General features: G+C 67.9%; 49 protein-coding genes, 1 other RNA gene and 2 pseudogenes. 35 read left to right on the top strand and 17 right to left on the bottom strand.

Annotation, left to right across the window (positions count from 1 at the left end):
- From FHP25_RS34965 to FHP25_RS34945, 5 genes are all read left to right on the top strand, one after another.
- A partial coding sequence (locus tag FHP25_RS34965; RefSeq protein WP_147851629.1) for an SUMF1/EgtB/PvdO family nonheme iron enzyme occupies positions 1–1669 on the top strand: 1669 nt, incomplete at its 5' end.
- 114 nt (positions 1670–1783) lie between these two features.
- Positions 1784–2665 (top strand): 4-hydroxy-tetrahydrodipicolinate synthase, encoded by an 882-nt coding sequence (dapA, locus tag FHP25_RS34960; protein WP_147851628.1) that lies wholly within the window; start codon positions 1784–1786, stop codon positions 2663–2665.
- A gap of 72 nt (positions 2666–2737) precedes the next feature.
- On the top strand, positions 2738–3211 hold the full coding sequence (gene smpB, locus FHP25_RS34955) for an SsrA-binding protein SmpB (RefSeq protein WP_147851627.1): 474 nt from the start codon (positions 2738–2740) through the stop codon (positions 3209–3211).
- Positions 3212–3394: 183 nt separating this feature from the next.
- On the top strand, positions 3395–4180 hold the full coding sequence (locus tag FHP25_RS34950) for a class II aldolase/adducin family protein (RefSeq protein WP_147851626.1): 786 nt from the start codon (positions 3395–3397) through the stop codon (positions 4178–4180).
- Between the two features lie 19 nt (positions 4181–4199).
- Positions 4200–4880: an SDR family oxidoreductase gene (locus tag FHP25_RS34945; protein ID WP_147851625.1), complete on the top strand. Its 681-nt coding sequence runs from the start codon at positions 4200–4202 to the stop codon at positions 4878–4880.
- 101 nt (positions 4881–4981) lie between these two features.
- On the opposite strand, the gene thiE is transcribed toward FHP25_RS34945, so the two are convergent.
- The 7 genes from thiE to tkt all read right to left on the bottom strand — a co-directional run bounded on the left by thiE (position 4982) and on the right by tkt (position 11931).
- Positions 4982–5632: a thiamine phosphate synthase gene (gene thiE / locus FHP25_RS34940; RefSeq protein WP_147851624.1), complete on the bottom strand. Its 651-nt coding sequence runs from the start codon at positions 5630–5632 to the stop codon at positions 4982–4984.
- A 23-nt stretch (positions 5633–5655) separates the two neighbouring features.
- Positions 5656–6576, bottom strand: a complete 921-nt coding sequence (locus FHP25_RS34935; RefSeq protein WP_147851623.1) for a class I fructose-bisphosphate aldolase — start codon at positions 6574–6576, stop codon at positions 5656–5658.
- Between the two features lie 196 nt (positions 6577–6772).
- On the bottom strand, positions 6773–7699 hold the full coding sequence (locus FHP25_RS34930) for an allantoinase PuuE (protein ID WP_147851622.1): 927 nt from the start codon (positions 7697–7699) through the stop codon (positions 6773–6775).
- Positions 7700–7744: 45 nt separating this feature from the next.
- Positions 7745–8224: an ureidoglycolate lyase gene (locus FHP25_RS34925; RefSeq protein ID WP_147851621.1), complete on the bottom strand. Its 480-nt coding sequence runs from the start codon at positions 8222–8224 to the stop codon at positions 7745–7747.
- A gap of 6 nt (positions 8225–8230) precedes the next feature.
- Positions 8231–8701 carry a hypothetical protein gene (locus tag FHP25_RS34920; RefSeq protein WP_147851620.1) on the bottom strand — a complete coding sequence of 157 codons (471 nt, stop codon included), beginning with the start codon at positions 8699–8701 and terminating at the stop codon, positions 8231–8233.
- A 147-nt stretch (positions 8702–8848) separates the two neighbouring features.
- Positions 8849–9856, bottom strand: a complete 1008-nt coding sequence (gene gap / locus FHP25_RS34915) for a type I glyceraldehyde-3-phosphate dehydrogenase (RefSeq protein WP_147851619.1) — start codon at positions 9854–9856, stop codon at positions 8849–8851.
- A 53-nt stretch (positions 9857–9909) separates the two neighbouring features.
- Positions 9910–11931: a transketolase gene (tkt, locus tag FHP25_RS34910; RefSeq protein WP_147851618.1), complete on the bottom strand. Its 2022-nt coding sequence runs from the start codon at positions 11929–11931 to the stop codon at positions 9910–9912.
- Between the two features lie 265 nt (positions 11932–12196).
- Between tkt and FHP25_RS34905 the strand changes: the two genes are divergently transcribed.
- The 7 genes and pseudogenes from FHP25_RS34905 (at position 12197) to FHP25_RS34880 (ending at position 15804) form a co-directional block, all read left to right on the top strand.
- The gene (locus tag FHP25_RS34905) at positions 12197–12433 is read left to right on the top strand and encodes a hypothetical protein (protein ID WP_147851617.1); all 237 of its coding nucleotides are present in this window, start codon (positions 12197–12199) and stop codon (positions 12431–12433) included.
- A gap of 74 nt (positions 12434–12507) precedes the next feature.
- Positions 12508–12867: a cell division protein ZapA gene (locus FHP25_RS34900; protein WP_178134020.1), complete on the top strand. Its 360-nt coding sequence runs from the start codon at positions 12508–12510 to the stop codon at positions 12865–12867.
- Positions 12868–13063: 196 nt separating this feature from the next.
- A non-coding RNA gene (ssrS, locus tag FHP25_RS34895) (6S RNA) lies at positions 13064–13220 on the top strand.
- A 74-nt stretch (positions 13221–13294) separates the two neighbouring features.
- A complete protein-coding gene (locus FHP25_RS34890; protein WP_147851615.1) occupies positions 13295–14335 on the top strand; it encodes an amidohydrolase family protein in 1041 nt (346 codons plus the stop codon).
- Positions 14247–14717, top strand: a pseudogene (locus tag FHP25_RS42755) (class I SAM-dependent methyltransferase); the annotation flags it as partial. The gene FHP25_RS34890 and the pseudogene FHP25_RS42755, both read left to right, overlap by 89 nt.
- Before the next feature lie 98 nt (positions 14718–14815).
- Positions 14816–15094, top strand: coding sequence for a hypothetical protein (locus FHP25_RS42095; protein WP_231712587.1), 279 nt, complete (start codon positions 14816–14818; stop codon positions 15092–15094).
- 125 nt (positions 15095–15219) lie between these two features.
- A complete protein-coding gene (locus FHP25_RS34880) occupies positions 15220–15804 on the top strand; it encodes a DUF459 domain-containing protein (RefSeq protein ID WP_178134018.1) in 585 nt (194 codons plus the stop codon).
- 15 nt (positions 15805–15819) lie between these two features.
- Here FHP25_RS34880 and FHP25_RS34875 read toward each other — a convergent pair whose 3' ends face one another.
- Positions 15820–16614: a mechanosensitive ion channel family protein gene (locus FHP25_RS34875; protein ID WP_178134017.1), complete on the bottom strand. Its 795-nt coding sequence runs from the start codon at positions 16612–16614 to the stop codon at positions 15820–15822.
- Positions 16615–16912: 298 nt separating this feature from the next.
- On the opposite strand from FHP25_RS34875, the gene FHP25_RS34870 reads away from it, so the two are divergent.
- Entirely contained in the window at positions 16913–17506 is a 594-nt protein-coding gene (locus FHP25_RS34870; RefSeq protein ID WP_147851611.1) for a 5-formyltetrahydrofolate cyclo-ligase, read from the top strand.
- Between the two features lie 6 nt (positions 17507–17512).
- Here FHP25_RS34870 and FHP25_RS34865 read toward each other — a convergent pair whose 3' ends face one another.
- Positions 17513–18664 carry an aromatic ring-hydroxylating oxygenase subunit alpha gene (locus FHP25_RS34865; RefSeq protein WP_147851610.1) on the bottom strand — a complete coding sequence of 384 codons (1152 nt, stop codon included), beginning with the start codon at positions 18662–18664 and terminating at the stop codon, positions 17513–17515.
- Between the two features lie 115 nt (positions 18665–18779).
- On the opposite strand from FHP25_RS34865, the gene FHP25_RS34860 reads away from it, so the two are divergent.
- Entirely contained in the window at positions 18780–19589 is an 810-nt protein-coding gene (locus tag FHP25_RS34860; RefSeq protein ID WP_147851609.1) for a TIGR00282 family metallophosphoesterase, read from the top strand.
- A gap of 473 nt (positions 19590–20062) precedes the next feature.
- On the opposite strand, the gene FHP25_RS34855 is transcribed toward FHP25_RS34860, so the two are convergent.
- Positions 20063–20707, bottom strand: coding sequence for a DJ-1/PfpI family protein (locus tag FHP25_RS34855; RefSeq protein ID WP_178134016.1), 645 nt, complete (start codon positions 20705–20707; stop codon positions 20063–20065).
- 156 nt (positions 20708–20863) lie between these two features.
- Between FHP25_RS34855 and FHP25_RS34850 the strand changes: the two genes are divergently transcribed.
- The 10 genes and pseudogenes from FHP25_RS34850 to pal all read left to right on the top strand — a co-directional run bounded on the left by FHP25_RS34850 (position 20864) and on the right by pal (position 29244).
- Positions 20864–21622 carry a YebC/PmpR family DNA-binding transcriptional regulator gene (locus tag FHP25_RS34850; protein WP_147851608.1) on the top strand — a complete coding sequence of 253 codons (759 nt, stop codon included), beginning with the start codon at positions 20864–20866 and terminating at the stop codon, positions 21620–21622.
- A 153-nt stretch (positions 21623–21775) separates the two neighbouring features.
- Positions 21776–22243 (top strand): annotated as a pseudogene (ruvC, locus tag FHP25_RS34845) (crossover junction endodeoxyribonuclease RuvC); the annotation flags it as partial.
- A gap of 167 nt (positions 22244–22410) precedes the next feature.
- Positions 22411–23028: a Holliday junction branch migration protein RuvA gene (gene ruvA / locus FHP25_RS34840; RefSeq protein WP_147851631.1), complete on the top strand. Its 618-nt coding sequence runs from the start codon at positions 22411–22413 to the stop codon at positions 23026–23028.
- A gap of 125 nt (positions 23029–23153) precedes the next feature.
- The gene (gene ruvB / locus FHP25_RS34835; RefSeq protein ID WP_147851606.1) at positions 23154–24203 is read left to right on the top strand and encodes a Holliday junction branch migration DNA helicase RuvB; all 1050 of its coding nucleotides are present in this window, start codon (positions 23154–23156) and stop codon (positions 24201–24203) included.
- Positions 24203–24682 carry a tol-pal system-associated acyl-CoA thioesterase gene (gene ybgC, locus FHP25_RS34830; protein WP_147851605.1) on the top strand — a complete coding sequence of 160 codons (480 nt, stop codon included), beginning with the start codon at positions 24203–24205 and terminating at the stop codon, positions 24680–24682. The genes ruvB and ybgC overlap by 1 nt, the downstream gene beginning before the upstream one ends.
- A gap of 248 nt (positions 24683–24930) precedes the next feature.
- Positions 24931–25590 (top strand): protein TolQ, encoded by a 660-nt coding sequence (tolQ, locus tag FHP25_RS34825; RefSeq protein ID WP_231712589.1) that lies wholly within the window; start codon positions 24931–24933, stop codon positions 25588–25590.
- A complete protein-coding gene (gene tolR, locus FHP25_RS34820; protein ID WP_231712586.1) occupies positions 25590–26111 on the top strand; it encodes a protein TolR in 522 nt (173 codons plus the stop codon). Before tolQ ends, tolR begins: the two co-directional genes overlap by 1 nt.
- Before the next feature lie 17 nt (positions 26112–26128).
- A complete protein-coding gene (locus FHP25_RS42350; RefSeq protein WP_178134015.1) occupies positions 26129–27133 on the top strand; it encodes a hypothetical protein in 1005 nt (334 codons plus the stop codon).
- 44 nt (positions 27134–27177) lie between these two features.
- Entirely contained in the window at positions 27178–28515 is a 1338-nt protein-coding gene (gene tolB, locus FHP25_RS34805) for a Tol-Pal system beta propeller repeat protein TolB (RefSeq protein ID WP_147851601.1), read from the top strand.
- A gap of 258 nt (positions 28516–28773) precedes the next feature.
- Positions 28774–29244 (top strand): peptidoglycan-associated lipoprotein Pal, encoded by a 471-nt coding sequence (pal, locus tag FHP25_RS34800; protein ID WP_147851600.1) that lies wholly within the window; start codon positions 28774–28776, stop codon positions 29242–29244.
- A 75-nt stretch (positions 29245–29319) separates the two neighbouring features.
- On the opposite strand, the gene FHP25_RS34795 is transcribed toward pal, so the two are convergent.
- The 4 genes from FHP25_RS34795 to FHP25_RS34780 form a co-directional block, all read right to left on the bottom strand.
- Positions 29320–30858 (bottom strand): amidohydrolase family protein, encoded by a 1539-nt coding sequence (locus tag FHP25_RS34795; protein ID WP_147851599.1) that lies wholly within the window; start codon positions 30856–30858, stop codon positions 29320–29322.
- 109 nt (positions 30859–30967) lie between these two features.
- The gene (locus FHP25_RS34790; RefSeq protein ID WP_147851598.1) at positions 30968–31783 is read right to left on the bottom strand and encodes an ABC transporter ATP-binding protein; all 816 of its coding nucleotides are present in this window, start codon (positions 31781–31783) and stop codon (positions 30968–30970) included.
- The gene (locus tag FHP25_RS34785; RefSeq protein ID WP_147851597.1) at positions 31773–32720 is read right to left on the bottom strand and encodes an ABC transporter permease; all 948 of its coding nucleotides are present in this window, start codon (positions 32718–32720) and stop codon (positions 31773–31775) included. The genes FHP25_RS34790 and FHP25_RS34785 overlap by 11 nt, the downstream gene beginning before the upstream one ends.
- A gap of 1 nt (position 32721) precedes the next feature.
- Positions 32722–33780 carry an ABC transporter substrate-binding protein gene (locus tag FHP25_RS34780; protein WP_147851596.1) on the bottom strand — a complete coding sequence of 353 codons (1059 nt, stop codon included), beginning with the start codon at positions 33778–33780 and terminating at the stop codon, positions 32722–32724.
- Positions 33781–34450: 670 nt separating this feature from the next.
- Between FHP25_RS34780 and ybgF the strand changes: the two genes are divergently transcribed.
- The 3 genes from ybgF to ftsH are packed head-to-tail and all read left to right on the top strand — an operon-like array spanning position 34451 to position 38628.
- On the top strand, positions 34451–35257 hold the full coding sequence (gene ybgF / locus FHP25_RS34775) for a tol-pal system protein YbgF (RefSeq protein WP_147851595.1): 807 nt from the start codon (positions 34451–34453) through the stop codon (positions 35255–35257).
- A 32-nt stretch (positions 35258–35289) separates the two neighbouring features.
- Positions 35290–36648, top strand: coding sequence for a tRNA lysidine(34) synthetase TilS (tilS, locus tag FHP25_RS34770; RefSeq protein ID WP_147851594.1), 1359 nt, complete (start codon positions 35290–35292; stop codon positions 36646–36648).
- Positions 36649–36702: 54 nt separating this feature from the next.
- Positions 36703–38628: an ATP-dependent zinc metalloprotease FtsH gene (gene ftsH / locus FHP25_RS34765; protein ID WP_147851593.1), complete on the top strand. Its 1926-nt coding sequence runs from the start codon at positions 36703–36705 to the stop codon at positions 38626–38628.
- 119 nt (positions 38629–38747) lie between these two features.
- Here the strand turns inward: ftsH and thiD are convergent, their stop codons facing one another.
- Both thiD and glmM read right to left on the bottom strand, forming a co-directional pair.
- Positions 38748–39560: a bifunctional hydroxymethylpyrimidine kinase/phosphomethylpyrimidine kinase gene (gene thiD / locus FHP25_RS34760; RefSeq protein WP_147851592.1), complete on the bottom strand. Its 813-nt coding sequence runs from the start codon at positions 39558–39560 to the stop codon at positions 38748–38750.
- A gap of 79 nt (positions 39561–39639) precedes the next feature.
- Entirely contained in the window at positions 39640–41007 is a 1368-nt protein-coding gene (gene glmM, locus FHP25_RS34755) for a phosphoglucosamine mutase (protein WP_147851591.1), read from the bottom strand.
- Between the two features lie 236 nt (positions 41008–41243).
- On the opposite strand from glmM, the gene FHP25_RS34750 reads away from it, so the two are divergent.
- The 5 genes from FHP25_RS34750 (at position 41244) to FHP25_RS34730 (ending at position 47294) form a co-directional block, all read left to right on the top strand.
- The gene (locus FHP25_RS34750) at positions 41244–42344 is read left to right on the top strand and encodes a TRAP transporter substrate-binding protein (protein WP_178134014.1); all 1101 of its coding nucleotides are present in this window, start codon (positions 41244–41246) and stop codon (positions 42342–42344) included.
- A 538-nt stretch (positions 42345–42882) separates the two neighbouring features.
- Complete coding sequence (locus tag FHP25_RS34745) at positions 42883–43311, top strand: CBS domain-containing protein (protein WP_147851589.1); 429 nt, start codon at positions 42883–42885, stop codon at positions 43309–43311.
- 308 nt (positions 43312–43619) lie between these two features.
- A complete protein-coding gene (locus FHP25_RS34740; RefSeq protein ID WP_147851588.1) occupies positions 43620–45650 on the top strand; it encodes a BTAD domain-containing putative transcriptional regulator in 2031 nt (676 codons plus the stop codon).
- 271 nt (positions 45651–45921) lie between these two features.
- Positions 45922–46320: a hypothetical protein gene (locus tag FHP25_RS34735; RefSeq protein WP_147851587.1), complete on the top strand. Its 399-nt coding sequence runs from the start codon at positions 45922–45924 to the stop codon at positions 46318–46320.
- A gap of 197 nt (positions 46321–46517) precedes the next feature.
- Positions 46518–47294: a DUF6065 family protein gene (locus FHP25_RS34730; protein WP_147851586.1), complete on the top strand. Its 777-nt coding sequence runs from the start codon at positions 46518–46520 to the stop codon at positions 47292–47294.
- Positions 47295–47334: 40 nt separating this feature from the next.
- Here the strand turns inward: FHP25_RS34730 and FHP25_RS34725 are convergent, their stop codons facing one another.
- Complete coding sequence (locus tag FHP25_RS34725; RefSeq protein ID WP_218578830.1) at positions 47335–48903, bottom strand: ABC transporter substrate-binding protein; 1569 nt, start codon at positions 48901–48903, stop codon at positions 47335–47337.
- Positions 48904–49276: 373 nt separating this feature from the next.
- Between FHP25_RS34725 and ilvD the strand changes: the two genes are divergently transcribed.
- The 3 genes from ilvD (at position 49277) to FHP25_RS34710 (ending at position 53506) form a co-directional block, all read left to right on the top strand.
- Positions 49277–51052, top strand: coding sequence for a dihydroxy-acid dehydratase (ilvD, locus tag FHP25_RS34720; protein ID WP_147851584.1), 1776 nt, complete (start codon positions 49277–49279; stop codon positions 51050–51052).
- Between the two features lie 121 nt (positions 51053–51173).
- Positions 51174–52154, top strand: a complete 981-nt coding sequence (locus FHP25_RS34715; protein WP_147851583.1) for a Bug family tripartite tricarboxylate transporter substrate binding protein — start codon at positions 51174–51176, stop codon at positions 52152–52154.
- 158 nt (positions 52155–52312) lie between these two features.
- Positions 52313–53506, top strand: a complete 1194-nt coding sequence (locus FHP25_RS34710) for an aromatic ring-hydroxylating dioxygenase subunit alpha (protein ID WP_147851582.1) — start codon at positions 52313–52315, stop codon at positions 53504–53506.
- Positions 53507–53577 lie beyond the last annotated feature (71 nt).

Below are 53577 nucleotides of genomic sequence, written 5' to 3'. Positions count from 1 at the left end.
GCCACGGCGCCGTCACGCCAAGACCCAGTGCCAGCACCCGATTCCCGTCCAACCCAACCCCCGCTCCGTCTCTCGGCGAAGGTTACCAACAATTCCCCCCAATTCCATTCGCCACGTCGAGGAGCCGCAGAACATCGTCCATCGCGATCTGTCGCCGGACAATGTCGTGCTGCGCAGCGGCGACCTCGATCGGGCGACCATCATCGATTTCGGCATCGCCAAGAAGACCGACGGCATCGCCACGAGCCTTATCGGCAGCAGCTTCGCCGGCAAGATGGAGTACGCCTCGCCCGAGCAGATGGGCTTGTTCGGCAACGTGGTCGACCAGCGGTCGGACATCTACAGCCTGGGCCTGGTGCTGGCCGAAGCGGCGCTGGGCCGTCCGCTTGGCATGGCGCCCACGCCGGCGCAGGCCATCGAGCAGCGCAAGCGCCTGCCGGACCTGTCGGCAGTGCCGGACTCGCTGCGCGCCGAACTGACGGCGATGCTGCAACCGGACCCCGAGCGTCGCCTCGGGTCGATGCGCGAGGTGCTGGCGCTCGATGACGGCATCGTGGCGCCACGTCGGGCGCGCGCCGGCACGCGGCGCTGGTGGATCGCGGCGGGCATCGTCGCCGCTGTGGCCGCGGTGGGGGGCGCGATCGGCGTTCTGCGGCCGGATTGGGCTAGCGAGGGCATGGACCGGATCGCAGGCTTGGCCGGATCGGTACCGGCGCCGAAACCAGGCAGGAATGCGGAAGATGCCGAGGAGGCGGCCTGGAACCGCGCCAAGGCTGCCGGCACGATGCCGGCCGTGCGTGAGTACCTGAGCCGGTATCCGGCGGGGCGGTATGTGGCCGACGCGCGGGCGCTCACCCAGGACATCGAGCGGCGCGAAGCGGCGCAGTCGACGCCGGGCCAGAGCTTCCGGGACTGTGCCGATTGCCCGGAGATGGTGCGGCTGCCGACCGGGGCGTTCGTGATGGGCTCGACGCCCGAGGAGCGGCAGCGTGAGGGCGTGCCGGCGATCTGGACCGAGTCGGAAGGGCCGCAGCGGACAGTGACGATCGGCCACAGCATCGCGATCGGCAAGTACGAGGTGAGCCTGGGCGAGTTCGCGATGTTCGTGCAGACCACCGGGCATTCCATGAGCGATTCGTGCTGGCGCAACCCGGGGTTCGAGCAGACCTACGGCGATCCGGTGGTGTGCGTGACCTGGCACGATGCCAAGGCCTATGCCGGCTGGCTGAGCCGTATCACCGGCAAGACCTATCGCCTGCCCACGGAGGCGGAGTGGGAATACGCCGCGCGCGCCAACACGACGACGGCCCGCTATTGGGGCGACAGCCTCGATCAGGTCTGCGCCTATGCCAATGTCCTGGAAACCGCCGTCAAATGCCAGGACAGCTACAGCTACACCGCGCCGGTCGGGCAGTTCCGGCCCAATGCCTTCCACCTGTACGACATGCTGGGCAATGTCTCGGAGTGGGTCGAGGATTGCTGGACGCCGCGCTATGACGGGGCGCCGACGGACGGCAGCGCCGTGTCGTCCGGCAATTGCGCCCTGCATGCCACGCGCGGCGGGTCATGGAACGCCGATCCGTGGCGCATCCGCGCCGCGGCCCGCGCCAGCGCCGCGTCGGGCACCCGCAGCGGCGATGTCGGTTTCCGCCTGGTCCGCGTCGACTGACCGCCTCCTGTGGCTCATTTTCAGGCGGCCCGGCTTGCTCCTCTCGGGGGGAGGGGCTAGTTTGCCGAGTTAAATCAAGGCTCGGCTTCGGCACGCGCGCCCAAGGAGATCATCATGTTCAGCGGATCGCTCGTCGCGCTCATCACGCCCTTCAGGAACGGCGGCGTCGACGAGAAAGCCTTCCAGGACTTCGTGTCCTGGCAGATCAAGGAGGGCACCGACGGGTTGATCCCGTGCGGCACCACCGGCGAATCGCCGACCTTGAGCCATGACGAGCACAAGCGCGTGGTCGAGCTCTGCATCGAGGCCGCCAAGGGCACGGGCGTGCCGGTCATCGCCGGCACGGGGTCGAACTCGACGGCCGAGGCGATCGACTTCACCCGCCATGCGAAGAAGGCCGGAGCCGACGCTTGCCTGGTGGTCACGCCGTACTACAACAAGCCGACGCAGGAAGGCCTCTACCAGCATTTCAAGGCGATCAACGACGCCGTCGACCTGCCGATCATCATCTACAACATCCCACCGCGCTCGGTGGTCGATATGTCGATCGAGACCATGGCGCGGCTGGCGGCCGACTGTAAGAACATCATCGGCGTCAAGGATGCGACCTACGACATGGCCCGCGTGACCCTGACCCGGCTGAAGATCGGCAAGGACTTCTGCCAGCTATCGGGCGAGGATGCCTCGGCGGTGGGCTTCCTGGCGCAGGGCGGCCATGGCTGCATCTCGGTGACGGCCAATATCGCGCCGCGCCTGTGCGCCGAGATGCATGACGCCTGGAAGGCGCGCGACCTCGACAAGGTTTTCGAGATCCAGGACCGGCTGATGCCGCTGCACAAGGCGCTGTTCGTCGAGACCAGCCCGTCGCCGGTCAAGTATGGCGCCGAGCTTCTGGGCAAGTCGGACAGCAAGGTGCGCCTGCCGCTGGTGGCGCCGTCCGACGCGACCAGGAAGCAGGTGCGCGACGCCATGGTGAATGCCGGGCTGCTGAATTAGGACACGAGAAGATCAGGTGCGGGCCGCGCCGGCGCTGTCGGCGCGGCCCGTGCCGTCAGGGATGTTGACGTCATGGCACGGCCGACGCTGATCGAAGGGCGCATCGCGGCGCATAACCGCAAGGCGCTGTACAACTATTTCATCGAGGAGCGGCTCGAGGCGGGCATTGCGCTCAGCGGCACCGAGGTGAAGTCGCTGCGCGGCGGCAAGAGCAACATCATCGATGCGCATGCCGCCGTCGAGCGGGATGAGCTATGGCTGGTGAACGCCTATATCCCGGAATACACCCAGGGCAACCGTTTCAACCATGAGCCGCGGCGCAAGCGCAAGCTGCTGCTGCACCGCCGCCAGATCAGCCGGCTGACCGGCGCCATCCAGCGCGAGGGCTACACCCTGGTGCCGCTCTCGATCTTCTTCAACGACCGCGGCATGGCCAAGGTCGAGCTGGGCCTGGCCAAGGGCAAGAAGCAGCACGACAAGCGCGACAGCGAGAAGGCCCGTGACTGGCAGCGCGACCGCCAACGCCTGCTGAAGCGCGGCGAGTGAATCAAGATTGCCATCCCGAGGGCAGCGAGGAATCTCGTGCGAATAGCGCACCATGCGCCTTGCTCCAGGAGATCCCTCGCTGCGCTCGGCATGACAGCGGGCTACGCTGACCGCAAGACGGCGATGACAGGGGCGCTGGCCGCGGACTAGGCTCCTCTCCAGGACACTTCCGGGAGGACAGCCATGACCGCGGCGTCACGGTCCGTCGTCGACACGACCAAACGCAGCCGATACAGCGAGGCCGAGTGGCAGATGCGGCTGGACCTGGCCGCCGCCTATCGCCTGATCCGCCATTTCGGTTGGGACGACCTGATCTACAACCACGTCACGGCGCGCGTGCCCGATCAGGACGACCGCTACCTGATCAATCCGTACGGCCACAATTACCACGAGATCACGGCGTCGAGCCTCGTGCGCATTGACATCAAGGGCAATCTCTGCGAGCCGACGCCGTACGAGATCAACCCGGCCGGCTATGTCATCCATTCGGCCGTGCACGAGGCGCGCGAGGACGTGGTCTGCGTCCTGCACGTCCACAGCCACTACGCCACGCTGGTCTCGACCGTGGAGGCGGGCTTCATGCCGCTCACGCAGGCCGGCTTCCAGTTCTACAACCGCGTCGCCTACCACGACTACGAGGGCTTCGCGCTCGATCTCGAGGAGCGCCGGCGGCTGGTCGCGGATCTGGGCGATCGCGACCTGATGGTGCTGCGCAACCACGGCGTGCTGACGCTCGGCCGCAGCGTCGCCGAAGCCTTCCGCCGGCTGTATTATTTCGAGCAGGCGTGCCGCACCCAGATCGACGCCATGGCCGCCGGCAAGGTGCGCCAGCCGCCCGGCCAGGTGATGGAGCACACCGCCCGGCAGTGGGAGGGCGGCGCCGCCGGCATCGGCGGCGGCGCGACCACCCGCGAATGGCCCGCGCTGCTGCGGCTGCTCGACGAGAAGGACCCCAGCTGGCGGACCTGAGTCTTCTGAGGAGATCGAGATGCCAACATTGCTGATCACGGGCGCCAACCGCGGGCTGGGGCTCGAGTTCGTGAAGCACTACGCTGGCGCCGGCTGGCGGGTGCATGCCTGCGCGCGCCAGCCCGAGGCGCCTGAGCTGACGGCGGTGGCAGGCGATGTGCGCCGCCACAAGCTCGAGGCGACGGACTGGGGCGGCATCGCGGCGCTGGCCCAGTCGCTGCGCGGCGAGGCGATCGACCTGCTGCTGGCCAATGCCGGCATTGCCGGCCAGGCGGCCGGCGATCTCGGCACGATTGATCCCGACGTGTGGGCGCAGACATTCCTGACCAACGCCCTGGCGCCGGTGAAGCTGGCGGAAGCCTTCGTCGAGCATGTCGCATCGTCCAAGCTGCGTCTGATGATCGCGATCACCAGCCGCCTGGGCAGCATCTCGCTCAACGACGGCGGCGGGCGCTATGCCTACAACGCCAGCAAGTCGGCGCTGAACATGGGGTGGAAGAGCCTGTCGGTCGACCTGAAGGGCCGGGGCATCACCTGCGTCGTGCTGCACCCGGGCTGGGTGTCGACCGACATGGGCGGGGCGCAGGCGCCGGTCACGCCGCCGCAGTCGGTCGCCAGCATGACCAAGGTGATCGCCGGCTTGAAGGCCGCCGATTCGGGCAGGTTCTTCAATTTCGACGGTGAGGCGCTGACCTATTGAGGGTTGCTGTCATCCCGAGCGCAGCGAGGGATCTTTCCGAACGACGCACCGTGCGCCTTCTCGGAAAGATCCCTCGCTGCGCTCGGGATGACAGTCGTAGCTCACTGAAAGCAGGCGTCGAACACGGCGTTGAAGCGGCGGACAGCTTGCGTCGGCCCGTCGGGATGAGCCCAGACGCCGTTGGCGACGGCAAGGAAATCGGCGCCGGCCTCGACCAGCGGCCGGCAATTGTCGGCCGTGATGCCGCCGATCGCGACCGACGGCACGGTCATGATCTCGCTCCACCACGCCAGGATATCGGGCGAAGCGGGCGTGGTCGCTTCCTTGGTGCTCGACGTGAAGAAGGCGCCGAAGGCGACATAATCGGCGCCGGCTTCGGCGGCTTCCATCGCCAGGTGGCGTGATGCCTTGCAGGTGACGCCCACGATGCGGTCGGGGCCGAGCAGGCGGCGCGCATCGGCGTAGGGCGCGTCCTGCTGGCCGACATGCACGCCGTCGCAATCGAGCTTCAGGGCCAGGTCGGGCCGGTCGTTCATGATGAAGGCGACACCGCGCTGCTGGCATATCGGCCGCAGCACGTCGGCCGTGCGTGCGACGACGTCGTCCGGCACCTCCTTGAGGCGCAGCTGCAGCACGGCGACATCGCCGCCATCGAGCGCCCCGCGCAGCTCGTCGGCGAACAGCGCCGGATGCGCGATCGACGGCGGCGTGATCAGATAGAGCCGGCAGCGGGCCGTTTCCGGGGTGTCCATGTCAGCACCGCTGCCGGTGCGCGTCACATCTTGCCTTGATAGATCGCGATGATCTTGTCGAGCATGTCGAGCGCCTGATCGCGCGGGCGCTGGAACGTGTTGCGGCCGATGATCGAGCCGTTGGCACCGCCGTCACGCAGCCCGCGGATCTCGTTGTACAGCCCGTCGAGGTCCTTGGCTTCGCCGCCCGAGAACACGACGATGCGCCGGTTGTTGAACGCGGCCTGCATGACGTGCGCGATGCGCTTGGGCAGGGTCGAGATGTCGATGTTCTGCTTTTCGTAGACCGCCTTGGCCTCGGGCTGCCACAGCACGTCCGTCGGCGGCTTCACCTTGATGATGTGCGCGCCCAGCAGTGCCGCCATGTGGGCGGCGTAGGCGCACACATCCATCGCCGTCTCGCCGGCCTTGTCGAGCTTGCCGCCGCGCGGATAGGACCAGACCACGACCGCCAGTCCGTAGGACTTGGCCTCGCTGGCCATGTCGCGGATCTCCTCGAACATCGCGTACTGGTCTTCCGACCCGGGGTAGATGGTGAAGCCGATCGCGGCGCAGCCCAGGCGCAGCGCGTCCTTCACCGAAGCCGTCACGGCCTGGTCCTTGTTGGTCGACAGGCTGTTGGCGCTGTTGACCTTGAGGATGGTCGGGATCGCGCCGGCGAAGCTGTCGGCGCCGGCCTCCAGCGGACCCAGCGGCGCGGCATAGGCATTGAGCCCGGCGTCGACCGCGAGCTGGTAGTGATAATGCGGATCGTAGGCGTCCGGGTTGGGCGCGAAGGACCGCGCCGGCCCGTGCTCGAAGCCCTGGTCGACCGGCAGGATCACCATCTTGCCGCTGCCACCCAGCTTGCCGTGCATGAGCATGCGGGCGAGGTTGCCTTTGGTGCCGGGATTGTCGCTTTCGTAGTTGTCGAGGATCTTCTTGACCGTCCGGGTGATTTTCACGGTGTCACTCCTTGCATCGATTTTGGCGACAGCCCACCGGGGCAGGTGGACATCACGGCACGCTGAAAATGCGGCGTTTTCTTAGCGATGCAAGGGGTATTTGTCTATCCGCAGGGTCATCGCACAGGCGCATGGCTACCCCTGGGGCACCTTCTGTCACTCCCGGCTGCGTTCCGATGACAGAAGATGCAGGCCATCATTCGTTGAGGCCCTTGCCTGGATAGGGGTGTGTGGCAATCCAGTGACGCGCGATGTCGGCGCGGCGCGTGACCCATACATCCTTGTGCTGCATGACATGGTCGAGCAGCCGCTGCAGGCCGGCGGCGCGGGCGGGGTGCCCGATCAGGCGCATGTGCAGGCCGACCGACATCATCTTGGGCTGGGCCGCGCCCTCGACATGCAGCATGTCGAAAGCATCGCGGATGAAGGAGAACCACTGCTCGCCCGTGCCCATCCAGCCGGCGTACTTGCTGTCGTTGTTGGTGAGGGAGTAGGGCACGACCAGATGCGGCTTGCCATCGACCGTCTGCCAGAAGGGCAGCTCGTCGGCATACGAATCGGAATCGTAGAGGAAGCCGCCTTCCGCCGCCACGAGCCGGCGCGTGTTGACGCTGGGTCCATAGCGGCAGTACCAGCCAAGGGGCCGCTCGCCGACCGTCTTCTGCAATGACGCGACGGCCTTCTCGATGTGCTCGCGCTCTTCGGCCTCGCTGAGCTCGAAATGGTTGATCCAGCGCCAGCCGTGGCAGCAGACATCGAAGCCTGAATCGCGGATCGCCTGCGCCGCAGGCGGGTTGCGCTCCAGGGCGAGCGCGCAGCCGAAGACCGTGAGCGGCAGGCTGCGTTCCTGGAACAGCCGCATCAGGCGCCAGAAGCCGACACGGCTGCCGTATTCGAACATGCCTTCGCCGGCAAGGTCGCGGCCGGCCTTGAGCTCCGGCGCACGTCCCCAGGCCTCGGTGAGCCCGGTCTCGGTGCGGCCTTCGCCATCCTGCATCGAGGGCTCCGAGCCCTCCTCGTAGTTGATCACGAAGTTGATCGCCAGCCGCGCGCCGTTCGGCCATTTTGGATCCGGCGGATGGGCGCCATAGCCGATGAAGTCACGCTGGGGCTGCCAAGCCATGGTGGGGGAACCTCCGCTATCTCCGTGATGCGCAAGCAAGCGCCTTTAGCCCGGCGCTGCGACCGTGAACGGCTCGACGGTCACGAACTCCTCGTCGCCCTGCGTGCCGTCGCGCCACATGAAGACGGCGAAGCTCGCCGGTCGGTCCAGCACCGTAAGTCCGTGATGCCAGGTGTTGGGACGGTAGGTGACGCCTTGCCCGCCGCTGGCCACGAAGGCGATAGCCTGCGCGGCATCGGGCCCGCCGCCGGGCGCGTGCGGGCAGACGATGATCAGCCATCGCGACGCGTCGGTAGGCACGAAGGTCTGCGACGAGAACTCGTGACGCTCCAGCAGCGTCACCTCCAGCGGCAGCCCGTCGATGGGCGCGCGATTGACCATCGAGAGGCTGGCATGTGCGCCGGGGCGCAGGTTGCCCAGGCCGGCTTCGAAATACTGCCGCCCGGCTTCGGCGGGCGCGGTCAGCACGTCGCCGTAGGGTGCGAACGCCTCGGGCGTCAGCGCCTTCACGATCAATGGCATCATGATCTCCTAAGCCTGCCCCGGCGCGAGCAGCCGGCGGCAGGCGCGCAGGGCGTCCTTCTCGTGGACGAGGTCGAGGGTCGCTTGTGGCCGCTCCAGCAGGTGGGCACGGTGCTTGGCGGCGATATCGGCCAGCCGCGCATGGGCGGCGGCGTTGCCGTCGAAGATCAGCCGCTTGAGGCCGACCCGCAGCGCCGCCATGACATGGCCGGGGGCGCCGTCGCAGTCGACGATCAGCGCCGCGTCGACATCGGCGAACAGCTCCCGCCGACGCTTCTCGATGGCGGCCCAGAAGCCGACGCCGCCGGTGTAGGTGGCCCCGGGCGGCGCCAGAAGCGTGACCGGCCGCTCCGCTTCGCGGGCGGCGGTCAGGGCGGCGGCCACGTGCTTCCAGCCATGCACGCGCACGACCACCGCGTCGTGGCGCGGTGGGGCCGCATGGCGGCGCGGTCGTGGCAGGGCGATGACGTTGTCGTTCAACGAAGCGGCTCGGGTTCGGCAAGCGAGGGCGGGCTGATCGAGCATGGCCCAAGCCGGCCGGCCGGAGAAGGGGATTGCACGGCCCTCAAAGAAGAAGGCCCCGTCATGGACGGGGCCCTCGCGGTCTTGGCGCTGGCGGCGCGAAGGTCAGCCCAGCTTGCCCATGGCGACGGCGGTGTCGCTCATGCGGTTGGAGAAGCCCCACTCGTTGTCGTACCAGCTCATGACGCGCACCAGCGTGCCGTCCATCACCTTGGTCTGGTCCATGTGGAAGATCGAGGAGTGCGGGTCGTGGTTGAAGTCCATCGAGACGTTCGGGCTGTCGGTGAAGCCCAGGATGCCCTTGAGCTTGTTGCCCGCAGCGCGCCGGATGGCGTCGTTGACCTCTTCCTTGGTGGTCTTCTTCTTGGCGACGATCTTGAGGTCGATCACCGAGACGTTGGGGGTCGGCACGCGGATCGAGACGCCGTCGAGCTTGCCGCTGAGCTCCGGCAGCACGAGGCCGATCGCCTTGGCGGCGCCGGTCGAGGTCGGGATCATCGACAGCGCGGCCGCGCGGCCGCGGTAGAGATCCTTGTGCAGCGTGTCGAGCGTGGGCTGGTCGCCGGTATAGGCGTGCACCGTGGTCATGAAGCCCTTGTCGATGCCGACCACCTCGTTCAGCACCTGGGCCACCGGCGCCAGGCAGTTGGTCGTGCATGAGCCGTTGGAGACCACGAGGTGCTCCTTGGTCAGCTTCTCGTGATTGACGCCGTAGACGACCGTGAGGTCAGCATTGTCGGCCGGCGCCGACACCAGCACGCGCTTGGCGCCGGCGGCGAGGTGCGCCGAGGCCTTGTCCTTGCTGGTGAAGATGCCAGTGCATTCCAGCGCCACGTCGACGCCCATGTCCTTGTGCGGCAGCTTGGACGGATCCCGCTCGGCCGTGACTCTGATCTTGCCGCGGCCGGCGTCGATCGAGTCGCCGTCGACCTTCACCTCGTGGGGAAAGCGGCCATGCACCGAGTCGAAGCGCAGCAGGTGGGCGTTGGTCTCGACCGGGCCGAGATCATTGATGGCGGCGACCTCGATGTCCTTGCGGCCCGACTCGATGATGGCGCGCAGCACGTTGCGGCCGATACGGCCGAAGCCGTTGATGGCAACTCGAACAGCCATGATGATGAACCCTCCATTCGTTGCGGATCGTATCGCGCAGCCGTCGCGCGCGACTACGCCATTCTTGTGACCATTGTCCTCGCGGCTGCGGCGATCGCGTCGGACGTGATGCCGAAAAGCTTGTAGAGATCCTGGTACTTGCCCGAGCCGCCGAAGCCCGACATGCCGATGAAGGTCCCGTCGGTGCCCAGCCAGCGTTCCCACCCGAAGCCGCTGGCCGCCTCGCAGGCGACGCGCGCGGTGCCGGGCGCGCCCAGCACCTCCGCCCGGTAGGTGGCGGGTTGCCGCTCGAACAGCTCCCACGACGGCATCGATACCACGGCGGCGGCGATGCCGTCCTTGGCGAGCGCCTCGCGCGCCGCCATGGCGAGGTGGACCTCCGAGCCGGTGGCGATCAGCCGCACCTTGTCCGCCGCCGCGCCGGCCAGGATGTAGGCGCCCTTGGCCGACCGGTTCTCCTGGCCGGCGCCGCGCACCGTCGGCACATTCTGGCGCGTGAGCGCGATGACGCTGGGATGCTCCGTCGTGCGTAGCGCCAGCTCCCAGCACTCCGCGGTCTCGATCGCGTCGGCGGGACGGAACACCAGCAGGTTGGGGATGGCCCGCAGGGCTGCCAGCTGCTCGACCGGCTGGTGTGTGGGGCCATCCTCGCCCAGGCCGATCGAATCGTGCGTCATGACGTAGATGACGCGCTGCTGCATCAGCGCCGACAGTCGGATGGATGGCCGGCAATAGTCGGTGAACACCAGGAACGTGCCGCCATAGGGGATGACGCCGCCGTGCAGCGCGATGCCGTTCATCGCCGCAGCCATCGCGTGCTCACGGATGCCGTAGTAGACGTAGCGGCCGTCGTAGCTGCCGTGCTTGATCGGCGCCATCGTCGCGGTCTTGGTGTTGTTCGAGCCGGTGAGGTCGGCCGAGCCGCCGACGGTTTCCGGCAGCAGGGGATTGATCACCTCCAGCGCTTCCTGGCTCGCTTTGCGCGTTGCCCACGCCGGCTTCTCCGTCGCGACCTTCGTCTTGAAGGCATCGATGGCGGGCGCCAGCGACTCCGGCAACGCGCGGGACTGGCGGCGGTTCCATTCCAGCCTGTCGGCCTCAGGCAGCGCCGCCACCTGCTTCTCCCAGTCGGCGCGCCGCGCCGCGCCGGGCCGGCCGACGGCGCGCCAGGCATCGAGGATCGGTGCCGGCACCTCGAAGGCCGGATAAGGCCAGCCCAGCTTGGCGCGGGCCCCGGCGACTTCGTCCTTGCCCAGCGGCGAGCCGTGCGTTGCCGCCGTGCCCGCCTTGGTCGGTGCGCCGAAGCCGATGGTGGTGCGGCATGCGATCAGCGATGGCCGGTCGGTGACCGCGCGCGCGTGCTTGATCGCGGCCTCGACCTCGGCCGGGTCATGGCCGTTGACGCGCGATACATGCCAGTTCGCGGCGGCGAAGCGCATCAGGTGGTCTTCGGACGTCGACAGCGAGGTCGGCCCATCGATCGAGATGCCGTTGTCGTCGAACAGCACGATCAGGCGGCCCAGCCCGAGATGGCCGGCCAGCGTCGTCGCTTCCTGGCCGACACCCTCCATCAGGCAGCCATCGCCGACGATGGCATAGGTGTAGTGGTCGACCATGCCGGCGCCGAAACGGGCGGCCAGCACGCGTTCCGCCAATGCCATGCCGACGGCATTGCCCAGTCCCTGGCCGAGCGGGCCGGTCGTGGTCTCGATGCCTGACGCGTGGCCATACTCGGGATGGCCGGCGGTCTTCGAGCCGATCTGGCGGAAGCGCTTGATCTCATCCAGCGTCATGTCGGGATAGCCGGTGAGATACAGCAGCGCGTACAGCAGCATCGAGCCGTGGCCGGCCGACAGCACGAAGCGGTCGCGGTCGGGCCAGCGCGGCGCCAGGGGATCGAACTTCAGAAACTTGGTGAACAGCACCGTGGCGACGTCGGCCATGCCCATCGGCATGCCGGGATGGCCTGAGTCGGCCTGTTGGACGGCGTCCATGGCCAGGGCCCGGATGGCGTTGGCCATGGCGTTGTGGGTAACGGACGGCGTGTCCGCCCCGGGGGCGGGGTTATCGGGCATCTGACCCCTGATCGACGTCGGTGGGCATGCCGGCACGGTTATACCGCCCGGGCCTCGGAAGGCGGCCGCAAAATGCCGGCCATGCGCTGTGGCGTCAATCCGCCTTTTGCCGCGACCGAACTCTGCGCGTTGGTGTTTCTCTGTGGACAACCCACGAGATATAGTGGACGAAATCAGGGTTTTACCGCCAGATATTGACCTTTCCGTCCTTGAGCTTCATGCTTATGCGCAAGCTATAGGATCGAGCGGGTTGGGAATGCAGGCAATGTCGAAACTCGACGAAGCGAAGGGCAAGGTGAACACTGCCCTCAGCCGTCTGGAGCGGATGGTTGAGGACCGATTGCGGGTCGAGACCGAACGCGCCGACGAGCTCGCAGCCAAGCTCACGCGGCTGGAACAGGACCACGAGCAGCTCAAGCGCGTGGCGACCGACGTAGAGGCGCGGCTTGAGCGCGCCATGGAACACATCCGCACGCTGCTGGCCGACGACCAGCAACGTTGACCGAAGAGGAGGCTTCGGCGACAGTCTTCACGTCAGAAATGAAGAACGACACTCCCCCTCGAGAGAATCGTATCATGCCCCAGATCTCCATTCGTATCGGCTCCCGCAGCTATGACCTTGCTTGCGGCGATGGCCAGGAGGACCGCACGCATGCGCTGGCCGCCGAGGTCGACGCGTGCCTCACCGAGCTGCGCATCCAGATGCCCAATGCGCCGGAAGCCAAGCTGCTGGTGTTCGTGGCCCTGATGATGGCCGACCGGGTCCAGGAGGCCCAGCGCGAGGTGGCGACGGTGCAGGCGGAGCTCGCCGAAGCGCGCGCCGCGATTGAGGCCGACGCGCCGCCGCCCGTGGGCGAGACCATCCCGGTGGAGGAGCTGTTCTCCCGGCTGGAGAACCGCATCGACACCATCGCGCGCAAGGTGGCCGCTGCCTAGCGCATTGCGCTTGGCGGCGGAGCGCGGACGTCGCGCCCGCATCGACGCGCAGTGCCGGGCTCATCGTCTCGTCCTTTGCTTGCGCTATGGGCGACTGCAGGCGTGCGCTCCGAGGTTCGCTAGCGCACCGCGCGCGAACGCCGCGCCACGATCGGTTGCCGAATGGATGCGCCGCCCCTACATTGCAGCGGGGCGGATGTCTGCGTGGTGCGTCAGCCGCACTGAACCCTGGGGCCAATGCTCTCCTCTAGGGAGCTGTCCCTGGCCTTGACCCTGGTCTTGGCCACACGGCGCCCACCTGCGTTTGCAGGCCACAGAGGTTAGACACGGCGAACGGCCAACGTGGTGCCGCCCCACAATCTTTTCCTGCGTTATCGGTGCTTTGCTGTGGCAGGCTCCTCCGGCAACAAGACCTGGAGGATGCCTGATGACCACGCAAGCCGCGCCGCCTCGCCTCGGCAACGTGTTCCCGCCCAACGCCGACTGGCTTGCGAAGTGGCACGAGGATGCGCTGGAGCCGAGCCTGCCGATCGTCGATCCGCATCATCATCTGTGGGAGCGGCCCGACCATCGCTACCTGATGTCGGACCTGCTTGATGACACGGGCAGCGGCCACAACGTGACCGCCACCGTCTTCGTCGAATGCATGGCCATGTACCAGGCCGGCGGGCCCGAGGCGCTGCAGCCGGTGGGCGAGACCGAGTTCGTCAATGGCGTCGCGGCCATGAGCGCCAGCGGCGGCTATGGAGAGACGCGGCTTTGCGCCGGCATCGTGGGCTTTGCTGACCTCGCCCTGGGCGACCGCGTCGCGCCGGTGCTGGAAGCGCATGTCCGCGCCGGCGGCGGGCGCTTCCGTGGCATCCGGCACGCTGCCGGCTGGGACCCGAGCGCCGACATCCGCAACAGCCACACCAATCCGCCGCAGGGCCTGCTGCGCGATTCAGGGTTTCGCGCCGGCTATGCACGCCTGGCGCCGCTTGGCCTGACGTTCGACGCGTGGCTCTACCATCCGCAGCTCGACGATCTGCTGGATCTCGCGCGTGCGTTCCCCGGCACCACCATCATCCTCGATCATGTCGGCGGCCCGCTAGGCTACGGTCCCTATGCCGGCAAAACGGACGAGACGTTCGCGCGCTGGACGGCCTCGATGCGGGCGCTGGCAGGCTGCCCCAACGTCGTGGTGAAGCTGGGCGGGCTGGGCATGCGCATCGGTGTCTTCGATTTCCACAAGCGCGATGCGCCGTCGCCGTCGCAGGCGCTTGCCGCTGCGTGGAAGCCCTGGGTCGACACCTGCATCGAAGCCTTCGGCGCCGACCGCTGCATGTTCGAGAGCAACTTCCCGGTCGACAAGATCACGTGCAGCTACGCCGTGCTGTGGAATGCCTTCAAGCGTCTGGCGGCCGCCGCCTCGGCATCCGAGAAGGCAGCGCTGTTCAGCGGCACGGCGAGCCGGGTCTATCGGTTGTGAGCAGCGCGTGACTGGCGCCGACCAGGTCTTCGAGGACGAAGCCTCGGCCGCCATCTACGACCACTTCAACCGGTGGTCGGCGAGCGATGCGTTCTACCTCGACCTGGCGCGCCAGACAGGCGGCCGCGTGCTCGATCTCGGTTGCGGCACGGGCATGCTTGCCTGTCGTATCGCGGCGGAGGGCTGCGACGTGGTCGGGGTGGATCCAGCCGACGGCATGCTGCGCGTGGCCCGGACACGGCCTGGGACCGAGAATGTCCGGTGGGTGAAGGGCAGTGGCCAGAGCCTGGAACTGCCGTGCCGCTTCGATCTCATCTACATGACCGGTCATGCGTTCCAGACGCTGCTGAGCGACGAGGACGTCCTGGCGACGCTCGGCAATGTGGCGCGGCACTTGGCACGTGACGGGCGCTTTGCCTTCGAGACCCGTATCCAGCGGCGCAAGCATGGCGCCACTGGACGCCACAGCAGACGCGTTCGGTGGTCGAGACACCCGAGCACGGGCGCATCGAGGAGTTCTTCGATGCCGTGGCGGATATCGAGACTGGAATCGTCGATATCGCCCAGCATGATCGCTATCTCGACACCGGCGTGGAGCGCATCGGCCGTAGCCGCATCCGCTTCATCAGCCAGGCGCATCTGGCCGGCCTGCTGGCGCAGGCCGGATTGGCGGCTCTGGCCTGGTATGGCGACTGGGACCACAGCCCGTTTCTGCCGGCCAGCGCCGAGATCATCGTCGTGACGGGTCAAGTCGGCTGACGCTTGGTCACCCGGCGGAAAGTGGCCCCGGTGCAGACCTGATGCGTGAGGGAAGCGCTTCCGCAACCACGAGCTGATGACTCATCATGCGCGTCGCGCGTTCGATCGCGGCCGGAGGATGCACCTTGCTGGGGCGTTTCCTGATGGTCCTGCTGGCGTCCGCCTGGGCCTGGCCGGTGCAGGCCGAGCCGCCGCCCAACATCGCGCTGCTGGGCGACAGCTTCGCGGTCGGGTTGGCGCCGTTCTTCAAGGTCCGGGTGCGGCACGCGGTGATCGGCGGGTCGGTCCAGTACTACTGGGAGGACACGCCGGGCATCAACAACCAGACCCATGTCGTGGTCGTGCTGGGCACCAACGACAGCCTCGAATATGGGCTCGAGAACAGCGTCGCCTACACGCATCAGGTCGAACGCATCGTGACCCACCTGGTGCAGCGCGGGCGCGAGGTGCTGTGGGTCGGACCGCCATGCATCCTGCCGGGGCACACGACGTTGTCCGATGACCGTGTGCGCGAGGTGGATGCGCTGCAGGAGGAGACGTTGTCGCGCCTGGGATTGCGCCAGGCACGCCATGTTTCGCTGCGGCCGTTGACCGAGCGCAGTGGTGTCTGCGTGACGGACAACCGCGAGCCGGACCAGGTCCACTTCACCGCCCGCGGCTACGAGGCGGTTACGCGCTTCATTCTCTCGCAGCTGCGGTCGCTGCCCTGATGACGCCGGCTGACGTCAGGCGGCGCGGCCGGCGGCATCGCGGCGCAGGGCATCGACGGCGCGCGCGATCTGCCAGCCCAGGGCCTCGGTGGCACGGTCGGCCTGGGCCGGCTCGGCCCAGGCTTCGACCCGCAGCGTCGCGCCGGCCGCATCCATCACCGTGACGCTGACGGTGGGAGCGGCGTCGGCCGCCATGCCCGGGGTCTCAGCCGCGGCCTTCAGAACGGCGGCGCGCGCTTTCTCCAGGTCCTGGGTCCATGGCACCACGCAGCTGGCCGCGACCCGCAGGCGAGGGTTGGTGCTGAGGTTCTGGATGATGTCGCCCCATACCTTGCCGTTGGGCAGGATGACCCGCACGTTGTCCAGCGTGTCGAGATGCGTGGTGAACATGTTGAGCTCGCGCACATGACCGCGGTGGCTGCCGAGCTGCACCAGATCGCCGATGGTGAAAGGGCGGAACAGCAGCAGCATCGCGCCGGAGGCCAGATGCGAGAGGGTGCCTTGCAGCGCCAGTCCGATCGCCAGGCCCGTGGCGCCGAAGATCGCGATGATGCTGGCCGTCTGGACACCGAACTGGTTGAGGACGGCAACGCCCACCAGCGCCAGCACACCATAGCGCACGACGCTCGCGAGGAACCCGACCAGCGTGCCGTCGATGCGCGGCACGCGGCCCAGCACGCGTTCCGTGGTGCGGCTGGCCCATCCGGCAATCAGCCAGCCGGCGATGAGGATCGCGATGCCGCCGATAGCGCTCAGCGCATAGGTAGCGACCAGCGCCCACAGGGTCTTGAAGGCTTCTTCGATCGGCACGGCGTCGTTCCACGAAAGTGAGTTCGGCTCCCCGCGCCGCCGCGAGGGCGCGCGCTGCGGGCAGCTATCCCGCAGGCTGCGGCATGCGTTGTAAAGGCTTGAGGAATGGCCGCCCTGTGCCCGTTTGGTGGCCTTGCCCTCGCGCGACGAGTTCGGACTTGGGGGGAGAACTGCCGTCCGACGCCACGCAAGAGCAAGGCCGATGAACCGGCTTTCGCCGGCCGCCACGTCAACGCGAGCCGGTGCGGAAGGTTCCGTGGCGCTGGACCGCGGCGGTGTCCTTTTGCATGGTGAGGGCATGACGGTCGAGGAAGACAAGAAGGCGCTGCGGTCGGCGATGCACGCGCGCCGCGCCGCGGTGGCGGCGGCGGATCGGGCGGCGGCGGGCGCGGCGCTGGCTGCGACCTGGCGGCGCGAGCAGCCGGTGCTCACGCCGCACCCCGATGGCCGCGCCACGGTGGTCGCCGGCTTCTGGCCAATGGGCGAGGAGATCGACCTGCGCCCGCTGCTGGGGGCCCTGCACGATGACGGCTACGCGGTGGGCTTGCCGGTGACGCCGGCCGCGGCCGCGCCGCTGCGCTTCCGGCAGTGGACCCCTGGCACGCTGCTGGTCGGCGGGCCCTTCGGCACGTCCGAGCCGGCAGCGGCGGCGCCCGAGGTCGAGCCTGACGCCCTGCTGGTGCCGTTCCTGGCTGTCGATGCCGACGGCTATCGGCTGGGCTATGGCGGCGGCTACTACGATCGCACGCTTTTGGAGCTGCGTGCGCGACGGCGGGTCATCGCCATCGGCGTCGGCTTCGAGGCGCAACGCGTCGATCGCGTGCCGCGCGGCCCGCATGACGACAGGCTCGATTGGCTGCTGACCGACCGCCGCCTGCTGGCCTTCGCATGAGGCGCGTCACGCGGCGGCCAACGCCTCCTTCAGCGAACGGTGGAACTCGTGCAGGCCAAGCTCGTTGCGGCCGAAGATCACGTGGTCCTGGGCGCCGCTGGAGAAGCCCTGCTGGATGGTGCGGGCCATCGGGAAATCCTCGACCTGGACGGTGCCGCGCAGGATCTCCCAGTTCTTGTCCCAGCGCACGCGTTCGGCCTCGCTGACCACCTTCTCCGGGCTGAGCAGCCACAGGCGCACCATGCACCGGTTGGGGTCGTCGCCATCCGGCACTGCCGTCCAGAACTCGACGTGGTCGCGCTGCCAGATCACGATCCCGTTGGGGAACACGCGATTGATGACGACGCTGTGCTCGGCGACATCGCGCTGCTCGGGCGGGATGTCCCGGAGGGCGGGCACGAAGCTCTTGCGCGGTGCGATGAAGCGGCTGTGTGGCCCGAACTGCTCGTGCAGCGCGCCCTTGCCCTCGATGAAGCGGCCCACGGTCTTGGTGTGCAGATAGGGCAGGTGGTAGAGCTCGAGAAAGGTGTCGACCACCAGCTTCCAGTTCATCTTCTCCGGGAAGCGCTCAAAACGGAAGACGGCGGCGTCCTCCATCTTGAGCTGGGCCAGGCAGGGTCCCATCGGGCCGAGGAACGCGTCCAGATCCAGCTCCAGGCCTGCGGTCGGCAGCAGCCAGACCAGCCCATGCCGCTCCGCCACCGGCAGCGGCACCAGCCCGCGCTGCGCGCGGTCGATGCCCGGGAAGCCTTCAGCCATCGGGACGTGGCGCAGCGTGCCGTCGCCGCCGTAGACCCAGCTGTGGAACTTGCAGGTGAAGGTGCGCGCCGTGCCGCACTCGGCGTCGACCACGCGGCAGCCGCGGTGCCGGCAGACATTGTGGAAGGCGCGCAGCGAGCCATCGTCCTGGCGCACGATCACGGCCGACATGCCGTCGATGTCGACGGTGCGGAATTCGCCCGGCCTGGCCAGCTCGTCGGACGCCGCCACGATCAGCGGCGTGCGGCGAAACAGCAGGTCACGCTCGCGGCGGGCATGGCCGGGATCGACGTAGTCGGCCACCGGCTGCACGTACTCCCGGTCGGCCATCTGGGTGGTATTGGCGGCCAGCAGGGCAAGCATCTGATCGCCCCAACGGCGCTGTGTTGTCGCGTCCATGGTGTTCCTCCACCATGCACTATGACGCAGAGCGGCCGCTCCCGCGAGCAGGACGACGCAGACCGGTCATGCCGATGGGTGGCACCGGACCCTGGGAACCGGATATGCTGGGGCCATGAAGGTTCTATTCTGCGGCGACATCGTCGGGCGCTCAGGCCGCGATATCGTGATCCGCGAGGTGCCGGCGCTGCGCGTCCGCCTCGGGTTGGACTTCGTCGTCGTCAACGGCGAGAACGCGGCTGCCGGCTTCGGCATCACCGGCCGGATCTGCGAGGATCTGCATGCCGCCGGCGTCGACGTCATCACGGGCGGCAATCATTCGTGGGACCAGAAGGACATTCAGGCCTACATCGCCCAGGACAAGCGCCTGCTGCGGCCCGTCAACTATCCGCCCGGCACGCCGGGCTTCGGCAGCGGCATGTACGAGACGGCCGCCCGCAAGCGGGTCGTGGTCATCAATGTCATGACGCGGCTGTTCATGGATCCGCTGGATGATCCCTTCCAGGCCCTGGAGGCCCAGCTCAAGCTGCATCGGCTGGGCGCGACGGCCGACTTCATCCTGATCGACGTGCATGGCGAAGCCACCAGCGAGAAGCAGGTCATCGGCTATGCCTGCGATGGCCGCGCCTCGCTCGTGGTCGGCACGCATACGCACGTGCCCACGGCCGATGCGCGCATCCTGCCCGGCGGCACGGCCTACCAGACCGACGCCGGCATGTGCGGCGATTACGACTCGATCATCGGCATGAAGAAGGAGATCGCCATGCCGCGCATGATCCGCAAGCTGCCGGGCGAACGCCTGGCACCGGCGGAAGGGGCTGCAACCCTGTGTGGCATCTTCGTGGAGACCGACGACCGCACCGGCCTGGCGGTGACCGTCAAGCCGCTCCGTCTTGGCGCAAATCTCGAGGTCTCTGACTTATAATCATTAAAAATCAATACATTAAGAGATGACACTCGATCAATGCGGAAGGCGGATTGCAGGAAGGAGCGAGAATGTTGTTATGCAGGTATTGTGCAATTAAAAACTTAGGTCGATATGCAAAAATAAAATCCATGAAGATCAGATCGATAAAAAATCTTCCTCATCTATTGAATGAGGCTTGGAGGGGCTGATCGAGTGAATCTGGGTTCGCAATGGGAGCCGGGCCAGCCAGTCCGCCATCGCAATGCCACATTAACGCAGGATGTTGTATGCTCCTATCATGCGACAACCCCAGGGGCAGTAGGTTGCACTTCCCTGTTGACGACGTCGCAAAAAGAATCAAAAGTCATTGTTATTGAACGGTTTTTAACCCGACCGTTCGCCGGAATTCACGGTTAGAGGGGGCGTCGGAACCACGGTTCCGACGTTTTTTAGGCGGGGGTCTCGTACCCCCGCCCTTTTTTTGCGCGCCCTCAGGATCCGGGCCGGGCCGGCGCCGATGCCAGCAGGGCGCGGCTGCGGTTCAATATTTCCAGGGTGGATTTGGCGGGTGCGCCGTTGTCGAACGGTGGCTGCGGGTCGTACTCGATGGCGAGCTGAAGGGCCTGCGCCGTGATCGGATCGGCAAGCCGCGCCGCCAGCGCAAGCGCCATGTCGATGCCGGCCGAGACGCCGGCGGCGGTGATGATCTTGCCGGCCTCGACCATGCGCGCCGTGACGGGCGTGGCGGCGTGCTTGCGCAGGCTGTCGAGCACTGCCCAATGCGTGGTCGCGCGCTTGCCGCGCAGCAGCCCGGCGGCGCCCAGCACCAGCGCGCCGGTGCAGACCGAGGTCGTCCAGCGCGTCGTGGCGTCGATGGCGCGCACCCAGTCCAGCACGCGCGCGTCCTGCAGCAGCGGCCGCACATCGCCGGCGCCGGGAACGAGCAGCACGTCGGCGCGCTGCAGGTCGGCGATCGGGGCGCAGCGATCGAAGGCCAGGCCGGTGTCGGCGGCGATCCGGCCACCGTTGGGGCTGGCGACGCGCGCGCGGGCGCCGGGCAGGCGCGACAGCACCTCCCACGGCCCGATGGCATCCAGCGCTGTCATGCCGTCGTAGAACAGGAAGACGATATCCAACGACACCTCCCTCGTGGCCCGCGGCGGCATCTCGGCTCTTGCGGTCCGCATCGGTCCCGCGCTACCAGACGCCGGCGAGGCGGCAGCGCCGATAGGCGCGGCCCGCCCCCTATGGTATAGCCCACTACCGACAAATACAGGATTTCGGGACCGCGCATGGCCGGCCATTCCCAGTTCAAAAATATCATGCACCGCAAGGGCGCCCAGGATGCGAAGCGCGCCAAGGTGTTCACCAAGATCATCCGCGAGCTGACGACGGCGGCGCGCAGCGGCATGCCTGACCCGGCGGCCAATCCCCGCCTGCGGGCGGCCGTGATTGCGGCGCGCGAGGCCAACATGCCCAAGGACACGGTCGACCGTGCCATCAAGCGTGGCGCCGGCGCCGATGCTGCCGACAACTATGTCGAGGTGCGCTACGAAGGCTACGGACCGGGCGGCGTCGCCGTGATCGTCGAGGCCCTGACCGACAATCGCAACCGCACCGCCTCCGACGTGCGCTCGACCTTCACGAAGTACGGCGGCAATCTCGGCGAGACGAACAGTGTGTCCTTCATGTTCGATCGCGTCGGCGAGTTCCGTTATCCGCTGGCGGCCGGCAGCGCCGACGACATCATGGAGAAGGCGATCGAAGCCGGCGCCGAGGACGTGCAGACCGTCGAGGGCGAGGATGGCCATCACGAGATCGTCTGCGCCCAGGACGATTTCAGCGCCGTGCGCGATGCGCTGGAGAAATCGCTGGGGGCGCCCAGCAGCGCCAAGCTGGTGTGGCGGCCCAAGAGCGCGACCGCGATCGACGCCGACACGGCGCAGACGCTGTTCAAGCTGATCGAGATGCTCGAGGACAGCGACGACGTGCAGTCCGTCTACGCCAACTTCGAGGTCTCCGAAGACACGCTCGCCCGCCTCGCGGGCTAGCCATAGGGCATGGTCGATGGCCAGCGCTCACGTCCGTCATCCCGAGCGCAGCGAGGGATCTCCCGCGAATGGCGCACCGTGCCTCATCGGCAGGAGATCCCTCGCTGCGCTCGGGATGACGGAAGGGCGGCAACACTCCCGCAGCGGCATGCCATGCGCCTGATCGGTCTCGATCCCGGGCTGCGCAATACCGGCTGGGGTGTGATCGACGCCGAAGGCAACCGGCTGGTCCATGTCGCCAACGGCGTGGTGCATTCCGATGAGGACCGGCCGCTGGCGCAGCGCCTGTGCCAGCTGTTCGATGGCATCGCCGCCGTGATCGGCCAATGGCAGCCGCGCGAGGCCGCCGTCGAGGAGACCTTCGTCAACAAGAACCCGGCCTCGACGCTGAAGCTGGGCCAGGCGCGCGGCGCCGTCCTGATGGCGCCGGCCAAGCTCGGCCTGCCGGTCCTCGAGTACGGCGCCAATCACATCAAGAAGTCCGTGGTGGGCGCAGGCCACGCCGAGAAGCGGCAGGTGGAGATGATGGTGCGCCGCCTGCTGCCGGGCTGCGATGCGACGGCTGACGCCGCCGATGCGCTGGCCGTCGCCATCTGCCATGCGCACCACCGCGGCACCGCGGGCAAATGGACCACCGCCGCGGTCATGGCCGGCGCCGAGGGCGGCGATGTCGGCGCCGTGCGCGGCGGACGCGTCGGCGCCGGCCGCGGCAAGAGCGGGCTGCGCGGCTCGACGACGGCATGGCACAACGCGCTGCTGGCGCGCGCCGCTTCCAGAACGAGCGGTCGATGATCGGCAAGCTGCGCGGCATCGTCGATGCGGTCGCCGACGATTCATGCCTCGTCGATGTCGGCGGCGTAGGCTATGTCGTCTTCGCTTCCGGCCGCACCCTGCGTGACCTGATGGCCGGGCGCGAGGCCACGCTGCTGATCGAGACCATCGTGCGCGAGGACGCGATCACGCTGTACGGCTTCCTCGCCACCGCCGAGCGCGACTGGTTCCGCATCCTCACCACGGTGCAGGGCGTCGGCGCGCGCGTGGCGCTGTCGCTGCTCTCGACGCTGGCGCCCGATCAGCTCGCCAGCGCCATCGTGGCGCAGGACAGGGCCGCGCTCAGCCGTGCGCCGGGCGTCGGCCCGAAGCTCGCCGCGCGCCTGCTCACCGAGCTGAAGGACAAGGCCATCGCCTGGGGCGCCACGCCGGGCGTGGCGCGGGCGCCGGCCGCTGCGGCCGACGGCGCGGCGCCGGCCGCATCGGTGAACGAGGACGCCGTCTCGGCGCTGGTCAATCTCGGCTACAAGCGTCCCGAGGCGTTCGGCGCCGTGGCCCGCGCCGCCACCCGCCTGGGCACCGACGCCCGCATCGACACCCTGATCCGCGAGGGCCTGCGGGAGCTCGCTCGGTAGCCAGGAGCGCGCCACGCCGATAGCGCACCCGCGGACGGCTTGCCTACCCTGGGGCCGCTGGGCATGGTAGGAATGCTTTCAACCCTCTGCATGGCCGGCCGCCGGCCAAAGAACAACGACCACCAATGAACGATTCCCGCCTGACGTCTGGCGCCCGCAGCGACGAGGACGCGGCCGAGGTCAAGCTCCGGCCCCAGGTCCTGGACGATTTCATCGGCCAGCGGCAGGTGCGCGAGAATCTGAAGGTGTTCATCGCCGCCGCGCGGGCGCGTGGCGAGCCGCTGGACCATACGCTGTTCCATGGCCCGCCGGGGCTGGGCAAGACGACGCTGTCGCAGATCGTCGCCAAGGAGATGGGGGCGGGCTTCCGCGCCACCTCGGGGCCGGTGATCGCCAAGGCCGGCGACCTCGCCTCGCTGCTCACCAACCTCGAGCGCGGCGACGTGCTGTTCATCGACGAGATCCACCGCCTGAACCCGGCGATCGAGGAGATCCTCTATCCCGCGATGGAGGACTTCCAGCTCGACATCATGATCGGCGAGGGGCCGGCGGCGCGCTCGGTGCGCATCGACCTGCCGCCTTTCACCCTGGTCGGCGCCACGACCCGCTCGGGCCTGATGACGACGCCGCTGCGCGAGCGCTTCGGCATCCCGCTGCGGCTTGAGTTCTACGCTCCCGACGAGCTGGAGACGATCGTGCGCCGCGCCGCGCGCGTGCTGAACGTCGCCATGACCGACGATGGCGCCGCCGAGGTGGCGCGCCGCAGCCGCGGCACGCCGCGTGTCGCCAACCGCCTGCTGCGCCGGGTGCGTGATTTCGCCGCTGTCGCCGGCACGGCGGTGATCGATGCCAAGGCCGCCGACCAGGCGCTGCGGCGGCTGGACGTCGACCATCTCGGGCTCGACCTGATGGACCGCAAGTACCTGACCTGCATCGGCGAGAGCTACAACGGCGGCCCCGTGGGCGTGGAGACGCTGTCGGCGGCGCTGAGCGAGCAGCGCGACGTCATCGAGGACGTGATCGAGCCCTACCTGATGCAGCTGGGCCTGCTGATGCGCACCCCACGCGGCCGGGTGCTGGCGGAAGGCGGCTGGCGGCATCTCGGGCTGAAGATGCCGCGCACGGCGCGGGCGCAGCTCGACCTGCTCGACCCCGACACGGAGGCCGCCGGGTGATGCGGGGGCCGGCCCCGGTGTCGCCCCCAGTGCCGCCGGCCAACGTGCTGCCGGCCCACGTGCTGCCGGTCCGCGTCTACTACGAGGACACGGACGCTGGTGGGATCGTCTACCATGCCAATTATCTGCGTTTCATGGAGCGCGGCCGCACCGAGATGCTGCGCGTCGTCGGTCACGACCTTGCCGCCCAGCGGCAGGCGCAGGGGATCAACTGGACCGTGTCGCGCCTGGCGATCCGCTACCTGAAGCCGGCGCGGCTCGACGAGGCGCTCGAGGTGGTCACGCAGGTGGCGGCGCTGCGCGGCGCCTCGGTCGACCTGGTGCAGCAGGTCCGCCGCGCCGATGGCGGCGGCACCGGCGCGCTCTTGAGCGATGCCACGCTGACGCTGGCGTGCATGGGCGCCGACGGCCGGCCGGTGCGCCTGCCGGCCGACGTGCGCGCCGCCCTGGCGGTGGCCCCGGCTCGGGGCGGGGCGTGAGGGGCCACCCAAATCCTTGTTTGTGTTGCGGAAATGCAACTGCCAGCGCCGCCGTGACGCCACATTCCCTCGCTACCCGGCTGTAACAAACTGGAGTCCCAATGGATCCGCTCACCCTACTTGCGCAGGCAACCCCCCCGCCTGTGCCGGTGCCCTCCACCCCCGTGCCACCGCCGCCAGGCGCGGGCTCGACTGTCGCCGGCACGCTCGCCAGCGGCACGGGCACCATCGACGTCAGCTTCGTCGGCATGTTCCTGCACGCCCATCCGGTGGTGCAGATCGTGATGGTGATGCTGCTGCTGGCGTCGATCTGGTCGTGGGCGATCATCATCGAGAAGACGCTCAAGCTGCGGGCCCTGCGCCGCAAGGCCGAGGCCTTCGAGGACACGTTCTGGTCGGGCGTGTCGCTCGATGACCTCTATGACCGCGTCGGCGACAAGCCCGAGGAGCCGCTGTCGAGCATCTTCTCCGGCGCCATGCGCGAGTGGCGCCGGTCGCTGAGCAAGGGCCTGGCCGCCACCGCCGCCGCCCGCCACAACCTGCAGGCGCGCATCGAGCAGGTCATGGCGGTCACGGTGCAGCGCGAGATGGAATCGATCGAGAAGCGCATGACCTTCCTGGCCTCGACCGGCGCGGCGGCGCCGTTCGTCGGCCTGTTCGGCACGGTCTGGGGCATCATGACGTCGTTCCAGGGCATCGCTGCGTCGAAGAACACCTCGCTCGCCGTGGTCGCGCCCGGCATCGCCGAGGCGCTGTTCGCGACCGCGCTGGGGCTGGTGGCCGCCATTCCGGCGGTGCTCGCCTACAACAAGATCAGCAGCGACATCGGCCGCTACGGCCAGCGCCTGGAGAACTTCGCGCAGGAGTTCATCACCATCCTGTCGCGCCAGCTCGAGGAGCACAACTGATGGCCGTGCAGATGGGCGGCGCCATGCAGACGCGCGGCGGCAGCCGGTTCCGCCGCCGCATCTACACGCCGATGGCCGACATCAACGTCACGCCGTTCGTCGACGTGATGCTGGTGCTGCTGATCATCTTCATGGTGGCGGCGCCGCTGATGAATGTCGGCGTGCCGGTCGACCTGCCCAAGACCACCGCCGATCCGATCCAGGGCCAGGACGAGCCGCTGGTGGTCAGCGTCAAGGCCAAGGGCGAGGTCTTCCTCGGCGACACCGAGTATTCGGTCGACGACCTGATCGGCAAGCTCAAGGCCGTGCAGGCTGAGAAGCCGGACCAGCGCATCTTCGTGCGCGGCGACAAGGCGGTCGACTACGGAAGGGTGATGGAAGTGCTGGGCGCGCTGCGCGCCGCCGGCTTCACCAAGGCCGGCCTGGTGGGCGACCTGGCGACCGGCGACAGCAAGCCGTCGGGCACGGCGCCGGCAGCCCCGGGGGCGAAGGCGCCGGCAGGGCCCGGCCGCAAGAACTGATCGGAGGAGCAGGGGCCATGCGCTGGCGTGGCGACTCCAGCGGCGACATGACAACCCCGGCCGTGGTCTCGGCCGGGGCGCATGTCGTTCTGCTGGCCGCTGCCCTGTTCGGCTTCCCGAATTTGACGCGGCCGCCCGACGATTCGCTGGCCGACGTGCCGATCTACGACGCCACCGAGATCGGGCCGCAATCCAAGGCGCCGGTGGTGTCGCAGGAGCGGCCGCAGGACCGCAAGCTGCCCGAGGCCGAGAAGAACACGCCGGCGCCGCCGGCGCCGCAGGTCGAGGCCGCGCCCAAGCCGCAGCCCGATCCCAAGCCGCAGCCCAAGCCGGAGCCGCAGGTCGCCGCCGTCCAGCCCAAGCCCGAGGAGAAGCCCGCGCCCAAGCCGGAGCCCAAGGCCGAGAAGCCCAAGGAGCCGGACGCCGAGCCGCTGAAGCCCAAGCCGGAGCCGGCCGTCGAGCGCAAGCCCGAAACCAAGCCCGAGCCGCCCAAGCCTGAGGCCAAGAAGCCCGAGCCGCCCAAGCCGGAGCCGCCGAAGACCGAGACCAGGAAACCCGAGCCGCCAAAGGCGCCGCCCAAGACGCTGGACCAGATCCTGGCCGAGCAGACCAGCCGCTCGCCGCGGCCGCCGCAGCCGGTGGCCGGCGAGGGCCGGCCCAACGTGCCGGGAACGCGCACGCAGCAGTCGGCGTTGGCGGCCGGCCGGCTGACCGCCAGCGAGAACGCCGCCATGGCCGACAAGGTGCGGCCGTGCTGGTCGGTCAACGACGGCGGCCGCGATGCCTCGCAGCTGATCGCCTACATCATCGTCGACATGGCGCCCGACGGGCGGGTCACCGAGGCCCGCATCTCCGACGAGACACGCTCGGCGATGGCGGCCAATCCGTTCCTGCGGTCGTATGCGGAAGCAGGCCAGCGCGCGGTGCTCAACCCGCGCTGCCAGCCGCTGCCCTATCCGCAGCACAAATACGAGCAGCTCAAGCGCTTCGTGTTCAAGTTCGATCCGCGCGACCTGCGCTGACGTGGAGCGAAAACTGAGAGAGAGAGAGTGGGGAGTAACGAGAGATGATACGATCAACGATGCGCCGCCGCCTGATGGCGGTGGGCGTCGCCCTGGTGGCGGTCCTGGTCGCGCCGCTGGCCTGGGCGCAGACCCGGGGCTTGCAGCAGGTCACGGTCGAGGGCGCCAGCGCCAACCCGATCCCGATCGCCGTCACCGACTTCGTCGGCGATGCGACCGGCGCGCAGATCTCGCAGGTGATCAGCGCCGATCTCGAGCGCTCCGGCCTGTTCCGTCCCATCGACCGCGGCGCCTTCATCGAGCGCATCAGCGATCCCGGCCGCACGCCGCGCTTCCAGGATTGGCGGGCCGTCAACGCCGACGCGCTGGTGGTCGGCTCGGCCACGCAGCAGGCCGACGGGCGGCTGCGGGTCGAGTTCCGCCTGTGGGACGTCGCCGCCGGCGCCCAGATGACCGGCCGCGCCTATTTCACCCAGACCGCCAACTGGCGGCGCATTGCCCACATCATCGCCGACGAGATCTTCAAGCGCATCACCGGCGAGGACGGCTTCTTCGACACGCGCGTCGTCTATGTCGCCGAGACGGGTCCGGGCAACGCCCGCGTCAAGCGGCTGGCGATCATGGACCAGGACGGCGCCAACCACCGCTACCTCACCGACGGCCGGTCGCTGGCCCTGACGCCGCGCTTCTCGCCGACGCTGCAGGAGATCGTCTACCTGTCCTATGCCCAGGGAACGCCCCGGGTGTACCTGATGAATGTCGACACCCAGCGCCAGGAGCTGCTGGGCAACTTCCCCAGCATGACGTTCGCGCCGCGCTTCTCGCCCGACGGCAACCGCGTGGTCATGAGCCTGGCGACCGACGGCAACACCGACATCTACGCCATGGACGTGCGCTCGCGCTCGATCAGCCGGCTCACCAACCACCTCGCCATCGACACCTCGCCGAGCTATGCGCCCGACGGCGGCCGCATCGTCTTCACCTCGGACCGCGGCGGCAGCCAGCAGATCTACGTCATGAGCGCCGGCGGCGGCGAGGCCCAGCGCATCAGCTTCGGGCAGGGCCGCTACAGCACGCCGGTGTGGTCGCCGCGCGGCGACTACATCGCCTTCACCAAGCAGGAAGGCGGCAGCTTCTCGATCGGCATCATGCGCCCTGACGGCTCGGGCGAGCGCATCCTGGCCTCGAGCTATCTCGACGAGGGCCCGACCTGGGCGCCGAACGGACGCTACCTGATGTTCTTCCGCCAGGCGCCCAACGCCGGTGGCCGGGCCGGTTCCGTGCGGCTGCACATGGTCGACATCACCGGGCGCATCCTGCGACCGGTGGCGACACCCACCGATGCGTCCGACCCGGCGTGGTCGCCGCTGATCCCGCAGTAAGGCCCGATATGTGTTCGCCGGCCTGCATTTCACCGTGGCGGCGGCGCCTGCCGCGGCGGCTTGAACGGAGTCCGGCGAATGTTATGATGCACTGCGAAATGACCCGGGGCTCGAGCGCGTCAGCGATTGATAACCCGGGTCATCCTTTTTCCAGATCATCCCGGATCGGAAGAGGGATGGCGGTTCCCCTCAGTCAATGGCCGCCGATGCAAGCCGGATGACGCAGCCGGCATGTACCGGTTGCGCAGGAGAGCGACAATGAAATTGAGCATCAAGATACTCGGCGCGGTGGCGGTGATGTTGCTGGCGGCAGCCTGCGGCAGCTCCACGACACCAGGGCCCGAGGGCGCGACGGCCTCGGTGGCGCCGGGAACGCCGGGACATTTCCAGCAGGTGGCGGGTGACCGCGTCTACTTCGAGACCGATCAGTCCACCCTGACGCCCGACGGACGCGCGACGCTCGATAAGCAGGTGGCTTGGATCAGGCAGTACGGTGACCGCTACCAGACCTTCATGATCGAAGGCCATGCCGACGAGCGCGGCACCCGTGAATACAACCTGGCGCTGGGCGAGCGCCGCGCCAACATGGTGCGCACCTATCTCGCCGCTCAGGGCGTTCCCGCGGCCAAGCTGCGCACCATCAGCTACGGCAAGGAGCGGCCCGAGGTCGTGGGCAGCGACGAAGGCGCCTGGTCGCGCAACCGCCGCGCCGTGACCGTCCTGCAGTAGCGAGGGGCTGAGCCCTGAAAAACGCCGGCCGGCTTCGTCCGACCGGCGTTTTTTTCGTTGCGGGAAGGACGCTGGTCAGGCCCGCGAGCTCTGGCGATAGAACGGCTGGTGCTGCGCCGGGTCGAAATAGTTGGCGTAGAACTTCTTCACATGCGGCAGCAGGGCCTTCGACAGCTTGCGCCGCTCGACCTCGTCGTCGGACAGGGCGCGCGCCAGGTCGTCATGCAGCGCCTTGAGCGCGCCGTCCCGGTCGACCTTGGTGAACTTGCCGTCCTGGTAGATCACCTCGCCGTCGCACATGGTCATCTTCACGCCCTCGGCCTTGGCGCGCTGGATCACGGCATCCAGCAGCGGCATCTCGGTGTCGAGGTAGGGATAGGATATCTGCTTCCAGTCGAGCAGCGCCATGTCGGCGGCCTTGCCTTCCTCGAGCACGCCGATGCGCTCGCCGAAGGCCGTCGTCCTGGCGCCGCCGATCGTGGCCATGCGGAAGACCTGGGCCATCGTGGGAACCTCCTCGCCGATGCCCGGCACCCGATGCGCCCGCAGCACCAGCCGCATCTCCTGCAGCATGTCGCGGTCGTCGTTGATGCCGGCCTCGTCGAGCCCGATCGCGGTGTTGATGCCCTTGGCCTCGAAGACGTTGAGCGGCGCCACGCCGGAGCGCAGGCGGAAGTTCGACGAGCAGTTGTGGCAGACGCAGGTGCCGGTCTCGGCCAGCCGGTCGATGTCCTTCTCGTTGAGCCATACGCCGTGGCCCAGCGTCAGCCGCGGCCCCAGCATGCCGAAGCGGTCGATGTACTCGACGGCGGTGCAGCCGCCGCGCCGCCAGGCGTATTCCTTCTGCAGCGCGGTCTCGACGAGGTGCATGTGCATGGGCACGTCGTGCGTGCGGGACGCATCGGCCAGCACGCCCAGCGCCCGGTCGGAGCACCAGTGCAGGTTGGCCGGCGCCAGCTGGATCTTGACCCGCCGCTTGTCGTGATGGTGCCCGCGCAGGTGCTCGAACATCGCCATGCCGTCGTCGAGCCCCACCTTGAAGCTCTCGAACCAGCGCTTCATCGGGTCCCGCAGCTCGGCGGGCAGGCCGGCCACGAATTCCTCATCGGCCTGGTAGACCAGACGGTTCTGGTCGCGCACCGCGAAGCAATAGGACACCCGCATGCCGACGTCCTCGTAGGCGCGGATCACGTCGCCGGCCCGGGCCTCGACCTCGGGCAGGTGGCCGGGCAGCCAGCCATGGATGTGCTGCACCGTGGTGATGCCCGAGCCGATCATCTCGAACGCCGAGTAGAGCGTGTCGAGATAGAGGTTGAGGTTGCGGCTCACCAGGCGGGTGATGAACCACAGCTCCAGCGGCATGTCGGGAGAGCCGAGCTGCACCGGCGTCAGGCCGACATGGTGGTGGCCGTTGACGAAGCCCGGCACCAGGATCTCATTGCCGCTGCCGATCACCGGCGTGGTGGGGTAGCGCCGGCTGAGCTCGTCATAGGTGCCGACGGCGGCGATGATGCCGTCCTCCTGCAGGACGGCGCCGTCGGCGATCTCCTTCCAGGTGTGACGGTCGAGCGCGCGCGTGATCATGGCGCGACTGCGAACGATGGACGTGGCCACGAAACGAACTCCTTGCTGTCTTGCCTTCATTCCGCGGCGGCGGAGAAGGTGCCCCGAGCGGGGCGGATGGGAAGCGTCACGACGTATAGCGAAGCGCGGGAAGGGATTGCTACACCGCCTCCTGCTCGGCGAAGGCGCGATCGACCTCGGCGCGCATCAGCTCGGTGAGCTCCTTGCGCAATGCCTCGCTTTGCGCCGAGAACGGATCGCGCGGCCGCGGCATGTCGATCGGCACGATGGTCTTGATGCGGCCCGGCCGGGCCGTGAAGATGACGACCCGGTCGGCCAGCGCCACCGCCTCGTCGATATGGTGGGTCACGAACAGCACCGATGCCTCGCTGTCGCGCCAGACATCGAGCAGGAAGTCCTGCATCTTGGCGCGCGTCTGGACGTCCAGCGCCGCGAACGGCTCGTCCATCAGCAGCACCTTGGGCCGCATGGCCAGCGCCCGCGCCACGGCGACGCGCTGGCGCATGCCGCCCGACAGCTCGTCGGGCCGCTTGTCCATCGCCTCGACGAGGCCGACGCGCTGCAGGGCCTGGCGGGCGGCCTCCTTGCGGGCCGCCGCCGGCTCGCCCCGGATCGACAGGCCGAAGCTCACGTTCTGCCAGACCGTGAGCCAGGGAAAGAGCGAGGTCTCCTGGAAGATCAGGCTGCGGTCGGGCGACGGCGTGGCGACACGATCGCCGAACGCCCAGATCTCGCCGTCGCTCGTGTCCTCGAGGCCGGCAATGAGGTACAGCAGCGTGCTCTTGCCGCAGCCCGATGGCCCCAGCAGCACGATGAACTCGCCCGGCGCCACGTCGAGGTCGACGTCGCGCAGCGCGACATGGGCACGGTCGGTGCCGGCCGACCAGGTCTTGCCGACGCCGCGGCAGACGACGGCGTCGCGCGAGGAGAACGGCTTGGTCGATCTAGAGGCCACGCAGCACCCCCGCGGTCTGGGGAACCCAGTAGAGCAGCTTCTTCTGCAGCAGGCGCAGCACCCAGTCGGACAGGAAGCCGAGCAGCCCGATCAGCGCGATGGTGAAGAACACCAGCGACGGGTTGAAGGTGTTGCGCGCCAGCATGATGACCTGGCCCAGCCCGTAGCCGACGCCGGTCGATTCGGCGACCAGCACCACCATCCAGGCGCCGAACAGGTTCAGCCGCAGCACCATCAGCATGCCGGGCAGGATCGCCGGCACGATGACGCGGCCGTAGATCTGCCGCTTCGAGGCGCCCATGGTGCGCGCCACGTTGATCAGGTTGCGGCTGACGCCGTCGATCTGCGCGATGGTCGCCAGCACCATGTGGAAGAACAGCGCGATCACCACCATGAAGATCGCCGGCGCGTTGCCGATGCCGAACAGGAAGATCGCCACCGGCAGCCAGGCGATCGGCGATACCGGCGACAGCAGCGTGATCGTCGGCAGCGTCAGCTTCTCGACCGCGGCGAAGTAGCGTATCGCCACGCCGATCGCGATCGACAGCACGGCAGCGATCAGCAGGCCCACCAGCACGCGCGCGCCGGATGCCAGGATCGTGATCAGCACCGCGCCCTGCGGGCTGGGCCCGGTATTGAGACCGACGCCGATCTGCCAGCGCTGCGCGGTGTTGAAGAACTTGGCCTGCTCCGGGAAGCTGCCAAGGAAGATGTGGGGCGGCGGCAGCAGCTTGGGGTCGGCGATGTCGAGCGCCCACAGGATCTCCCAGATGCCGCAGAACAGGCCGACCGACAGCAGGGTCGTGCCCAGGCGCGACAGGACCGGCGCCAGGCGGCCGGCCAGCGGCAAGCGGCGTGTCGCCGGCGCGTTGGGCGTGCCGGCAGCGGCGGCCCCGTCCGTGTCGCCTGCGTCGGCCGGGTGCGATGCCGTCGACACGTCAGGCGGCCTTGTGCTTGAGCTGGGCGTGGAGGTCCTTGTTCTCGGCGATCACCTGCTCCAGCAGGGTCCAGTCGATCGCGTCGCGGCCCGGCTTCTTCTTGATGTAGCCCATTTCGACCAGCGAATCGGTGCGCTCCAGGATGAACCGGGTCTGGTCGCGCGCGTCGACCACGGCCGGCTGCTTGCTCATGGCCAGTCGCGCATTCTCGGTCGAGGTCTTGTAGTACGTGCCGACCACCTTGCTCAGCACGTCGTCCTGCCTGGTCTCGGCCATCAGCTGTGCCTTCATCATGCCCTTGATCAGGGCCTTCAAGCCGGCCGGGTTCTGCTTGATGAGCTCGCTGCGGCAGGCCAGCACGCAGTCGGTGTAGCCCCGGCCGTAGATATCGGTGCCGTCGGACAGCTTGTGGGCGCCTTTGACATCGTTCAGCAGCGCCGTGCCGTAGGGCTCGATGGTGCAGGTCCAGTCGATGGCGCCGGCCTTGAAGGCTTCCACGGCCTCGGGCGTCGAGCCCATGTAGCGCACCTTCACGTCCTTGAAGGCGACGCCGTGCTTCTTCAGCCAGTCGTAAGGCATCACCTCCAGCGTATCGAGCTGGAAGGTGCCGAGCGTCTTGCCTTTCAGCTTCTCGGGGCTGTCCAGGCCGGGGCGCGAGACGATCACGCAGCCCTCGACGCCGCCGCCGGCCACGACCTTCACCGGCGCGCCGGCATCGAACAGCGCAATGAAGCTGGTATAGGGCATCAGGCCGACATCGACCTGGCCCATGGCCAGGAACGTGACTTGCTCGGCGAAGGTCGGCGTGTTCACGAACTGCAGATCAAGCCCGTCCTCCTTGGCGGTCTGCAGGGCATGCGCCAGGAAGATGTTGAGGTTGCAGAAGCCGGTGCCGTGGGTCGACTTGATCATGCCGTCGGCGGCGTGGGCCATGCCCGCGAGGCCGGGGCCGATCGCGATCGTCAGTGCGCTTGCCGCGGCCGTGCGCATGAAGCTGCGCCGGCTGAAGTCGATCGACGTCAGGTGGAGTGGTGTGGTGCATCCATAGCGTGCGCACATGTCGGGTGCTCCTGTTGGGCGGTCGCCGCGCGCGGGCGCGGCCGGTCCAGCGTGTTGTCGTGGGAGGGTGGCGGCCGGGATGGCCGGCGGCCGTGACGCTCAAGCCGTCTGGTGCGGCGCGGCCACCTCCTTTCTCCGGACATGGCTGGGCGCATGTGCCGTCGACGACGCGGATTGAAGGGCGCGCCATTTGCCGGTGCCTGTGCCGTCACCACCGGCATGCTCACCGGGACGGTCCGGCGCTGCCGCGCCAGGACCGTTGAGGGATGCGATCATCGCCATCACCACAACACCTGCGTGGCACGCCCACCGAAGCCATCGCCGAGGCGACGCTGCGCTGATCCGGCCGATGCATTGACCGTGCCAAGCCGCAACGGCGGTGCGGCTGCGGCTTCCGCGGCGCGCTGGCGATCGCGCGGGTCGCGGCATGCTCCGAGCTTTGGCATCTGCCGCATTGCGCGCCGGCCGGCGGCGCCGTCGTGAGCAGGCCGGGCCCCGATCGCCCTCAATTCGCCGCCCTTCGGCCCGACCATGGGCCGATTCGGGCGCGAGCCTGCGACGGCGCGTCTGATCGCGTGGCGGCCATCAGGCTTGATCCGTAAAAGGCCGTTGCCGATAGTCGCCGTGGCCGCCCGCCCCTCGGGCGGCCTTGACCGCCGAGGAGGCCACGATGAACCGGATCGCGAATGCGACCATCGCTCTTATGCTCGCCGTTGGGAGCCTGGCGGCCCTGGCCGTGCCGCCGGCGATGGCGCAGGGCAACTATGCGATCGAACAGCGCTTCCAGGACATGGAGCGACTGATCACGCAGCTCACCGGCCAGGTGGAGCGGCTGCAGAACCAGGTGCAGCAATTGCAGGAGAAGCTGGATCGCCAGCAGGCGGACTATGACTTTCGCATCCAGCAGCTTGAATCGGGGCGGGGCGGGGCGCGGCCGCCGGCGCCACGGCCGACTCCGGGGCCGCGCGGTGACGCCACGCCGCCACCCGCGCCGATGACGCCGGGTGGCTTGTCGCCCGGCCAGCAGGCCGATACGCGGCCGCTGGGCTCGACGCCCTCCAGCGGACCGCCGCCGGCGCCGCCGCCACCCGCGGCCGGGCCCGAGCATCTCTACAACGAGGCCATGATCGCCATGCGCAGCGGCGAGTACGCCGTCGCCGAGCGGGAGTTCCGCAACTTCCTCGCCAAGAACCCGCGCCACCAGCTCGCCGGCAACGCCCAGTACTGGCTGGGCGAGACCTACTACGTGCGCAAGGATTACGCCAACGCCGCCACCGCCTATGCCAACGGCTTCAAGACCTATCGCACCAGCTCGGTGGGGCCGGATAATCTCCTGAAGCTCGGCATGTCGCTGCAGGCCAGCGGCAAGTCGGCCGATGCCTGCATCGTCTATGGTCAGTTCAACCAGGTCTATCCCCAGGCCACGGACGCGCTGAAGCGCCGTATCGCCGCCGAACGCCAGCGCAGCCGCTGCTGAGCCGGATCATCACGCCGGCGGCACGCAAGCCGATGGACACATCGCCGGTCCTGCCATCCGAATTCGCCGCCCTGATGCGGCCGTTTGCACCGTTTGAATCCCATCCTGTCCTGGCGCTGGCGGTCTCCGGCGGCCGGGATTCGCGGGCGCTGGCCCTGCTGGCGTGGCAATGGGCCGCGCGTCGCGGCGGTCGCGTCGTCGCCCTGGTGGTCGATCACGGCCTGCGCGCGGAGGCGGCCGCGGAAGCGGCCCAGACCAGCCGGTGGCTGGCCGCCCGCGGCATCCCGGCCCATGTGCTGTGCTGGCGGCCCGCAGCGAAGCCGCAGGCTGGCGTTCAAGCGGCGGCGCGGCAGGCCCGCTATCGCCTGCTGCTCGACTGGTGCCGGCAGCACCAGGTGCTGCATCTGCTGACCGCGCATCAGGCCGACGACCAGGCGGAAACCTATGCCCTGCGCGCAGCGCGCGACAGTGGTCCGTCCGGGCTGGCCGCGATGTCAGCCCTGGTCGAGTTCCCGGAGGCTCGCTTGCTGCGGCCGCTGCTGGCCGTGACGCGCGCGCGCTTGACCGCGACCCTGCAGGCGCGGGGACAGGACTGGATCGACGATCCGAGCAACATGGATCCGCGCTTTGCCCGCGGCCGCTTGCGGCGCGAGGGCCTGCCCCTGACGCCGGCGCGGGCGCTGGCCGCGGCCACGCGCTTTGCGGCACGCCGGGTGACGCAAGAGGGCCGCGTCGCGGCGGCGCTTGCCGATTGCGCCATGCCGCACCCGCTGGGGGTCGTGATGATCGATCACGCCGCATGGCGTGCCCTGCCGGCATCGCTGGCGCGGGTGGTGCTGGCGTCGGTGATCGCGACCGTGGCCGGTGCGGCCTATCCGCCGCGTCAGGACCGCACCCAGCGCGCCGTCGAGCGGATGCGCGCCGTGCCGCGGCAGTCTCTCTCGCCGCCATCCGGCCTGACCGTGGGCGGCTGCCGCATCCTGTGGCGCGGCGGCGGCTGGCTGGTGGTGCGCGAGCCTGCGTCAATCCGACTGCAGCCGCAGGGGGGCCGGCAGGACGAGCCCTGGGATGGCCGGTTCACAATTTGCGGCGAGGATGGCAGAAGAATCACGGATGCGGTTCGTGTAGCAGCACCACATGTGGCGCGAACAGATTGGTCCGATTGGGAAAAAGCGTGGCCGGCCATCGCCGGCCTGCCGGCGATCGTGGCAGCATTGCCGTGCCGCGGCGCGGCGGGGCGGCCGTTGCCGGTCCCGGTCCCAGGCGGCATGATCGCATCGCATGCCGGCCGGGAGGCCGCCTGGGCGCGGTTTCAGCCCCGGCAACCGCTCGCAGCGGGACCATTTTTCCCTTGTTTTGCCTTTGGCAAGGGCCAAATAGTGAACCTGTAACCACCGCTGCCAGGAGGAGATGGCCTCTCGGGTGGCGCCGATCGGACGAGTGCCGTGAACCTGTTCAATCGCAACGCCGCCCTGTGGGTGGTGATCCTTCTGCTTCTTGCGCTGCTTTACACCGTCTTCCAGGGGGGTGTGGGCAGCAACCGCTCGTCCGCGATGGCCTATTCGGAATTCCTGCGGCTCACGGAGAGCGAGCAGGTCTCCGAGGTCCGCATCCAGGGCAACAACATTTCCGGCACGACCAAGGACGGGCGCACCTTCAGCACCTACGCGCCGTTCGACCCCGATCTGATCAACCGGCTGAAGGGCAAGGTCGATCGCATCTCTGCCGGGCCGCCGGATGAGGGCGTCAACCTGGGAAGCGTGCTGATCAACTGGCTGCCGCTGCTGATCCTGGTCGGTGTCTACGTGTTCTTCATGCGCCAGATGCAGGGCAACGGCCGCGGCGGCGCCATGGGCTTCGGCAAGAGCCGCGCGCGGCTGCTGACCGAGAAGCACGGGCGCGTCACGTTCGACGATGTCGCCGGCATCGAGGAAGCCAAGGGCGAGCTTGAGGAGATCGTCGACTTCCTGAAGGACCCGCAGAAGTTCCAGCGCCTGGGCGGCAAGATCCCCAAGGGCTGCCTGCTGGTCGGCCCGCCGGGCACCGGCAAGACCTTGCTGGCGCGCGCCATCGCGGGCGAAGCCAACGTGCCGTTCTTCACCATCTCGGGCTCCGACTTCGTCGAGATGTTCGTGGGCGTCGGCGCCAGCCGCGTGCGCGACATGTTCGAGCAGGCCAAGAAGAACGCGCCTTGCATCATCTTCATCGACGAGATCGACGCCGTCGGCCGCCATCGTGGCGCCGGCCTGGGCGGCGGCAACGACGAGCGCGAGCAGACGTTGAACCAGCTGCTGGTCGAGATGGATGGCTTCGAGGCCAACGAGGGCGTGATCCTGATCGCGGCCACCAACCGGCCCGACGTGCTCGACCCGGCGCTGCTGCGCCCCGGCCGCTTCGACCGCCAGGTCGTCGTGCCCAACCCCGACATCGTCGGTCGCGAGAAGATCCTGAAGGTGCATCTGCGCAAGGTGCCGATCGCGCCCGACGTCGATCCCAAGGTGATCTCGCGCGGCACGCCCGGCTTCTCCGGCGCCGACCTCGCCAACCTCGTCAACGAGGCCGCCCTGCGCGCCGCCCGGGTGGGCAAGCGGCTCGTCACGATGGCCGACATGGAGCACGCCAAGGACAAGGTGCTGATGGGCGCCGAGCGGCGCTCCATGGCCATGACCGAGGAGGAGAAGCGGCTGACCGCCTATCACGAGGCCGGCCACGCGCTCGTGAACATCCACATGCCCAAGAGCGATCCGCTGCACAAGGTCACGATCATCCCGCGCGGCCGCGCGCTGGGCCTGACCATGATGCTGCCGGAGCGCGACAAGTACGGCCACTCGAAGATCGAGCTGGAGAGCAAGCTGGCCATGAGCTTCGGCGGGCGGATCGCCGAGGAGCTGATCTTCGGCGAGGAGAACGTCACGACCGGCGCTGGCGGCGACATCCAGCAGGCCACCGCGATGGCGCGGCGCATGGTCACCGAGTTCGGCATGTCCGACAAGCTCGGCCGCGTGCGCTACAACGCCAACGAGCAGGAGGTCTTCCTCGGCCACTCCGTGACCCAGCAGCAGAACGTCTCCGAGGCCACGTCGCAGCTGATCGACGCCGAGGTGCGCCGGCTGATCGAGGAGGCGGAAGCCAAGGCGCGGCGCGTGCTCACCGAGCACATGGACGACCTGCATGCGCTGGCCAAGGGGCTGCTCGAGTACGAGACCCTGTCGGGCGACGAGGTGCAGACCCTGTTGCGCGGCGACAAGATCGTGCGCGACGAGACCGGCGGCGCCGGCCCGTCATCGGGCAAGCCGCGCCGCGCCTCCGTCCCGACCAGCCGGCCGACTCCGGCCTCCGACGGCGACCCCGCCCCGCAGCCCGGCGCGTAGTCCGCCGACATCCCGACGTAGCCGTCATCCCGAGCGCAGCGAGGGATCTCCCGCGAATGGCGCACCGTGCGTCTTTCGCAGGAGATCCCTCGCTGCGCTCGGGATGACAGCAAGACCGCCTACAGCGAGCGCCAATCGGGGTTGAACGTCACGGCATGGTTGAGCGGGCCATGGCCGCCGCCGAAGCCAGGCGCTGTTTCGATGGCGCGGCGCACATAGTCGCGGGCGCGGGTCACGGCATCGGCTAGCGTCAGCCGCTGCGCCAGGCCGCAGGCGATCGCCGAGGCGAGCGTGCAGCCCGTGCCGTGCGTCGAGCGCGTCGCGATCCGGGGATGGGTGAAGCGTGTGACGCCATGGGCGTCGACCAGCAGGTCGATGACGGCGTCGCTGTCCTCGAGATGGCCGCCTTTCACCAGGACGGCTGCCGGCCCCATTGCCAGGATCGCCTGCCCGGCGCGGGCCATGTCGGCCTCATTGGCGACGGCAAAGCCGGCCAGCGCCTCGGCCTCGGGCAGGTTCGGTGTCACCAGTGTGGCGCGCGGCAGCAGCTGCTCGATCAGCGAGCGTTCGGCTGCCGCCTGCAGCAATCGATGCCCGCCCTTGGCCACCATCACCGGATCGATGACCAGGGGCGTGGCCGGCGCATGCGCCGCCAGCGCGCTCGCCACGGCCTGGATCACCGCCGCGCTGTGCAGCATGCCGGTCTTGATCGCATCGGCGCCGAGATCGGCCAGGACCACCTCGATCTGCTGCGCGATGAAGGCGGGCTCGATGCCGACGACGCCATGCACGCCGTGCGTGTTCTGTGCCGTCAACGCGGTGATGGCGGTCATCGCGAAGCCGTCAAGCGCGGTGACCGCCTTGATATCGGCCTGGATGCCGGCGCCGCCGCCGGAATCCGAGCCGGCGATGATCAGCACGCGTCCTTTCATGCCTTGTCGCCTCCGAGAATCGCGGCGATGGCCAGCACGAAGATGCTGGCGAAGATATGCTCACGCTCGCCGTCCGCGGTCATTCCGCTGCCTGTGGCTCGGCTTGGCCGATCGTGCGGCACAGCTCCGCGACCACGCTCTCGACGAGGCGCGCGTCATCACCTTCGGCCATCACCCGGATCAGCGGCTCGGTCCCGGATTTGCGCACCACCAGGCGTCCGCCCGACAGGCGGGTTTCGGCAGCCGCCAGCGCGGCCTTGATCGGTGTCGTGCCCAGCAGGCGGCTGGCATTGGTGCCGGGCGCGAGCTGCACGTTGCGCAGCAGCTGGGGAACGGGACGGAAGCGGCGGCAGACCTCGGAGACCGGCCTGCCGGCCTGCTGCACCGCTGCCAGCACCTGCAGCGCCGCCAGCAGGCCATCGCCGGTGGTGGCGACGTCGGTCATGATCAGGTGGCCGGACTGCTCGCCGCCGAGATTGTAGCCAGCCTCGCGCATGCGCTCCAGGACATAGCGGTCACCGACCGCAGTGCGCTCCAGATGCAGGCCGCGCGCCTGCAGATGGCGCTCCAGGCCCAGGTTCGACATCTGCGTCGCCACCACGCCGCCGCCCCTGAGACGGCCTTCGTCGGCCCAGATGTCGGCGATGGTCGCCATGATCTGGTCGCCATCGATGATCTCGCCGCGCTCGCTGGACAGCACCAGGCGGTCGGCGTCGCCATCGAGCGCGATGCCGATGTCGGCGCCGCGCTCCTGCACGATTTCGGCAAGCACCCCCGGGAAGGTCGAGCCGCACTCCTGGTTGATGTTGAAGCCGTCCGGCGCCACCCCGAGCGGAATCACGCGCGCGCCCAGCTCGGCCAGAACGCGCGGCGCCACCTTGTACGCAGCGCCGTTGGCGCAATCGAGCGCCACCGTCAGGCCATCGAAGGTCAATCCGCGCGGCAGGCTCGCCTTGACCGCCTCGATGTAGCGGCCGCCGGCATCGTCGATGCGCTGGGCGCGGCCCAGCGCGCGGCTCTCGGCGCGGTGGCCGGCGAGATCGTTCGCCATCAGCTGCTCGATCTCGATCTCGATCTGGTCCGACAGCTTGAAGCCATCCGGCCCGAAGAACTTCACGCCGTTGTCGTGGAACGGATTATGCGACGCGGAAATCATGACGCCGATATCGGCACGCATCGAGCGCGTCAAGTAGCCGACCGCCGGGGTCGGCACCGGGCCCAGCAGCAGCACGTCCATGCCGATGGACAGGAAGCCCGCGGTCAACGCCTGCTCGATCATGTAGCCCGAGAGGCGTGTGTCCTTGCCGATCACGACCTGGTGGCGGTGATCGCCGCGCACGAAGCGGGCACCTGCCGCCATGCCCAGCCGAAGTGCCGTATCGGCCGTCATCGGCTCCAGGTTCGCGCGCCCTCGGACGCCGTCCGTTCCGAATAATTTTCTTGCCATGTCAATATCTTACCAGAAGATGGCTGGCCGTGGACAGAGCCCCGCAGGGACTGCGCGGACCGGTTGCGGCTTGCAGCGCCGGCGGCGCGGGCGTAGATGATGCACCCAAAAGCGGCCACCTTTGGGTGGCCCATAATCGCTCCGGCACCGTCGTCCGGATCGAACGGGCGGGGGGCGGCGAGACGGCGCCATCGGCAGGATCGAGCGTGCGTGCATCATCACTCAGAATCGCAGGCGTGTTCGCCTTCGCAGCAGCGCTGCTTGCGTCTGCTCCATCATGCGCCTGGGCGCAGCAGAGCGGCAATGCGCCGGCGCCCGCGCCGTCGATGGCGGAGACGCCGAAGGAACCGGGCGGCAAGCCCGACGCCGACGGACGCACCAAGCTGCGCATGCAGACGGCGTTCAATCCCGGCATCTCGGTGCTGGGCGAGGCCAGCCGGCAGTTCACCACCGCGGTGAAGACGATGTCGGCCGGCATGGTGTCGATCAAGATGCTCGAGGCGGGCGCCAAGGCGCCGACGGCTGACCTGCTGGATGCCGTCCTGAATGGCGACGTCGATGCCGCCTTCACGTCGCCATCCTACGCCGCGGCCAAGATGCCGGCGCTGCTGGTCTTCTCGTCGCTGCCCTTCGGGCCCACGCCCGAGGAGTATGTCGCCTGGATGATCGCTGGCGAAGGCGGCCGTTTCCATCACGACCTCTACGACAAGCTCGGCGTGCATGCCGTCATGTGCGGCGTGGCCGGGTCGGAAGCCGGGGGCTGGTTCCGCAACGAGATGCGCTCGGTCGCCGATCTCAAGGGACTGCGCGTCCGCTATGCAGGCTTGGCGGGCGAGGTCCTGGCCCGCTTCGGCGCCGAGATCGTCACCTTGCAGCCGGGTGAGGTCTTCTACAAGCTGCAGCAGGGCAAGATCGATGCGGCGGAGTTCTCGATGCCCTCGGTCGATCGCGCGCTGGGCTTCGACAAGCTGTCGCTGATCTACTACTTCCCCGGCTGGCACCAGCCGGCGTCGCTGATCGACTTCTACATGCGCAAGGACAAATGGGAGGAGCTGCCGCCGGAACGGCGCGCCCTGATCGAGACCGCCTGCCGTGCCAACGTCACCTGGACCCTGGCTCGGGCGCCGGTCGAGCAGGCCCGCGCCATGGAGTATTTTCGCAAGCAGGGTGTCGTGATCCGCGTGTGGCCGGCCTCGGTGATGGAAGCCTTCCGCGAGACCTCGTCGGATGTCCTGCGTGAGCAGGCTGACAAGGATCCCGAGTTCAAGGCCGTCCTCGACGACCTGCGACAGTTCCTCGACGGGCCGCGGGCCTGGAAGCGGCTGGTGCGGCCGTAGCATCGGGCCGCGTCGCCACCGTGGCGGCTACGGTGTTTCTCTGTCACCCCCGATGCAGCGAGGAATCTCCCGCCAATGGCGCACCGCGGGAGGGTACGACGCCGGCCGCCCGGATGAAGTGAATAGCAGTCGGTTCGCTCCCGCACAGGTGGGCGCAGCGGGCCGGCCGGGAGGTCCGTTCGGATGCGGCAGGCCACGGAGGCTGCGGTGCAAGGCGCCATCATTCGGCAAACAGGAAATCAGCGTGAGCGGCTGAGTGAGTTATCACTTCTTTATGATTTGAAATGTCAACAATAAAACTATTTATGATCAATTAGTTAGTGGTATTTCTTGATAATTTAGATAGCGAAATTCGATGCCTCGCCGGCATTGCCATCCGGCCGGCTCTAGGGGATGATGAACGGTGTGGTTGCCGCTGCGGCCTGTGGATGATGAGGGAGCGGGCGCTGTTGGCAAAGGGTGCGGGAGTCGGGTCCGACGTCCGCGTCAGGCGAACGTGCCTGGGCTCAGCTTCCCGCTTCATGGGAGGAGAAAGCCCATGTTCGTGTCCGATATCCTGCAGAATAAGGGCACAAGGGTGGTGGCGGTCACGCCCGACGAGACGTTGGCGTCAGCCATCGCGACGCTGTCGGCGCGGCGCATTGGCGCCGTGCTGGTTCTTGACGTGGACAAGAGCCTCGTCGGCATCCTGTCGGAGCGCGATATCCTGCATGCCTTGGCGCGGCGGGCTGGCGATGCGTTCGGCCTGCGGGTCGAGGAGGTGATGACGACGCCGGTGGTGACCTGTGGCCCTGATCACACGGTCGAGCATGTCATGGCGCTGATGACCGAGGGCCGCTTCCGCCATCTGCCGGTGGTCCAGCGGGGGGTGCTGATGGGCATCGTGTCGATCGGCGACGTTGTCAAATGGCGGCTGGATGAAACACGTCAAGAAGCCGAGGATCTGCGGCAATACATTGCAACGTGAGGCGGCGGGCCGGGGCAGCTGCGCCTCATCGTCCGCGGCGGTGCTGAGGATCGGCGCCGGCGCCGCGCCTGCAGTGGCGCCGGGAGTCGCACGCATCCTGCAACTAGAGAGTCGCCGCCTTGATTTTTTGCCTTTATAATCAGACAGTTGACGGTAAGGATTCGCCGGGGCTGAGGGCGGTGATATCCAATGCATGCGTGAAGCGTATGTCAATTGACCGATATAAAACAGTGCCTTATAACGTATTCTGAATGTATGACGTTAACATTGTTGCGTAGAGGTCTGTAACTTTCTGACGGGAAGGGCGAATGCTACGGATTTACCTGCTGGGCGGCTGTCGGGTGACCCTTTCGGATGGTTCCGACGGAACGCCACGGGCGAAGAAGACCCGCGCCGTGCTCGCCTTCCTGGCGTTGACACCCGATGCGTCGGCGACCCGCGAGCGTGTCGCCGGCCTGGTCTGGAGCGACCGCCTGGAGGAGCAGGCGCGCGGCTCGCTGCGCCAGGCGATCACCGAGCTGCGGGCCTTGTTCCGCGACGGCGATGCCGGTGCGCTGCATATCGATCGCGACGTGATGCGGGTGAATCTCGACCAGGTGTGGATCGATGCCCGCGAGGTCGAGCGCATGGCGGACGGGCCGCTGGAGGAGAAGCGGCGGATTCCCGAGCTGTATCGCGGCGATCTGCTGGCTGACCTGTCGGCGATCGGCGGAGCGTTTCAGGACTGGCTGTACGGCGAGCGCGCCTGGCGCCGCGAGCAGGCATTCGGCGGCATGGCTGCAGCGATGCGCGAGCTGATCGTGCTGCGCGACCTGCCGGCGGCCGAAGCCATCGCGCGCCATATGCTGGCGCTGGAGCCGTCGCACGAGGAGGCGCATCGCGGCCTGATGGAGGCCTTCGCGCGCAGCGGCGACAAGGCGGCAGCCCTGCGCCAGTTCCAGGTCTGCGTCGATGCCCTCAAGCGCACGCTGGACGCCAAGCCGGGCCAGCCCACGATCCAGCTCTACGAGCGCATCCGTGCCGACCGGCTGGACACGCCCATGCCGGAGCTGCAGACGGCGATGCCGACGGCCGCGCCGCCGCCCGCAGCTGCCGTCGGCGCTGCCGTCAAGCCGGCTCCGGCGGTGGCCGAGGGGCAGATCGAGACACTGCCCGTCGCCGTGCTGCCATTCCGCAATGTCGGTGGCGATCCGGAGCAGGAGTATCTCGGCGAAGGCTTTGCGGAGGACATCGTCAACGGCCTATCCCGCTTCAAATGGTTGTCGGTGATCCCGGGCGCCTCGTCAGGTGTTTTCAGAGGCCAGGATGTGGACCCACGGGACATTGGGCGACGCCTCAATGTCCGCTACGCAATTGAGGGCACTGTGCGTCGTCAGGGCGGCGTCGTCCGGATCGGTGTGCGGTTGGTCGATTGCGAAGACGCGCGAGCGCTGTGGACCGATCAGCGGACCGTGGAGTTCGTGCGGTTGTTCGATGTGCAGGACGAGATCGTCCGGGGCATCGTGGGGCAGCTCAATCCCAAGATCCTGCAGGCCGAGATTGACCGGGTCCGGCGCCGCCCGCCCGACAACGCGAACGCCTATGACTGCATGCTGCGCGCTGTGCCGCTCATCTACCAAGCGTCGCCAACTGCGTTCCGAACCGCAGGTGAGTTTCTGGAACGTGCGCTGCGGCTGGATCCTGGATATGCGCATGCCCACGCCTGGATGGCGTTCTGGCATCTGATGGGAGTCGGCCAGGGGTGGCTGACTGATCGTGAGAAGAGTGACGCCGCTGCCGAGCGTCATGCACATGCCTCGATAGAGCTTGATCCCGACGATCCGATGGGGTTGTCGTTCGCGGCCCATGTCGAGGCGTTTCTGCGGCACAACTACGATCTTGCCGAGCACTTTCACGAACGTTCGCTGACGGTGAATCCCAACTTTGGCCTCGGCTGGGCACTGAGCGCGGCCGTCGCCTGCTATCGCGGCCGTCCGCTTGATGCGTTGGAGCGCATGGAGCGCTATCGCACGCTCTCGCCGTTCGACAACTTCCGTTACTTCTGGGAAACGGTGACAGTGATCTCGCTGACGCTCGCTGGTCGATATCAGGATGCAGTCGTGGCGGCCCAGCCGATCCTGCGTGAGCATCCTAACTTCATGGCGGTGTATGTTCCTGTCATCGTCAGTCTCGCCTATTTGGGACGGGGTGACGAGGCGCGTAATCTTTCACGTCAGCTCCTGGCGGTACAGCCCGGATTCTCCATCAAAATGTTCGAAACAATCACGCCGCTTGAGAGGCCTGAGGACCGTGAGCGTTATGTGATTGGTCTGCGAATGGCTGGCCTCTCTGAGCACTAGGACAGTTCAGGAAGTGAGCCTAAGTTGTTGGATTGCCTTTTTTCGCAGATCGTTCGCGATCGATTAACGGAGCTTTCGTCACTCAGAACACATTCTGCTCACGCACCGCATCGGGGTTGATGCGGGTCGGTTCGCGGGGCGGGTCGCCCCGGTTGCCAGTCGCAGCCGGTCGCCCCTCAAGCCGAGGTCTTATGAGGAGGATGCAAAAATGACTAAGGTCCGCATTGGTATGCTTGCCCCCACTTTCGGCACGTCGAAGGTGAATCTTGGCATGCTCGCGCCGTCGTTCGGTGCGAAGAAGGTGAAGCTGGGCATGCTGGCTCCGGCCTTCGGCGCGAAGAAGGTGCAGCTGGGCATGCTGGCTCCGGCCTTCGGCGCGAAGAAGGTGAAGCTGGGCATGCTGGCCCCGGCCTTCGGCGCGAAGAAGGTGCAGCTGGGCATGCTGGCCCCGGCCTTCGGCGCGAAGAAGGTGAAGCTGGGCATGCTGGCCCCGGCCTTCGGCGCGAAGAAGGTGCAGCTGGGCATGCTGGCCCCGGCGTTCGGCGCGAAGAAGGTGCAGCTGGGCATGCTGGCCCCGGCCTTCGGTGCGAAGAAGGTGCAGCTGGGCATGCTGGCCCCGGCCTTCGGTGCGAAGAAGGTGAAGCTGGGCATGCTGGCGCCGACGTTCTGATCGGCAACAAGCGAATCATCCAGTTTTTTTGAGAGGCAAGCGTGGCGGGGATGCTGCGCTTGCTTTTTTTGTGTCGACGTCGGTGTGACGAGTACGTTTCGGTCAAAACCGAATTGATCGGCGTTTGCGGCTGAGCGAGAACTACGCGAACCAGCCGTCTTTGTCGGCCGATCGGATGTGCCTGTGTTGGTAGAGTCATGAGCAAGACAGCCAAACCGGAAATTCCCAAGCCTCTCATCACGTTCTACCGGATGCTGCCGGATGCCCGGCCGCCTCTGCGGGCCGATCAGGCGGCGGGAGGGACCTATCCAACGCGTGCCTTTCGCTATTGCGAGCCGATGCGGACAGCCTCGGCCTTCGGCTGGTACCTGTTTCCCCCGATGGATTTTCAGGTGCTATGGGACGGCCGCGAGACGTTCTGGAGCCACGAGGGCGCGGGCGGTCAATGGCTGCCCCTGGGCCAGTCTCACTATCCCGACTTCGACACTTATTTCGATGAGCGGGTGCCGGAGGATTGCCGCGGTTTCGCGCTGCCCTTCCTGGGCGCGCCGAACGAGCCCGGCCTGCTGCAGATCTGGAGCGGCTACGTCGCTCGGACGGCCCCCGGCTGGAGCGTGCTGGCGCGGCCTCTCGCCAACTTCCCGCGCCCGTCCGGATATGAGGCCTATGAAGGCATCATCGAGACCGACCGCTGGTTCGGACCGATCTTCACCAATGTGCGGCTGACGCGCACCGGCACGCCGATCCATATCCGCAGCGAGGTGCCGCTGCTGCAGCTGCAGCCGTTTCCGCGCTGGCTCTATGCCGACGGCGTGTCCGAGAATTTCGATCTCGTCGAGAGGCTCGAGGATTTCAAGGACGACGATTGGGACCGTTTCCGTGCCACCATCGTCAATCCGATGAACGATGAGAACCGGCCGCGCGGCGAGTATGCCGTGAAGGTGCGCAAGCGGCGCAAGCAGGAAGACGAGTAGCAGCGACGGGCGGCCGGCAGCGCTGCCGGCCGCCCGTTCGTCACTTCACGTGAACAAAGCGCAGCGGGAAGCGGTTGTCCGCCGGCTGGTACAGCTCGATGTTGCTGCGCGTCGCCCAGATCACCGCCTGCTGGTGCAGCGGGATGACGGCATAGTCGTCGGTGTAGAGCTTGGTCGCCTCCAGGATCATGGCATCCCGCTTGGCCTTGTCGGTCTCGACCGCCATCTTGTCGGCCAGGGCATCGAGCGCCGGGTTCGAGTAGCCGCCGACGTTCAGCAGTCCCTTCTTGGCGTCCTTGTTGGGCGTCTGCAGCAGCGATTCGATCACGTTGTGCACGTCGTAGGTCACGACCGGCGACCAGCCCAGCATGAAGAACGCCGTGTCGCCGGGGCTGTTGTCGGCCTTGCGCAGGATCTTGGCGAAGAACTTGTTACGAGTCTGCGCCAGCAGGTTCACCTTGACGCCGATGCGCGCCAGCATCGCCACGACCGCCTGGCAGATCTTCTCGTCATTGACGTAGCGGTCGTTGGGACAATCCATGCCGACCTCGAAGCCGTTGGGATAGCCGGCCTCGGTGAGCAGCTTCTTGGCCTCTTCGGGCTTCAGCAGCGGCGGGCGCTTGTCGAGATCCTTGATGTAGCCGTTGACCCCCGGCATCACCAATAGCGCTGTGGGGAAGGACTGGCCGCGCATGACCGTGCGCTTGATGGCCTCGACGTCGATGGAGCGGTAGAACGCCTCGCGCACGCGCCGGTCCCGGAACGGGTTCTTGCCCTTGACGTTGGACTCCGTCAGCTCGTTGCGCTCGACATCGAAGCCGAGAAAGATCACCCGCAGCTCGGGCCCCTCGAGCACCTTGAGCTTGGGGTCACGCTTGAGGCTCTCGGTGTCCTGCGGCGGCACCTCGTAGGTCATGTCGATGTCGCCGGCCCGCAAGGCGGCGATACGGGTCGCCGGGCTGGCGATCGGCGTGAAGATCACCTCGGTGAGATTGTGCTTCGGGGTGTCCCACCAGTTGGGATTGTTGACCAGGACCGTCTTCTCGCCGGCCTTGCGCTCCTTGAGCATGAACGGGCCGGTGCCCATGGCGTTGCGGGTGGCGAAGTTCTCCTCGTTCTTGGTGGCATCGGCAGCCACGGCGGTGTTGTTCTTCTCCGCCCAGGCCTTGGACATGATCAGGACGACGGCCCATTTGGAGGCCAGCAGCGGATCGGGATAGGCGGTGTCGACCTCGATCCGGAAATCGTCGACCTTGCGGATCGTCTTCACTGACGCGAAGTAGGATTTCATGTTCGAGCCGCCGCCGGCGGCGCGGTTCAGCGAGAACACCACGTCGTCGGCCGTGAACGGTGTGCCGTCGTGGAACTTCACGCCGCGGCGCAGATCGAAGAACCATGTCGTCGGCGATGTCTGGCCCCACTTCACGGCCAGAGCCGGCTCCAGCTCCAGCTTCCGGTCACGCCGCACCAGGGGCTCGTAGATGTTCTCCAGGAATGTCAGCAGGAACGTCTCGTTGCGGTAGTACGGGTCCATGGCGCTGACGTCGCCGGCATTCGTCCACTTGAACGTCTTGGCCTCGGCCGCCGGCACGGCACCCAGGCACAACATCAACGCAGCCGCTCCGGACCATGCCCAGCGACGTAGATCGACCGTCATCTCCCACACCCCCACTTTCGCGCGTCGTGCCTGTGCGCGGCGGCGGAGATAGGAGCATTCCCGGAGCGCACACGTCAATCTGCGTTGTGTTGAAAAGTTCATTGAATGTGGTCCATAAACCATTGAGAGGTTTTTGAAAAACACGGTTACAAAAGGTATTGTCGAAGCTGTATTATTGACTGCTCATTCACCCATCGGGCGATCGGGGCAGTCGCGGCCGGGAGGCTCGTGCGGCGCCCCGGATAGTGACGCGCGGCTGGAGTCGCGCCGCCTCTGCCTCTATGGTGCGCGCCCAACGCGGACCTGCGCTTGATGAGGAGGAGAGATGGCCGGCAGCAAGAAGAAGAAGGGCACGGGGGCCAAGGCCCGGGCGCTGCATCCCAACCCGACGCTGGACAAGGCCAAGCTGCCGAGCCGCCATACCACGGTCGGCCCGGAGCGGGCGCCGCACCGCTCCTACCTGTACGCCATGGGGCTGACCGAGCAGCAGATCAGCCAGCCGCTGGTGGGCGTCGCGACCTGCTGGAACGAGGCGGCGCCGTGCAACATCGCTCTGTCGCGCCAGGCGCAGGCGGTGAAGAAGGGCGTCAATGCTGCCGGCGGCACGCCGCGGGAGTTCACGACCATCACCGTCACCGACGGCATCGCCATGGGCCACCAGGGCATGAAATCGTCGCTGGCCAGCCGCGACCTGATCGCAGACTCAGTCGAGCTGACCATGCGCGGCCATTGCTACGACGCCATGGTGACCCTGGCCGGCTGCGACAAGTCGCTGCCCGGCATGATGATGGCCATGCTGCGCCTGAACGTGCCGTCGGTGTTCATGTATGGCGGCTCGATCCTGCCCGGCAAGTTCCGGGGCCGCGACGTCACCGTGGTCGATATCTTCGAAGGCGTCGGCATGCACGCCGCCGGCAAGTTCAGCGACGCCGATCTGCATGAGCTGGAATGCGTCGCCTGTCCGTCGGCCGGCTCGTGCGGCGGCCAGTACACGGCCAACACCATGGCCTGCGTGTCGGAGGCGATCGGGCTGGCGCTGCCGGGCTCGGCCGGCGCCCCGGCACCCTACGAGACTCGCGACGAGTACGCGACCGCCTCGGGCGAGGCCGCCATGAACCTGCTGCGCCTGGGCATCCGGCCGCGCGACATCGCCACACGCGAGGCCTTCGAGAACGCCGCCGTGGTCGTCGCTGCCACCGGCGGCTCGACCAATGCCGCGCTGCACCTGCCGGCGATGGCGCATGAGTGCGGCATCAAGTTCGACCTGCACGACGTGGCGCGCATCTTCAAGAAGACGCCGTATGTTGCCGACCTCAAGCCCGGCGGCAAGTATGTGGCGCTGGACATGTTCCGCATCGGCGGCATCCCGGTGGTGATCAAGGAACTGCTCGACAACGGCCTGCTGCACGGCGACTGCCTCACCGTGACAGGCAAGACGCTGGCCGAGAACCATCAGGACGTGAAGTTCCCCGCGGATCAGGACGTCGTCTATCGCGTGAAGGATTGCATCACGCCGACCGGTGGGGTGGTCGGCCTGAAGGGCAACCTGGCGCCCGATGGGGCGATCGTGAAGGTCGCGGGCATGAAGAAGCTGACCTTCCGCGGGCCGGCGCGCTGCTTCGACAGCGAGGAGGCGGCGTTCCAGGCCGTCGTGAAAGGCAAGTTCAAGAAGGGCGATGTGCTCGTCATCCGCTACGAGGGCCCCAAGGGCGGGCCGGGCATGCGCGAGATGCTGTCGACCACGGCCGCGCTCTACGGCCAGGGCGTCGGCGAGGATGTGGCGCTGATCACCGACGGCCGCTTCTCCGGCGGCACGCGCGGGTTCTGCATCGGCCATATCGGGCCGGAGGCAGCCGTCGGCGGCCCGATCGGGCTGCTCAAGAACGGCGACATCATCAGCATCGACGCCAACAAGGGGAGGCTCGATGTGGAGCTCTCCGACAAGGAGCTGAAGGCCCGCGCCAAGACGTGGAAGCCGCGCAAGAACGGCTACACCTCGGGCGCGCTGTGGAAGTACGCGCAGCTGGTCGGGCCGGCGGTCGACGGCGCCGTGACCCATCCCGGCGGCAAGAAGGAAAGCCACGTCTTCGCCGATATCTGATGCGCTGCCGCCCCGGGACGCCCCGGGGCGGCATTGACCCTGCCGAGAGGCCCGGTCTACCGTTCCGCCCGTCGACACAGCCCGCGTCAGATGGGCGATCGGGGCGGAAAGGGCGGGGACCATGCGACGGGCGATCGCGTTCTTGGCGTCGGCTTGGATGGCCTTTGCGCTGGTGGCTGGCGCCGCATGGGGCCAGCCGGCGGACTACCCCAACAAGCCGATCCGGCTGGTCTCGCCGTTCAACCCTGGCGGCGCGATCGACGTGCTGAACCGGCTGATCGGCGAACGGCTGTCGGCGCGGCTGGGCGTGCAGGTCGTCGTCGACGCACGGCCGGGCGCCAACACGATCATCGGCACCGAGATCGTGGCCCGCGCGCCGGCCGACGGCTACACGTTCCTGATCACCACCAACTCGACACACACCAACAATCCGGCGCTCTACAAGAGCCTGCCCTATCACCCGGTGAAGGACTTCGCGCCCATCACCCAGGTCTCGCTGGGCAGCGTGCTCTTCGTGGTGGCGAAGGATGCGCCCCATGACGACATCAACGGCTTCATCGCCTGGGCCAAGGGCCTGGGCCGGCCGGTGAGCTACGGCAGCTGGGGCATCGGCTCGTCGGGCCATCTCTACGGCACCCTGCTGGAGAAGGCGGCGTCCGGCCGGCTGAGCCACGTTCCCTACAAGGGCGAGGTGCAGGCGATCGGCGACGTGCATGGCGGCAGCCTCGACAGCACCTTCTGCAGCCCGGTCGGGGCCAAGCCGCAGATCGCTGCTGGCCGCATCAAGCCGCTGGCCATGACCGGCGCGCAGCGTTCGGCCGCGATGCCCGAGCTGGCGACCTTCAAGGAGCAGGGCGTCGAGGGCCTCGACCTGACGCTCTACGTCGCCGCCTACGCGCCGGCCGGCACGCCTGCGGCGATCGTCGAGCGCCTGCAGCGCGAGATCAAGGCGGTGATCGCCGAGCCCGACGTGCGCCAGAAGATGCTCGACCAGGGGCAGACACCGGTCGGCTCCACGCCGGCCGAGCTGCAGGCCGTGCTCGCCCGCGAGGCGCCGAAATGGGCCGAGCTGATCCGTGTGTCCGGCGCCAGGGTGGAATGAATATCCTCCCCAACGAGGTTGGGGAGGTGGCCCGAAGGGCCGGAGGGGAGCCGACGTGGTCTCTCCACAAGAAGCATCACGTTGGCTCCCCATCCGCCCTTCGGGCACCTTCCCCACGCTGCGCGCGGGGAAGGGAGCGCAATCGAAGGAGTGGATCCATGGACGGACGCCAGCCGCCATCACGCCCGGCCCATGACGGCAGCGCCTATCATCTGGAGAAGCCGGCCTATAATGCGCGTCTGACCGAGGTCGGCCGCTTCACGCCGATGGGCGAGCTGCTGCGCCGCTACTGGCATCCGGTCGGGATGGCGCGCGATGCCGGCGCGACGCCGCGCACGGTGCGGATCCTGGGCGAGGACCTCATCCTGTTCCGCGACGGCAGCGGCCGGCCGGGCCTGGTCTACCCGCGCTGCTGCCATCGCGGCACGACGCTGTACTACGGCAAGGTCGAGGATCGCGGCATCCGCTGCTGCTACCACGGCTGGCTGTTCGACGTCGAAGGGCGCTGCCTGGAGCAGCCCTGCGAGCCCGAGGGCGGCCGCCAGCGCGACCGCGTGCGCCAGCCCTGGTATCCGGTGCAGGAGCGCTACGGGCTGATCTTCGCCTATATGGGTCCGCCCGAACGCCGGCCCGTGCTGCCGCGCTTTGAGTGCCTCGAGGTCCTGGAGGCGGGCGAGCACGTCGAGGCCGACGATTCCAGCATCGGCAGCGGCGGCATCGTGATCGCGCCCTGCAACTGGCTGCAGCATTTCGAGAACGTGGTCGATCCCTACCACGTGCCGATCCTGCACGGCTCGTTCAGCGGTGCGCAGTTCGTCGAGCAGATGGCCGTGATGCCCAAGGCGAAGTTCGAGTATGGGCCGCGCGGCATCAAGAGCACGCAGCTGCGCGCTCTGCCGGATGGACGAGCGTTGCGGCGCATCACGGAGGCCGTGCTGCCGACCTTGCGCGTGGTGCCCAGCCCGCGCGTCGGCCGCTATGGCCGGGTCGAGTCGATCGGCTGGACCGTGCCGATCGACGACACGCATTACCGCATCTATGTCGCCGGCCGTGTGCGCGCGGCCGGCGAGCTGGCGCAGATGAAATCGCGCTACAACGGCAAGACCTGGGCCGAGCTGACGCCCGAGGAGCACCAGCGCTTCCCGGGCGATGTCGAGGCGCAGACCGGGCAGGGCCCGATCACCTTCCATTCCGAGGAGCACCTGGTCTCCAGCGACCAGGGCGTCTCCATGCTGCGCGTCCTGCTGCAGAAGCAGCTCGATATCGTCGCCGCCGGCGGCGACCCCGTCGGCGTCGCCTTCAACGACGCCGACGCCTGCGTGACCTTCGACGCCGGCCAGTACCTGGAGTGATCTTCTTCTTTCGGACCGCGCGCGTCCACGCGCGCACCGGCGCGAAAGCGCCGGATCATGAGCGCGCGTGG

It is taken from the genome of Vineibacter terrae (assembly GCF_008039615.1).
Lineage (GTDB): Bacteria > Pseudomonadota > Alphaproteobacteria > Reyranellales > Reyranellaceae > Vineibacter > Vineibacter terrae.
This window is presented reverse-complemented; position numbering and strand designations above follow the sequence as displayed.

Excerpts from the sequence above, each read along its gene's own strand:
- FHP25_RS34780 (WP_147851596.1), bottom strand. The coding sequence starts at position 33,780 with ATGTGCGCACGCTATGGATGCACCACACCACTCCACCTGACGTCGATC.
- FHP25_RS34850 (WP_147851608.1), top strand. The coding sequence starts at position 20,864 with ATGGCCGGCCATTCCCAGTTCAAAAATATCATGCACCGCAAGGGCGCC.
- ilvD (WP_147851584.1), top strand. The coding sequence starts at position 49,277 with ATGGCCGGCAGCAAGAAGAAGAAGGGCACGGGGGCCAAGGCCCGGGCG.
- tkt (WP_147851618.1), bottom strand. The coding sequence starts at position 11,931 with ATGCCCGATAACCCCGCCCCCGGGGCGGACACGCCGTCCGTTACCCAC.
- FHP25_RS34740 (WP_147851588.1), top strand. The coding sequence starts at position 43,620 with ATGCTACGGATTTACCTGCTGGGCGGCTGTCGGGTGACCCTTTCGGAT.
- pal (WP_147851600.1), top strand. The coding sequence starts at position 28,774 with ATGAAATTGAGCATCAAGATACTCGGCGCGGTGGCGGTGATGTTGCTG.
- gap (WP_147851619.1), bottom strand. The coding sequence starts at position 9,856 with ATGGCTGTTCGAGTTGCCATCAACGGCTTCGGCCGTATCGGCCGCAAC.
- tilS (WP_147851594.1), top strand. The coding sequence starts at position 35,290 with ATGGACACATCGCCGGTCCTGCCATCCGAATTCGCCGCCCTGATGCGG.
- FHP25_RS34745 (WP_147851589.1), top strand. The coding sequence starts at position 42,883 with ATGTTCGTGTCCGATATCCTGCAGAATAAGGGCACAAGGGTGGTGGCG.
- FHP25_RS34930 (WP_147851622.1), bottom strand. The coding sequence starts at position 7,699 with ATGGCTTGGCAGCCCCAGCGTGACTTCATCGGCTATGGCGCCCATCCG.
- thiD (WP_147851592.1), bottom strand. The coding sequence starts at position 39,560 with ATGAAAGGACGCGTGCTGATCATCGCCGGCTCGGATTCCGGCGGCGGC.
- tolB (WP_147851601.1), top strand. The coding sequence starts at position 27,178 with ATGATACGATCAACGATGCGCCGCCGCCTGATGGCGGTGGGCGTCGCC.
- ybgF (WP_147851595.1), top strand. The coding sequence starts at position 34,451 with ATGAACCGGATCGCGAATGCGACCATCGCTCTTATGCTCGCCGTTGGG.
- ybgC (WP_147851605.1), top strand. The coding sequence starts at position 24,203 with ATGCGGGGGCCGGCCCCGGTGTCGCCCCCAGTGCCGCCGGCCAACGTG.
- smpB (WP_147851627.1), top strand. The coding sequence starts at position 2,738 with ATGGCACGGCCGACGCTGATCGAAGGGCGCATCGCGGCGCATAACCGC.
- FHP25_RS34860 (WP_147851609.1), top strand. The coding sequence starts at position 18,780 with ATGAAGGTTCTATTCTGCGGCGACATCGTCGGGCGCTCAGGCCGCGAT.
- FHP25_RS34925 (WP_147851621.1), bottom strand. The coding sequence starts at position 8,224 with ATGATGCCATTGATCGTGAAGGCGCTGACGCCCGAGGCGTTCGCACCC.
- FHP25_RS34725 (WP_218578830.1), bottom strand. The coding sequence starts at position 48,903 with ATGTTGTGCCTGGGTGCCGTGCCGGCGGCCGAGGCCAAGACGTTCAAG.
- FHP25_RS34735 (WP_147851587.1), top strand. The coding sequence starts at position 45,922 with ATGCTCGCGCCGTCGTTCGGTGCGAAGAAGGTGAAGCTGGGCATGCTG.
- dapA (WP_147851628.1), top strand. The coding sequence starts at position 1,784 with ATGTTCAGCGGATCGCTCGTCGCGCTCATCACGCCCTTCAGGAACGGC.
- FHP25_RS34900 (WP_178134020.1), top strand. The coding sequence starts at position 12,508 with ATGCCCCAGATCTCCATTCGTATCGGCTCCCGCAGCTATGACCTTGCT.
- FHP25_RS34865 (WP_147851610.1), bottom strand. The coding sequence starts at position 18,664 with ATGGACGCGACAACACAGCGCCGTTGGGGCGATCAGATGCTTGCCCTG.
- thiE (WP_147851624.1), bottom strand. The coding sequence starts at position 5,632 with ATGGACACCCCGGAAACGGCCCGCTGCCGGCTCTATCTGATCACGCCG.
- FHP25_RS34715 (WP_147851583.1), top strand. The coding sequence starts at position 51,174 with ATGCGACGGGCGATCGCGTTCTTGGCGTCGGCTTGGATGGCCTTTGCG.
- FHP25_RS34890 (WP_147851615.1), top strand. The coding sequence starts at position 13,295 with ATGACCACGCAAGCCGCGCCGCCTCGCCTCGGCAACGTGTTCCCGCCC.
- ruvB (WP_147851606.1), top strand. The coding sequence starts at position 23,154 with ATGAACGATTCCCGCCTGACGTCTGGCGCCCGCAGCGACGAGGACGCG.
- glmM (WP_147851591.1), bottom strand. The coding sequence starts at position 41,007 with ATGGCAAGAAAATTATTCGGAACGGACGGCGTCCGAGGGCGCGCGAAC.
- FHP25_RS42350 (WP_178134015.1), top strand. The coding sequence starts at position 26,129 with ATGCGCTGGCGTGGCGACTCCAGCGGCGACATGACAACCCCGGCCGTG.
- ruvA (WP_147851631.1), top strand. The coding sequence starts at position 22,411 with ATGATCGGCAAGCTGCGCGGCATCGTCGATGCGGTCGCCGACGATTCA.
- tolR (WP_231712586.1), top strand. The coding sequence starts at position 25,590 with ATGGCCGTGCAGATGGGCGGCGCCATGCAGACGCGCGGCGGCAGCCGG.
- FHP25_RS34710 (WP_147851582.1), top strand. The coding sequence starts at position 52,313 with ATGGACGGACGCCAGCCGCCATCACGCCCGGCCCATGACGGCAGCGCC.
- FHP25_RS34950 (WP_147851626.1), top strand. The coding sequence starts at position 3,395 with ATGACCGCGGCGTCACGGTCCGTCGTCGACACGACCAAACGCAGCCGA.
- FHP25_RS34870 (WP_147851611.1), top strand. The coding sequence starts at position 16,913 with ATGACGGTCGAGGAAGACAAGAAGGCGCTGCGGTCGGCGATGCACGCG.
- FHP25_RS34945 (WP_147851625.1), top strand. The coding sequence starts at position 4,200 with ATGCCAACATTGCTGATCACGGGCGCCAACCGCGGGCTGGGGCTCGAG.
- FHP25_RS34905 (WP_147851617.1), top strand. The coding sequence starts at position 12,197 with ATGTCGAAACTCGACGAAGCGAAGGGCAAGGTGAACACTGCCCTCAGC.
- tolQ (WP_231712589.1), top strand. The coding sequence starts at position 24,931 with ATGTTCCTGCACGCCCATCCGGTGGTGCAGATCGTGATGGTGATGCTG.
- FHP25_RS34730 (WP_147851586.1), top strand. The coding sequence starts at position 46,518 with ATGAGCAAGACAGCCAAACCGGAAATTCCCAAGCCTCTCATCACGTTC.